Origin of the sequence: Moorena sp. SIO3I8 (assembly GCF_010692325.1) — a bacterium.
Lineage (GTDB): Bacteria > Cyanobacteriota > Cyanobacteriia > Cyanobacteriales > Coleofasciculaceae > Moorena.
The window spans coordinates 1-56,831 of record NZ_JAAHHW010000008.1 but is presented as its reverse complement, the minus strand read 5'-3'; the positions used below and the strand labels follow the sequence as shown (position 1 = coordinate 56,831).

Below are 56,831 nucleotides of genomic sequence, written 5' to 3'. Positions count from 1 at the left end.
TGTGCGGGTGGGGGTACGGATTAAAGAAGGTAATAAGGAACGGATTCAACCCTATGAAGGCACTGTGATTGCCATGCGCAATGGTGGCATTAATGAAACGATTACAGTACGCCGGATTTTCCAAGGGGTTGGTGTGGAACGGGTTTTTCTACTCCATTCTCCAAAAATTGCTAATATAAAAGTAGTCCGTCGAGGCAAGGTGCGTCGAGCTAAGCTATACTATTTACGCGATCGCGTTGGTAAGGCTACTCGCATCAAACAACGCTTTGACCGTAGTTTATAACCTTTTTCTGGCCTAGCATCAGGTTGGTGTAAATGCCAAAATTAGGGTAAACTAAATAAAGCGAGAGGTTAACCTCTACCTCTCTACTCCATCTGCGTCCTTAGTTCAGTTGGTAGAACGCAGGTCTCCAAAACCTGATGTCGGGGGTTCGAGTCCTCCAGGGCGCGCTCAAAATTGGTAGAATACAAAAGTTAGGTGCGCTTTTCCTTAGCGGATTGGATTCGCTGCGGGTCGCACCTGTGGGATGCCAGGGTTTAAAGCTCAAAACTGAACTAGTTTCACCCCAAGAATTGGAACGGGTAAAAACTCAGGCAAGGGCTAGCCTATTGCGATCGCTTGATTCCAATATGGGTATGGCCAGAAATTTGGCAACCTATGAGGTCAAAACCGGTGATTGGCGTAACTTGTTCAAGGAAATAGAAGATATAGAGGCAGTGAGTGCAGCAGACATTCAGCGAGTGGCTCAGGCAACTTTTCGACCAGAAAACCGCACGATTGGACGGATTTTACCAATTGAGTAGCTAAACGCTTCAAGGTTGCTCTCAGTTGAAGGTTGAAGGTGAGAAGGTTGAAGGTGAGAAGGTTGAAGGTTGAATGTTGTTTCGTTGTTCATGCCCAGGGATCTGATGTAGGGTAGGTGGTTTGGTTGAAGGGTAAAGTGTATAATCGGCAACCGGCAACCGCTTAACCTTGGCCTATTGGCCACGCTACGCGAACAACTGGTTAACTTTCAACCTTCAACCTCCTAACCTTGGCCTATTGGCCACGCTACGCGAACAACCTTCAACCTCCTAACCTTGGCCTATTGGCCACGCTACGCGAACAACCTTCAACCTCCTAACCTTCAACCTCCTAACCTTAAACCTGGTAACCACCAACTATTGATCGCATTACCCATGACTAATGACCAATGACCAATCTAAAATCGAAAAGCCAAAATCCCAAATACCTGAAATGGATCGGGCTACTGGTAGTGACAATGCTAGTGGTAGTGCTTGTGTCTCGTCTACCAGCAATAGCTGATACCCCACGCCATTACGATGAATTAGAGTTTGACCCGTTACCACCAATTCAGCTACCGGACTACACTCGCTATCAGTTAGACAATGGGATGGTGGTCTATTTGATGGAAGACCATGAACTGCCTTTGGTGAGTGGTACCGCAATGATTCGCACCGGCGATCGCCTTGAGCCTGCTGACAAAATTGGCTTAGCGACTATGGCGGGAGTTGTGATGCGTACTGGGGGTACCACTGAACACTCAGGCAATGAGTTAAATGTGCTGTTAGAAGAAAAGGCAGCTTCGGTGGAAACTAGTATTGACACTAGTTCTGGCAGTGCGAGTTTTAGTGCTTTGAGCGAAGATTTGGACTTGGTCTTTGATTTGTTTGCTGAAGTTATTCAAAAGCCTGCCTTTGCTCGATCTAAGCTGGCTCTAGCTAAACAGCAACTAGCGGGACAAATTGCCCGCCGCAATGATGATCCCGGTGATATTGCTTCTCGTGAATTTACGAAACTGATCTACGGTGACACTAGCCCCTATGCCCGCACGATAGAGTATGAGCATCTAGACAATATCTCTCGTAATGATTTAATCACTTTCTCACAGAGGTATGTATATCCAGAAAATATGATACTGGGTATTGTGGGGGATTTTGACTCCGAAAAAATGCGATCGCTAATTGAGGAGAAATTTGGGAGTTGGAAATCTACCTCTGCGCCAGCACAGCCAAAGGTGCCAGACGCATCCCAGGCTCAGTTAGGGGGTATATTTTTTGTGGATCAACCTCAACTGACCCAAAGTAATATTCAAATGGGACATATTGGGGGCAAACTCAATAGCCCTGACTACGCCGCCCTTTCTGTGTTAAATGAGGTGATGAATGGATTTGGGGGCAGACTATTTAACGAAGTGCGATCGCGTCAAGGTCTAGCTTACTCGGTCTACGGGGTTTGGAGTGTTCGCTATGACTATCCGGGTTTGTTTATTGCTGGGGGACAAACTCGCTCTGAAACCACGGTACCCTTTATTAAATCTGTTCTAGATGAAATCCAGAAATTGCGCACTAGTCCGATTAGCTCAGAAGAATTGGCTAAGGCAAAAGAAAGCGTTCTCAACTCCTTTGTGTTTAATTTCCAGAAGCCAGAGCAAACCCTATCTCGGCTGATGCGCTATGAATACTACGGCTACCCAGAGGATTTCATCTTCCGTTATCAAAAGGGAGTCACAGCTACTACGATTGAGGATGTACAGCGGGTGGCGGAAAAATATCTCAAACCTGATCAGATTGTTACCGTAGTTGTGGGCAATGCTTCCCAAATCGAACCAGCCCTGACTAGCCTTTCCCAGGACGTCACCGTGTTAGATATTACGATTCCAAAACCAAAAAACAGTTAGTTAATCAATGGCAAATTGTTAATGGTTAATGGTTAATTAAGAAAAAATCCGAAAAAATCGATTCACCATTTGCCACATACAATTTGCCCTTTGCTATTCTCAATGCGCATTCTATTCCTACATCCCAATTTCCCTGCCCAGTTTCGCCACATAGCAACTGCTTTAGCTAAAGATAACCGCAACCAGGTTGTCTTTGGGACTAGGCGCAAAGAAGGGCAACTGCCTGGAGTTGTCAAAGCTCTTTACAATAACTCTAGGGAAGTACGTCCAGAAACTCACCACTATGTTAGACCATTAGAAAATGCCGTACTTCAGGGTCAAGCTGTCTATCGTTTAGCCAATCAGCTCAAGGCTAAGGGATTTGTTCCTGATGTGGTCTATGGTCATTCGGGTTGGGGCCCAACGTTATTTATTAAAGACGCTTTCCCCCAAGCCAGATTACTGTGCTACTTCGAGTGGTTTTATCATGCCCATGGCACAGATGCTGATTTTGATCTATCCGAGCCCTTAAACGCTGATGATGAAGCCCGGATTCGGATGAAAAATGCCCCGATTTTGTTAGACCTAGCCAGTTGCGATCGCGGATTGTCTCCCACTTACTGGCAGCGCCAGCAATTTCCAGCGGACTTCCACAGCAGAATTACCGTGCGTCATGATGGGGTGGACACCGAGTTCTTTAAACCCAATCCAGGGGCAAAGTTAGTACTAAAACAGATAAACTTAGATTTGTCTGAGGTGAAAGAACTAGTCACTTATGTGGCACGGGGCATGGAACCTTATCGAGGTTTTCCCCAATTGATCGAAGCAATCGGTATCCTTCAGCAGCGACGTCCTAAGTGTCATGCTGTGATTGTCGGGGAAAATCGGGTGGCTTATGGTAAAAACCTACCCGATGGCAAAACTTACAAAGACTTGATGTTAGAAAAAGTACCCCTTGACCTAAACAGAGTCCACTTTACTGGTTTACTTCCTTACTCAGAATACTTACAAGTTCTTCAAGCTTCCTCTGTTCATATTTATCTTACCCGTCCTTTTGTTCTGTCTTGGTCGATGCTAGAATCCCTTTCTACAGGTTGTTTGGTAGTAGCGTCTGATACTCCCCCAGTGACAGAGGTGATTGAAGATGGGATTAATGGTTTGTTAGTAGACTTTTTCTCGCCAGAGGAAATTGCCGATCGGGTTGAGGAAGCTCTCGACCATCCAGAACAGATGGCTGCTATTCGCGCTAAGGCCAGGGAAACTATTCAACAGGGTTATGATTTAAATCAGTTATTATCCCAGCATTTGCAGTGGATACGATAAAGTCAGTTTAAGGTTGAAGGTTGAAGGTTGTTCGCGAAGCGTGGCCAATAGGCCAAGGTTAAAGGTTAGAAGGTTAGAAGGTTGAAGGTTGAAGGTTGAAGGTTGTTCGCGAAGCGTGGCCAATAGGCCAAGGTTAGAAGGTTGAAGGTTTAAGGTTAGAAGGTTTAAGGTTAGAAGGTTTAAGGTTAGAAGGTTGAAGACTCTCAACGACCCAGCTTCTGACGCACACGAGCTACAAACATATCCACTTCTGGTAACTTCAACTGAGTTGCTAATAAACCAAATACGCCTAAGCCTACCAATCCAGCTAAACTCAATTGCAGCAGCTTTACCCAAATAATACTGGTTTCTAATACTTGCTCACACCCCCAACTGACTCCCCAACTTGCGGCACCAGCGATTACACTACTCACTGCTAAACCTAGAATTGGCAACATCCACTCTTGCCAAGGTAAGCCATTTAGCCTGCGGTTTAATAGCCATAACAGCACTACCATGGAAAAGGCATTCACACCAATGGTGGCAAATACGATACCGGGTGTGCCAAAGGCATCGATTAGAAAATAATCTAGTACAGCATTGAGAATAATATTAATCACACTCAGACGAAAGGGTGTCTGTCCATCTCCTAAACCATAAAATACCCGCACTAGCACATCCCGTCCCAAGTAGACAAACATGCCCATCCCATAAGCCATGAGCACTGATGCTACTAACCGAGAGGCATTAGCATCAAAGGCTTGACGCTGATACACTACCTGCACGATGGGCATGGCTAAGGTCACCATCAATGCACTTAACGGTAACATTGTCAAGGCAGTGAGCAGAATTCCCTGGCGAATCCGTTGCTTGAGTTCTGGCCAATTTTCGGGAGCGGCTAGTCGGGAAAATACTGGCAGTAGGGGGACTAGAATGACATTAGAAATAATGCCTAGAGGGGTATTCACTAAAAGATTGGCATAGTTTAAGCTAGCAGCAGCGGCATCGGCTTGGGGCAGAAAGGAGGCAAAGAATAAGTCGGTGTAGACATTAATATGCAGCATCCCAGAGGAAAAGGTTGCAGGAGCCATGACCTGCATCACGTCTTTGACTCCAGGGATACCCCAGTTAAATCGTAGGCGTATTTTACCTAGGCCACTGCGCCACTGAGCGATTTGCTGCACTATCCATTGAAGAGTTGCTCCAGCAAGGGTACCCCCAGCTAAGACAATCCCACCGATCATGGCAAATTCGGGATTACTAATTTCTTTGCCCAACTGTAGGGCTAATATTCCTAAGCCAACAATGACGGTGATGCTGGAAAATAAGGGACTGACGGCGGGTAGCCAGTATTGATCGCTAGCATTGAGGGTACCAAAGCCAATGCCAATTAATCCGGCTAGCACTGCCATGGGTGCCATAATCTGTAATTGCCGGATTGCGATCGCTCTAACTTGTAACCCTTCTGGGGTATCCTGAAACCCTGGTGCTAGAATATCAATTAAGAGCGGAGCAAATAGCACTAGAGCAATGGTTACCAGTAACAGGATGCACGCGACTAAGGTAGTTACTGTTTCCACCAGCCGTGGGGCTTCTGATTTATCTCGTTTAGCGAGAACACTAACTAAGGCGCTATGAAACGGTCCGTTAATGCCACCGAGGAGGATTAATAAAAAGCCAGGGATCACGTAAGCATAGCTGTAGGCGTTGATAACCGGACCAACTCCAAAGGCTGCTGCCATGGCTTGTTGGCGGACTAAGCCAAATACTTTACTAATAATGGTGGCTACTGCGACAATCCCGGCAATGCCAGCTAGGGAACGAGTGGTTTTCTGGTTTTCAGACACAAATCGTTAATAAAATTAATAGTTAACGTGCTTATTTTAAGGGATCCCTTGTTGTTGACCCTTGACAGTTGACGGTTGGTAGGGTGTAGCAGCTAGCTTGGTTTTATCTAAGTGCCTTTCAGGGTGTTATCACCCTAGTAAAAAGGTTTGTTATTTCTTTAGATTAAACCATGACTACAGAATTTTTTTATGCTAATTTACCCCTTTTAGAAAACTTCATCGATATTACTGACTCTCGTAATTTTGAATCGGTTCCCAGGGATTGGTATGTTGTGATTAGCGATATTATTGGTTCGACTCAAGCTATCGAATCAGGACGCTACAAAGAGGTTAACCTATTAGGAGCCTGCTCCATTGTCGCTGTTTTAAATATAGCAGGTAATTTAGACATTCCTTTTGTGTTTGGGGGAGATGGAGCAACTCTGTTGATTCCTCCTTCTCTGTTTGCCCCTGCTCGGGAAGCCTTATTAGCCACTAGTCAGCTAGCCAGGGAAGAATTTGGGATGGAATTGCGGGTGGGTGCAGTACCTATGTCTGATGTCAGAGTAAATGATTATGATGTTAAATTAGCGAAGCTCAAGGTATCTGAAAATTATTATCAGGCTATATTTACTGGAGATGGTTTGAGTTATGCTACTGAATTGATTAAACATCCAAATACGAGTAACCTCTACCTTTACCAAAACCCTACTGATAATGCTAAAGCTGATTTTTCTAATTTAGAGTGTCGCTGGCAAGACATTCCTAGTAAATATGGTGAAACGATCAGCTTGATTGTGAAAGCAACGCCTAATCAAGGAGATTTAGCTAATTTAACTTATCGAAAAATTATTGAAAAAATTGACACTATATATGGAAGTGAAGAGCTTTTAAATCCAGTTGATAAAAACTATTTAAATCTAGGGTTTAGTTATCAAAAATTAAGTGCTGAAACTCGGCTGTGCGCCCAGTCGAGTAAGCTAAGCCATAGGATGCTCTATTTTTTAAAAATCTGGTTTGAGAATTTCTTGGGCTGGTTGTTGATGAGGTTGAAAGTGAAATTTCCAGATGGAGACTGGGGAGCCTATAAACGAAATGCGATCGCAGCAACAGATTACAGAAAGTTTGATGATATGTTACGCATGGTGATTGCTGGCAATGAAGCACAACGAAAACAATTAACAGACTATTTAGAAAAGAATTATAAACAAGGTAAATTAGTGTATGGTCTGCATATTTCAGACCGAGCACTGATGACCTGTCTGGTATTTGAGCGCCATGGACGCCAAGTACATTTTGTGGATGGTGCAGACGGAGGCTACGCCGTAGCGGCGAAAGATATGAAGGATAGACTTAAGGAGAATGCTACTGATAGCAAATCCGCTTTTAGAACACCCGTTAATCCAGATGACTAGCCATCAATACAAGTTAGGATAAATCAGATAAATCAGACTAGCATAAGGCAATAGCTATAGCGCTGCGCTAGTTCCCTACTCCCTACTCCCTACTCCCTACTCCCTGTTCCCTGTTCCCTGTTCCCTGTTCCCTGTTCCCTTTGCTATAGCGAATAATTACACTGGCTTAATAGTAATGTCTTGATAGTCGGGATGTCTAAGAATAAAGCATTTTGCGCCAATAGTGATTTGGGCAATCTGGGATGAAAGCTTACATAATCCATCCCTGACTTCTGAATTTGGACAGTGAATGATTAAGCTGTCAGTAGCAGTAACCCACTCTAGCTTACAGAGTTGAGTTAGAGGAATTTCTGTCTTAATTTGGCTTAGTCCTTGACTCAGTTGTTTAAATTTATGTAGCCATTGGGACTCTTGCAAGTTTTTCTCTAGCTTGCTTTTCAATGGGTCTTCTTCTTGATTAGGCATGATATCATGATAGGATTTGTTATTGTGTCAGGAGTCAGGAGTCAGGAGTCAGCAGTCAGCCTGGTTGACTTACAAAAGATCATAGCGTAGGTTGGGTTGAGGCAACGAAACCCAAAACCAGTCAGGCTTTTCTTGGGTTACGCTATCCCTAACCGCTCCCTACGGGATAATCAGCATTTCAAGGGTTTTGTCAGTCAATCAGCAAATTTACTCATCTCCAAAATTTGGTTTGAGTATATAATCACAAAAAAGGCTTACATATTTTTGTAATGTATTTAGTCTTGGGTAATTAGCGATTTTAAATAAAAAAAGGAGAACAAATATGCCAAGAAATGGATGGTATACAGGAGATAGTGATAACGTTACCGATGATGGTAACGTTAATGGCTGGGCAGATTTGTCAGGTCAAGCTTTTGGAAACAGTATTGCAGGTGGTTTGTCCTATAGATTTGGATCTGTTATCAACAACTATGGAACTTGGGGACAGCTTATCTATGCGACTAAAAATGACTTAGCAGCTGAGGACTTATCCAATCCTTCAGGACTTAATGGAAATATGCCAAGTAACCCAGGACCAGGCAATTCTAATTGGGTACAAGGACATTTGGTTAATGGTGAGTGCGGAGGTAGTGGAAATAAAGCCGCTTATCTGACTCCTATTACAGGCAATTTGAATAAGTTGCATGCGGGGTATGAAGCTGTCTTACAACGCCTTGTCAATCGTGGTTCAGCATCAGGATCGTCAACTATCAGTTTCAATCCCAACAAGATACCAAATTCGCGTTTGATTTATCGAACCCATGGGTTGACTCCTCCTGCGCCTGGTGGATTTACGACTGTACCTAAAGCAATATGTGTAAGTCTTGGAATAGTTATTAATGGATTAATGAAGTCTGAAGCTGATGTTCAAAATGAATTTAATAATCCTGGAACAACCAAATGGTTTGCTGACAGGTACTATAAATCTGAAGGAAAGAGTGATCGAGACAAGATAATACAAATGATCGGAGGAGTAGAATTGGGCTACTAGGACTTACGCATTGACAAAATAGAAAAAATGTGCAATCAAAAAGAGCCGCAGAGCGGTGTGCGTGCTTTTTTCTCTACAGTGTTTTACTAGGGGATAAGCTATATATAGCGTTTCTCATAGCTATGAGGCACAGAGATTTTTTTCATTATTACCTATTCCCTGTTCCCTAAAATTACCTGTTCCCTAAAACCCATAATTTTGTACCTCATGAGTTGGAGAATTGCTATATAATATAATGGTTCAAAAATAATCCCCCTAGTAAGTTCTTTGGATGTTGAGACATCAGGAGAGACGGATTGATCCGTTTTCTCCTGTTTTCATAATATGCAAATTAAGGGTAAAAACCTACGAGTATGCTTTTGAATAAGTTTTATCAGTCAACCAGGCAGTCAGCAGTCAGCAGTCAGCAATCAGCTTATTTTGTTCAAAAGGACTTCAGGTAGCGTGGCCATTCGCCAAGGCCAATGGCTGATACGCGACACGCTGATAGCTTACGTTATTGTGATCTCCTCAATTCCCCTGGAATAATTCAGCAACTTTCCCCCTTAAAGCCTCAACGCTCAGCGGTAAATTGCTTATAAGCTGTTTCGAGATTATCCTTGTATAATCCTTGGAATTTATAAGTCTTATAAGCAGCAGGGATTTGGGAATAGTTGGCCAGCACTTGTTCTTGAGTCAGAGACTTTTCTTTCCAAGTTAACGCTAATTGTTCCAGTTGCTCTAAGTAAGTATGTAAGGTGTCCCCAAGGAGTTTTAGATGGCATGATTGATAGTTAGCTTCCTAAATTCATCATTTGTTAACGCACTACTGCTCCTGATCCAACCAAACCGCTAAATCCGTTGCTGTCTCAAAATTCAACAACGCTTCACTCAATTCCTCCAATCGAGTAATGGATAATCCCTCAATCCGCTGTTGGAGCACAGGGTCAAGTAAACCTAACCTCAGGGTTAGCAAACGCATCACAATTAATACCGCTTCCTCCTGCTTGCCGCGCTGGCGTCCCTTTTGGATAATATCTTGATAGGTAACTGATTCTTCCATAACTTCCTCCCTCAACAATCGACGGACTAAATCTTTCTCAAACCGTAAACCAGCCAGCACATCCACACAGGCCGCTAGGGTTCGGAGTTGACCTTGTTCTTCAATTCTATCGACTTCAGCAACCACTTGCTCTAACAATAGATTAGGCCGATTACTCCTAGCTAAAGTGGCCAAGGGTAACAGAGCGCGATTGGCCAACAGTGGTTGAGGGTCTTGCTCCCAAAGACGAATTATTCTATAACGATGCCAGGTGTTAGTATCCCTAAACTCGTTATTGAATACCAGATCTGAGGTCGTAGACTTGAGAAAAATTACCACCTGCTCAATGGGACATCGGTACTTGCGGTGTAGTCTGACCCAATAGTCCAACATCCGAAATGGTAATGGTGGCTCGGATGGGGGTAGGGTTTGAAATTCTAGGTGCAGAATTTGGTTTGTACTTTGGAGTACAGTCAGAGCATCAGCTTGAATTGGTTCACTACTCAATTCGGTTTTAAGTACCTGAATATCTCTAGGTTCTTCACCCAATAGCCACTGAAAAAACTCCGATGGGTATTCTTCGGCTAAGTATTTACAAATATTGTCGTACGCCAAGGCAAATTGTTCAAAGTTAACACTATCTCAGATACTGTAGTGAATCTGAGCTAAAAAAGTGATCGCACCTGGATCTTGTTTATTGATTCAAGTTATGATAGCCGAGCACTTTTGATTTTGATATAGCAATTCGATCCCCCGTTGGTCCCCCTTATCAAGGGGGACTTTGAGGTTGAGAAGCCTACCTCATAAAAGCAATAAACGCACTTAAAATCTAGAGAAGACCTGATGAGATTAGGTCTTCTCAAAATTATTTCTGTCAACTTACGGCGGTTTGCATAACTATCAGGTGCGCTTTCTGTATTAAGAATTAAATTCGCCACGGGTCGCACCTCAGGTACACAGGATTGTTTTCCCACTTCTGACTTCCCCTCCTGGGAGGGGTTAGGGGTGGGTTCCTCTTCCCTACTCCCTGCTCCCTGCTCCCTGCTCCCTAAAAACCCAGAACTTTGTACCTAACTGAATTGCAAACCGCTGTAAGAGCACCATTAACCCGTTCACCCACACCCGAAAACTTATTATCCCGTAACCAAATCCTCAACTGCTTCTAGATCAGTCGGTAAGCCAGCGGTCAACACCTCTGCTCCTGTCTCGGTAATCAACACATCATCTTCAATTCGAATCCCCCGCACATCATCAAATTCTGCCAATCTATCCCAATCAACCACATCTTTGTAAGTTGACCGTCGCTCTGGGTCATTCAAAATCCCTGGAACTTGATAAAATCCTGGTTCAATTGTGACCAACATCCCTGGTTGCAAGGGTCGGTCTAGTCGCAGGAAGCCCAAGCCAAAGCGATCGCTTCTTACCCGTCCTGGTGCATAGCCTGCCAAATCCCCTAAATCTTCCATATCATGGACATCTAATCCCAGCAAATGACCAACACCATGGGGAAAGAATAAAGCATGGGCATCCATTGCTACTAAATCCGAGATGTCTCCTCGCAGAATCCCCAAATCTATCAATCCCTCAGCCATCACCCCTGCTGCTGTCATATGAATCTCTCGATATTCCACCCCAGGGTAAAGATTCTTGATACAGAAATCATGGGCTTCTTTGACCACATTATATATATCCCGCTGAGTAGGGGAAAATTTGCCACTCACCGGCCAAGTACGGGTAATATCCGCCGCCCAACCCATGGGGGTTTCTGCTCCCACATCCGCCAGCAGTAACTCTCCCGGTTGCAGGGAATGGTGATACTCACCATTGTGGAGCACTTCCCCATGAACGGTAACAATACTTGTGTAAGCACGGGTCATATTATGGGCAATAATTACCCCTTCCATCGCTCCCCGCACTTCCGCTTCCAGTTTAGCCTTGGGAGTAGCTGCCATTCCCGCTTTATGAGCAGCCATCGAAACCTCAGCGGCTTGGCGCAACTCCGATAATGCCCCCTCGTCATGGTATAACCGTAGGGATATTATCGCTTTCGCTAAATCCAAGTCAATCCCTTCTGGAGCATCAGCGGCTCCCACAGCACGACCTAATAGTTCCTGTTGTTGGCTGTAAGTAGTGGGATTTTGAACAGCAATGGTTGCTGCTCCCTGAGAATGCGATTCGGCAAAGCCGACGCTATGCGATCGCAATTCTGAAAGGGGAAAAACCCGATTAGCCCCAATCATCTCAGCAATTTCCTCAGGTGAAGGCACTTCTCCGTGCCACAACGCACTACCAGGGGCTGGCTTATCCATGAATAAATCCAGTTTGCCATCATTGAGGCCAATTACCGCATTAGTTAGAGGTAAACCAGCAAAATACAAGAAGTGACTGCTAGCCCGAAACGGGAACGAATTGGCTCGAAAATTCCGAGGACTAGGATGTCCAGACCAGAGCATTACTGGAAAATCCACCAGCTGAGCCAATTTTTGACGCCGTTGCTGTAGTTTAGTGGCTAGAGAGCCGTCTTGGTTGTTAATCATCGGATTTATTATAATTTATTTGTTGAACCTTCACCGTTGAATAGTTATAGCCTAAATTCCACAGGTCTTGTGGAATTTGTTCAAAATTATCCCCAGGATCTACCTGAGATTAAAATATCGCCAGTGATCGGCTTTGGAATGAGCAATGGCAATGTTCTTGGTCTCAGCAAAATCCAACTGTGGAAACTGAACCAGAACAGATTAACACAACAGATTAATGCGAAAGCATCATCTCCAATGCTCTGGCTAACACTTATAGAAGTTATATAGCAATTCTGTTTCCCATGAGGTACAAAGAGATCCCCCTAAATCCCCCTTAAAAAGGGGGACTTTGAGCTTGATAATTGTACCTCATACATGCAATAAACGCTATAATACTCATTAGCGAAACAAGATTTTTTTCCAATCCCCATGCTCTTCACCCTGCTCCCTACTCCCTACTCCCTACTCCCTATTCCCTGTTCCCTAAAACCAATAACTTTGCACCTCACCGAATTGATAAATTCTAGATAATTGCTATATTAAATAGTTGAAATATCAAACACAGAAATATGGTTATCGCTCAACTGTTTAATATTGCCAATATCTTCGTTTTGCCCTTTTGGCTCCTAATCATTGTCTTGCCAAATTGGGGGATTACCAGGCGAGTAATGGAATCCTATCTTCCCTTCGTTGTTCTAGCAGGTTTATATATTTACCTATTTATTAATAGCATTACACCAGAATCCGCCCAAGCCTTCTCAAGTACTCAGTTAGCAGATATTGCCCACTTCTTTAGTGACGAAACCGTTGCTGCTACTGGCTGGATACACTTCCTAGTTCTGGACTTGTTTGTAGGGCGTTGGATTTATTGGCAAGGGCAACAGGCTGGTATTTGGACTATTCACTCCCTAATTCTATGCTTATTTGCCGGACCAATCGGACTCCTTTCTCATATTATCACCGCTTGGGTTACCAAGAAATCTACCTCAGATACTCCCTTAGACCCTGAAACTACGAGTCCATCACAGACATAATCAGCGCTTTTGTATTTGATTTGTAAACACAGGTATTGCTTAAAAATGCAAGAGGCAAGAGGCAAAAGGCAATAGGCAATAGGCATTTATGCAAAAGAAACCCAGGTGTAATCCCTCCTGATAGAGGCTACGCCTGGGTAAAGTTTTACGGAGCTCAAAGCCTTTGAAACCTATTTGCGTTCCGCTATTTTTGAGGCCGCAGGTTTCGAGCAATTTTGCCTACAAGAACTGGATCAATTGCGCGATCGCTTTATTCGATATGAAGCCGTGTGGCGAGGAGTAGCCCAGAATGAATGGTTAGAAGAAAATCCCTTACTAATGGCTGAAATGCCCGAGCATTTAAAGGCTCACGAAGTCAATTTAGAAGTTAGCGATCGCTTACGCCAGTTATCTACTGCTTTAGCAAAGGGAGTAGGGAGTAGGGAGTAGGGAGTAGGGAGCTTGTAGGGTGGGCAAAAACAGTTTGGTTATTTTGATAATTAATGATTAGATTACTTTGCCCACCCTACTCCATCTAACTTCAACCTTCAACCCCCTAACCTTCAACATCGTATCAACCATACCAAACCGATTCAACCTTATCAATTAGCTCTTGTAATGAATTCCCATCACTCAAAACCGTAACATGACCTAACTTACGTCCTGGGCGGGATTGAGTCTTACCATACCAATGGACAAACGCTCCTGGTAAACTGGCTAAGGTCTGCCGTTTCTGTTGGTAATCATCCTGGGAAGACTCATAACCCAAAAGATTGACCATTACTGCACTGGCACAATGCATCTGTGGGCTACCTAAGGGTAAACCTACCACGGCTCGCAGTTGCTGCTCAAATTGAGAGGTTTCGCAAGCATCAATGGTGTAATGGCCAGAATTATGGGTACGAGGGGACACTTCATTAACCAAAACCTTGTGATTGCTAGTGAGGAATAACTCAATCCCAAAGACTCCCACTACGTCTAAACTAGTCAGGAGAGTTTTTGCGATCGCATTCACCTCCGCCACCGTATCTGGGCTAATCTGGGCTGGTGCAATAACTCGCCGACACACCTGTTCTTGCTGCTGAGTTTCCACCACCGGGTAAACCACCACCTCCCCATCTACAGAACGAGCAGCCATTACTGCCAACTCCCGTTCAAAGGGAATAAACTCTTCTAGCACCACAGGCTGATTGCCTAACTGCTTCCAAGTTTCCTGTAAGCTATGACTGTCTTTAATAATAAACGTACCCTTGCCGTCATAACCTTGGCGTCGCGCTTTCAGCACCAGAGGAAACTCTAACTGACTCAGGTTGATTGGGGTCCGAGAAGGGCGTTGCTGATTCTGGGTATGATTTTGCCCCCCTAGCCCCCCAATTTTGGGGGGAACAAAACTCTGAAAGTCCCCCAAAGTTGGGGGATTTAGGGGGCTTGACCAAAACCAAACGATCGCGGATTCATACTTCAATTCAGCAACGCCCCGAGAAGAGGCTAGGGACTTTAATTCCTCCTTACCCACTTCCCCCTCCAGACTGATGAACTCTGGCTGGGGTAAACCAATGCGATCGAAATAGCAGCGTTGGTGATATTTATCCAACAGTGGCGCTAGAGCCTCTAGTCGGGGGTAAAAGCAAATTCCCCGCTTTGCCAGACATTTCAGGGCATCGAGGTTAATCAATTCATTCTCAAAGGTAATCACATCACAGCGAGATGCCATTTGCTCGGTAGCGATCCCATCATCAATAGCAGCAAAGATAGTTTCAGCAGCAACACAAACAGCTGGATCAGTAATATTAGGAGTTTGAACCACTAGCCGAATACCCAAAGACTTGGCAGCCATTGCCATCATCCAGGCCAGTTGTCCTCCACCAATTACACCTACTCGTTTAATCGACATCCCAAAGACTCACAAGCGCAACACCAGTTTTTAGATGCACCTTCCTTACACAGTTATCAAATTTGCTAATTTGCCCACCATCCAGCATACCATCGCTCAAGTCAGCCCCATCGATCGTGAATGTTAACCGTTGACCATCAAATAGTCAACATTCAACATTCAACATTCAACATTCAACATTCAACATTCAACATTCAACATTCAACATTCAACATTCAACATTCAACACCTTACCAACACCCTAAAGACTTACGAGTCACCACACCAGTGGTAGGGTTCACCCCAGTTGCTACATCGCAGAGTTTTAACCGTTCTCTGACCGGTTGGATCAGGGTGCTACTAAAATCAGCACCAGTGATGTTAGCCCCATCAAAACTGGCACGTTGCAGTAAGGAACGAGTAAAGATGGCATCAGTTAAATCTGCACCATTGAAGCTAATGTTGTAGGTGTCGCTGTTGGTCAAGTCTGCTCCATGGAGATTAGCATTATTCAGGGTAGTATGTTTGATAGATGCTTTGATCAATTTGGCATCGGCTAAGTTAGCCTGGTCCAAATTGCAATAGGTAATTTTGACTTCCTGTAAGTCTTGACCAGATAAGTCTGCTCCCACGAGTTGTTTCCCATCGCAGGCTATACTCTTGGCGTGAACGGGTAAGGGATAACAAAAAACAGAGCACGCAAATAAGAATGTAACCAGTAGCCGGAAAAACATAAAGATTTATTGCTGGAATCGTCCAACTCAATCATACTGTGCTGCATAATCACTTGAGTTACACCCAAGTAACTAGCACCAAATACTGCTCAGCCATCTTAGAGGTTAATAGATCATGGCGAGCACCTTGAACAAATGCGATCGCTCTTTAGGACAACAAGGCTAATGTAAGCATTCAGCTATCAGCTATCAGCCGTCAGTGGTCAGTGGTCAGTGGTCAGTGGTCAGCGGTTAGCCGTTTGCCTTTGGCACCTCAAGTAGCACCATCTGTAGCCCATAAGCTGATAGCTGATAGCTGACGGCTGATAGCTTACAGGCTAATCTTGCCAGAATCGCTAAAATCATAGTAAGCGATATTTTTGTGAGATCGATGCTTAATATACTTTTGACTTGGCTGCTAAGTGCTATCTCACTAATGATTACTGCTTACCTGGTACCAGGAATTACCATTAGTGGTTTTGGTGCAGCTGCTGTAGCGGTAGTAGTCATTGGTTTAGTTAACGCCATCATTAGACCGATTCTAGTGATTCTGACCTTGCCCATCACAATTTTATCCATGGGACTATTTCTGTTGGTGATTAATGCTATCACCCTCTCCCTGGCATCCTATTTCACTCCTGATACGTTTGTAGTGAACGGTTTCTGGGCAGCTTTTTTCGGGGCTATCGTTCTGACTTTGGTGTCTAGTCTTATCAATAGCTTGGCTTCTAATCAAGTTTAATCGGATGGCCGGGACTTGTCAGCTTGGTTACGGGCGCGAGTTATTATATAGCTGGCACTACTTTAGCTGGCACTACTTTAGCTGGCACTACTTTTAGTAAACTATGCTTCTTAGCTTAAGTTTTCAGCTGCAAGGGCTGACTAGTAAATAGCTGATAAATAGCTGAAAGCTGACAGATCAAAGTATAGCTTTAGTTGAAGTTAGTGTACAGTTTTTTTTTAATTGCCAAGGCTCAAAGTACAGGAAACATAGATTTAGACTAACCCAAGCTGTGTAAATTTCGGGGTGCTTAAAGGGTTAGTATATAGATTCGTTTATGTCAAACAACTATAGTACAACCACACCATTTTACCTTGATAGTAATACTTATAAATCAGAAGCTAAAACGATTAAACTAATCAAAAACTAAGAACATAATCAAAAACTCATCAAGTTTAACAACTATAGCAGCAAGTTTCAATTGGTATACTTCTGATAACGTCCTAGGGAGTAGGGATTAGGGAGTAGTAATAAAAAAGGCAGGGACATTATCAGTATCATAAACGCTATAATCAAATTGTTTTTATTTAGGAATTGGTTAATTATAATATTAAGGTAAAATTTTCAAGCTTTCATAAGTTTTGATAAGTCATAATTATGAATTATCATAATTTCTCTTTCTTTTCAGAACACCAAACTAGTGATTAATCGATGAAAAGACTAAAGTTCTTGATATTCTGTCTGTGTGGATTCGTCTTGGTACTATCCCCTTTGTACCTCCAAACCATAGCTCTATCTACTCCAAGCGGCAATAGTTTGGGTCAACATTTGGATCAAAAGATTGTTTACTCGCCCCAGCTAACCTTAGCCCATAGCCAAGTTCAAACTACAGAAATTGCTGAAGACCCCTCAGAGGCACCCTCAGAGGAGTTATCCGATTCAGATAGTAGTGATTCCAAGTTAAAGCCATTTGATAAGGTCGTAGAAGATGCGGAAAAATTAGCAGGATTACTCACCCTCTACCGCAATAAAGAAAAAGAAAAAATTTATTTAGAAATTGAACCGGATCAACTAAATCAAAATTTCCTATGTGTTGTTACCCTTGCTTCGGGAATTGGGGAGTTGGGGCTCCAAACCGGTTGGCCAGTTAATGATTTTTTGTTCCAATTCCGCCGCCGACAGAAGACCATAGATTTAGTCATACCAAATATCTACTTCCGTACTCGACCCGGTGACCCCCAAGAGCGTTCTGTTAAACGTTCCTTCAGTGATTCGGTGCTATATTCCCTGCCGATTACCAGTATTCATCCAGAACGAAAGACTCTGTTGGTGGATTTAACATCACTCCTGGTCAGCGATGGGTCTTTCTCTGGACTAGCATCGGCTTTTCCTTGGATATTAGGAGGCAGTTATGGGGTAGACCCTCAAAAATCCTATGTCAGTGACGCTCAAGCATTTCCGTTGAATGTAGAGATTGAGTCAGTTTATGGCTTTTCTGGTGGGGGAGATTTATTCTTTCCCTTAAGGAGTCTCCCAGATCAACGAGCATTTAATCTTAGTGTCCGCTATAGCTTTTCTCAACTACCGACTAACAATGGTTACCGTCATCGACTCGCGGATGAACGAGTAGGCTATTTCATCAGTGCTTATCAAAATTTATCCAATCAAAACCGCAAACAACCCTTTATCCGTTATATCAGGCGCTGGAATTTAGAAAAACAAGACCCTACTGCTACGGTATCCCCCCCAAAAGAACCGATTGTGTTTTGGATTGAAAATACTGTACCTCTGGAGTACCGAGATGCAATTCGGGAGGGGATTTTGATGTGGAATGAAGCGTTTCGGGAGGCAGGGTTTGATAATGCCATTGAAGTGCGGCAAATGCCAGATGATGCAACCTGGGACCCGGCTGATATTCGCTACAACACCATTCGCTGGTCGAATTCTTTTCCCTCATTCCCAGGCATTATCGCTATGGGTCCATCCCGAGTGAACCCCTTGACTGGGGAAATTTTGGATGCAGATGTCATTATTGATGCTAATGCGGTGCGCTGGATCAAAGCGGAATACCAGGCTATTGCTTCCCAGGCTCAATCCCAGGCATTATCTGGGTTATCCCAATTCCCGTTTAATGGTTCCCTGTGTAGTAATGGCATGAAAGTTCCTTACCTCAAATTGCAGGAAATCCTCAAGAGCAATCCTGGCAAAGCGGCTCAGTTGAGCCTACCAGCTGGGCAATTCCTGAGCGGACTAACCCAAGTCCCAGACCATGAGTTATGTTTTGCCATGGTATCAGCTCAGCAAGCTAAGTTTGGAGCATTGTCTCTATCGATGGTAAACCACCAGTTGCCCAGTGGTGAGGAAATGAAAACCTTCATCAATCAGTATTTGCGCTACCTGACGGCTCACGAAGTTGGTCATACTCTGGGATTGCGCCACAATTTCCGGGGCAGCACCATGTTGAGTCCAGAGGAATTGAATAATACTGAGATTACCCGCAATAAAGGGCTAGTCGGGTCAGTCATGGATTATGTCCCAGTTAATCTAGCGCCAGAGGGAATGGAACAGGGAGATTATTTCTCTACAGTGGTTGGTCCCTATGATAAGTGGGTGATTAAGTATGGCTACACTCCGATTGATGCTCTGACTCCTCAACAAGAATTACGCACACTGCGCAAAATTGCGGCTGAAGGCTCTGAAATGGGGCTATCTTATGCTACAGATGAGGATACTTTCGATTTTATTGACCCAGAAGCTAAGGTTTGGGACCTTAGTAGTGATCCATTGCGCTACTCTCAGTGGCAAATGGAGAATGCTAAGGGAATTTGGAAACGCTTGAACACCAGTTACCTGTTGCCTCAAGAAAGTGCTGGGGATTTACGCGATCGCTTTGATACGGTCTTCTCCTATTTCTTTGAAAACGCTATGTCCCTTACTGGTTATATTGGGGGACAAACTTTTAATCGAAACTACACTGGTGGCAAGACTGGCACACTCCCCTTTGAACCCATCCCTGTGGAAAAACAGCGTCAGGCTTTAGCCATGCTCGGGGAGTATATGTTTGCTGAAGATACCTTTAACTTCTCACCCCAACTCCTCAACCAGTTAGCCCCATCTCGCTGGACTCACTGGGGTGCTTTTACCACTATTTTCCCCCTAGATTATCCCATTCATGAGCGAGTGATGTTAGTTCAAACTATGGTGCTGGGGGATTTATTTTCATCAGAACGGTTGGCTCGTTTGCGGGATGCTCAACTCAAAACTAGTTCCGGGGAAGCCTTGACCATGGCAGAAGTGTTTGACACTGTTCAAGATAGCATCTGGAAACTAGATAGTAACGCTAAGATTGAGCCAATCTCTAGCTTGCGTCGGGGATTGCAACGGCAGTATATGAGTCTTTTAGTGAACATGGCACTGCGCAATTCCAATAGTCTAGAAACTGCCCGCACCTTCCCTGAATTTATTATTGCTATCCAAACCTTTAATACTCCCGAGGATGCTCGGGTGTTAGCCCGGTATAAACTCCGTCAATTGCGGGATGCGATCGCAAACACCTTGAACAAACAAGGGAAAAACCTTGATACTGCTAGCTTAGCCCACTTAGAAGGGGCACGCGATCGCATTACTAAAGTGTTGGATGCACCGTTGCAATCGGAATGAATCATGACTTGAGCCGTAAGCTATCAGCTTAAGCGCTACGCGCACGCTACGCGAACAGCTATCAGCTATCAGCTCTCAGCTCTCAGCTCTCAGCTCTCAGCTCTCAGCTAAAGGCTGACCACTGACTACTGACCGCTGACCGCTGACGGCTTGACCACTGACCGCTGAATGCTTACCTTAAGTCACTCCCCCGAATTCAATTCGGGGGATTCTGTTTGATCCGGTAGGTGGAATGGGCATCTTGCCCGTTCACTGGCTTCCCAGGAATTTTTCTGTCCTGGCAATAGTACCCTTAAGGGTACTGCCGACCTAGGAATACTTTTTAGATATTAGAAAAGGGTTGAAGGTCAGTGAGATTGATTCACCTGATTTCCAGCCCTAAGTACCTAATTGAATTAAAAAGTAAACCAGAGTCATGAGTAATCTAAAAAAGAGTATCTTGATCGTTTTAAGTTCTTTGATTGTTGCAGCAATAACGATGTTGCCAGCCCAGTCTGCCTTTGCCGCTAATGGGTGTGGTGGAAGTGACTGCATCCAACATGAACTTCGCACTCAAGCTGCTTGTACATTGCAAGGATCTGACCAGTCTGGTCTACCTCCAACTGGAAAAACTCCTGGATGGTATAAAGGACTAAATACAGAGATCGACCATCAGATTTTAGGGGGTGATGTTGTTGCCTATAAAATTCGTTGGTTCAATGGTTCATGGTCTGGCTGGTATGTCACAGGAGTTAATGATATCGATTGGAAGTTTAACACTAGTCCTAATGATATGCGTCGTGTTTGGAGCTATTTTACTGACCACCAACATCAATACATTTTGTGTAAATAACTGGTGCAAATAACCCTGATGTCTAATAGATTTATTGATAGACAATAAGACTATCAAGACGTTTATAGATGTCTTCCTCTATGGAAGACATCTTCCTCTTTTATGGGATGCCAGGATTACCTCTGGAGGGTGAATCGCAATGCATGCTGTTTGACCCGGTGGGTGTAACGGGCATCTTGCGCGGTGGAACAGGCATCTTGCCTGTTTCATTTTCCCACGCAACTTTTGCCTATTGCTAGCATGCCTATTGCCTTGCGCGTAGCGCTATACCAATCCGTTGCCCATGTTGCCTGATCTGAGATACCCTATGCCTTGGTTCCATTTAAGAAAATCATGGTCACTAAGCTCCTTACCATTCTCCAGAAAGCCCTATCACTCACAGGATTAGTACTACTCCTGTGCTTCTCAGCCTGGTCACTGCCAGCCACAGCAGCCGCCAAGATTACTCCTGAACTAGAACAACAAATACTCGAAGTAATCCGCAACCACCCAGAAGTAATCCTAGAATCAGTCCAGAGATACCAGCAGCAACTGGAACGGGAAAGCCAGCAGCGACAGCAAGCCATCTTGCAGGGCTTCAAAACCAATCCCCAAGCCTTCATTGGTTCCTCTCCCGCGACTGGCTCCATTGAAGATAAAATTGTGCTAGTAGAATTCTCAGACTTTCAGTGTCCCTTCTGTGCCAGAGCTCACGACACCGTCAACCAGTTTATAGCAAACCATGGGGATGAAGTTACCTTAGTTTACAAACACTTCCCCCTCACCGGAATTCATCCCCAAGCCCTCCCAGCCGCTCAAGCAGCTTGGGCCGCCACTCAACAAGGCAAATTCTGGCAGTACCATGATGCTCTATTCGCTAATCAAAAGCAATTAGGAGAAGAGTTATATCTTGCCATTGCCCAAGACCTAGATTTAGACCTAGAGCAGTTTAACCGAGACCGGAACGCAGCTGATCGTGCCATTGCAGAAGACATGCAGCTAGCACAACTATTGGGACTGAGCGGCACACCTTTCTTTGTTATGAATGGTGAAGCCTTCTCTGGTGCCGTGCCCCTAGAACAGATAGAAGCGATATTGGCACAAGTGCGCAACTCTTGAAGTAAATAAAGTAGGGTGGGCAAATTAATCTAATCTCGAATACTCACAATAACCAAATTGTTTTTGCCCACCCTACTCCCTACTCCCTACTCCCTATTCCCTATTCCCTTAGGTGGTGCGTTACGGGGCGGACTATCGCAACGCTGGCTACGAAGCGGAAAATGAGTGCAAGTCCGCCCCTAACGCACCCTACGCACTGTTTTTGCCCACCCTACTCCCTACTCCCTACTCCCTACTCCCTATTCCCTAATCCCTTTGCTAAAAACAGTTGCTATTTCCTCCGCTGTTCTTTTTTCTCGCCAAAGCCACTGGTTATCCTGACCATGCTCCCGAATATAATAGATAGCTTCATCAAGTAATGATGGGATTTCATCAAAGGTTTTAAAGGTTGAACCCACAGAGACTGGCCAATTAACTTGATGCCGGAGTACTGGATAATCAGAAGTAATTACATAGCAACCACAGCAAGCGGCATCACTCAATACACCACTGGTACGGTAGTAATAGCGATGTTTTTCGTAATGGGCTACTAAAATATCTACCTCATTTAACAAATCAAGATATTGTTTTTCAGTAGTTGTATCATACATTTTGACTCCCAAGTTATCTAAATCCTTAGGCTTCTGCCAAAATGGTACCCCAAGCACTAGCTCAGATTTATGGTCAGATAATTTAGTATAGTCTTTCAAGATTTCAATTATCTTAGCGATTGGCTTATCCTTACGAATCATGCCAACCACACCGATTTTAATTTTTTTATCGGTAGGCAGCCTTTCTCCTGGCTTTAAATTGGGGTAAGCATCGCTCCTGATTGGCATCGGTATTTTTACTTTGGCAGACGCTGGTAATCTAAACCGTTTGGGTAAAACCTCATCATCCATTTCAAATAAAACTGCCTTAAGGTTAAAATACTTGAGGAAAAACTTGAGGTACATTAAGCCCAAAAACTTTAAAGTACTGTGCATAGCTAATTGTTGATTCCAGTGAAGACAAATCCAAACGGGTTTGCGATGCCATGCCAGTAATGGGAGAAGTAAATAGATATTTTGGAGATAAATTTCAAAGAGAAAAAGTCCATCATAGTCTTGACGCTCTTCACTCGTCAAAGACCTTATGCCCATAGCAATATGACGATATTCCCGACGTAAGTGTAATCCTATCCTATAGGGAAACAGGTTAGTAAAATTTTTGATGGAATCAGGGATAGGAATTTCAATGGACAAAAAATCGAGCTTAATTTCCTGAGAGTAAAAATTAATCAGGAGTAGGTCTTGGAGACCATTGTGCATTATTTTCATAGCAGCTTATATTGGTAAGATTAGATTTATTTCAGGGAACAGGGAACAGGGAACAGTGGACAGTAATTGACAAAAAAGTAGAGGTTTATTTGAGAGTAGGTAACTGTTACCAGAGATAAGTAGGTAAAAAAAATAAACCCAGCCATCAGAACTTTTTCCAGCAAAGATTGACTGTGGTTTATATGTCACAGCGGTAATAATTATGCCTACCTACTTAGAGAGATTTGCTTGGCTTGATTAAGGAATCTAGATTAAGCAATCTCTAAGTGATACTTAGATAGTTCCCTAAAATTTTGTGGAAGTAACAGTAAGGCAGAATGGAGAATGAAGAATGTAGAATTAAGAATGCAGAATGTAGAATGCAGAAGTTGCGTAGGGTGCTTTAGGGACGGGCTCGCCCTCATTTTCTCGGTAGCCAATTTTGGGACAGTCCGCTCCGAAAATTGAAACGGGCAAGATGCCCATTCCACAACAAGATGCCCATTCCACAACAAGATGCCCATTCCACAACAAGATGCCCATTCCACAACAAGATGCCCATTCCACAACAAGATGCCCATTCCACAACAAGATGCCCATTCCACAACAAGATGCCCATTCCACAACAAGATGCCCATTCCACCCACCAGGTCAAACAGCTTTTAGGAGATGCACCCAAAGCACAAGGCAGTTGTCAATGGGGTTTTGTACCTCAACCAATTGACAACTGCTATCGGGTTTAGCGGCAGGGGCGAGGAAACAAGCGGCATCGCTACTCCCAGATCTGCTGTTCTTTTATTCGCTGTTCCCTAAAACCAAGTACCTCAGCCCATTGATAAATACTGTAAAATTAGAGTAGTTAACTGACTACGCCCGAACCAAGACTTATGCGTGACCTAGAACAACTAACAAAAGATATTCAAGAACTACCAGAAGATGCTCAAAAAATTATTGCCGATATCATTGAAGTGTTCAAAAAACTGTATTTAACGAAAAAAACGCCATCTCTTCACCCTCTGGAATTAGAGAATCAACCATTTATTGGTATGTGGACTGTTCGACAAGATACTCAAAATAGTAGCGAATGGGTTAGAAGAATTCGAGAACAGCATTGGCAGGGCTAAATTGCTGCTACCCTTATTGAAAATAAACGAGATTATCGCTTTATCTCAGCACTCAGTCTATTGAAATATCCATAACGTTGATAAAAAACTATTGCCTATTGCCTATTGCCTATTGCCTATTGCCTACTCCCTACTCCCTACTCCCTACTCCCTACTCCCTACTTCCACCACCGGCTAACATCTTTAACCGCTGCCACCGTTTCTCTTAGGGCTTCAACACTCCCAAGCTCGATGATTAAAGGAGCTAATTGAGGAAGATGGTTAAGAAAATCGGGACGGCTTAGACTAGCTAAACAATCAAGAATTTGTTGCCAACCAGAAAAATCAATCAACGAAGGATTTAATTTCTTAAGCAAGTTTTCTAAGAAAGAGGTTTGGGAAAATCCATTCAGGGTTCTGACGACACTTAAGGCTTCTGGTAACAACACTTCCGGTAAGTAGGGTTCTAAGCCCCCCAAGGCATTGCCTTGCTGATAATCAGAGCGAATGGCTCTGGCGCAATCTAAGGCTTGGCCTAAAAACACTGGCGGTAAGTGGGGGGCTAAGTCAGTTAAGAGATCGACTCGTTCGTAGTCATTCTCGGCTCTGACACAATCTAAGACTTCTGGTAACACTTCTGGAAAATGGGGGGCTAAGCGGATTAAGGCATAGGCTTGGGAGGATGGACTCCGAATGGCTCTGATGCTATCTAAGGCTTCTGGTAATAGTTCGGGTAAGTGGGGAGCTAAACGGATTAAGGCATGGTCTCGGTGGAATTGATTCCGAATCGCTCTGGCGCAATCTAAGGCTTTTGGTAACAGTTCAGGTAAGTGAGGGACTAAGGCTCCCAAGGCTAAAGCTCGGCAGTATTCATCCCGAAGGGCTCTAGCACAATCTAAGGCTTGCTGTAACAACACATCGGATACGTGGGGGGCTAAGGCGATTAAGGTATTGGTTAGGTAGTATTCATGCCCAATCCCTTTGGCTTCATGTAAAACTTGCCGTAACAACACATCGGGTAAGTGAGGAGCTAAGCCGATTAAGACATCGACTCGCAGGGATTGATAATCAAAGGTTCTGGTGTAATCTAAAACTTGCTGTAACAACACATTTGGTAAGTGGGGAGCTAACCTGATTAAGGTCTTGACTTGGAAGGATTTATCCGGAATGGCTTTGGTAGCATCTAAGGCTTCTGGTAACACTTCGGGGAAGCGGGAGGCTAAGGCAATTAAGACATTGACTGGTGGGTCGTATCTGGGAAGAGCTCTAGTAATTTCTAAGGCTTGGGGTAACAACACTTGAGGTAAGTGGGGCGCTAAGGCTCTTAAGGTCTGGACTCGGTGGTATTCATTCCGAATAGCTCTGGTAATTTCTAAGGCTTGGGGTAACAACACTTGAGGTAAGTGGGGGGCTAAGGCTCTTAAGGTCTGGGCTCGTTGCTTTTCATCCCGAATGGTTCTGGTAACCTCTATGGCCTGGGTTCGGAAAGATTTAGACATTTCCGGTAAGTGGGGAGCTAAGGTGATTGAGGCATGGGCTCGCTGGTCTTGATCCGGAATGTTTCTGGCGAAATCTAAGGCTTCTGGTAACAATTCGGGGAAGTGGAGGGCTAAGCCGATTAAGGCATAGCGTTGCAAGTATTCATCGCCAATCCCTGGGACGTAACGTAAGACTTCTTGGTCTAAGAACACTTCCGGTAAGTCAAAGACAAAGAGGATTAAAGCCTCGGCTCGGTCTTCTTCATCCCCAAGGCCTCTGGCGTAATCTAAGGCTTGGTGTAACAACACTTCCGGTAAATGAGAGGCTAACTCCTTTAAGGCCTCCTCTCGGTCTCCTTTATCCTGAATAGCTTTGGCAGCATCTAAGGCTTCTGGTAACACTTCCGGGAAGTTGACAGTTAAGGCAATTAAGGCATCGGCTCGCCAGTATTCATCCCGAACCCCACTGGCAACCTCTAAGGCTTGGGGTAAGAATACTTCCGGTAAGTAGGGGGCTAAGTTTTTTAAGACTTTTGCTCGTCGCTCGTGTCGCTCCTCATTAATATAGAAGCTATATTTTAATTTAAAGAGATAGATTCGCTTGTCTGTACCCTCTAAGGTATCGGCGTGGTCATATTCATGCCCAAGGGCTCTCGCACCATCTAAGGCTTCTGGTAACACTTCCGGAAAGTGAACAGCTAAGGCTCCTAAGGCATCGACTCGGTCTGCTTCATCGCGAATTGCTCTGGCGAAATCTAAGGCTTCGGGTAACACTTCCGGGAAGTTGGCAACTAAGGCTCTTAAGGCATCGACTCGGTATGTTTCATCCCAAAAGGACTTGACTCGGTATGTTTCATTCCAAAGGGCTCTGAGGGAATCTAAGGCTTCTGGTAACACTTCCGGGAAGTGGGCGGCTAAGTCAATTAAGGCTCTTGTTCGCTGGTTTCCATCAGGAATGGCTTTGGCACAATCTAAGGCTTCTGGTAATACTTCCGGGAAGTGTGGGGCTAAGTCGATTAAGACATGAGCTCGGTAGGATTCATGCTTAATCTCTCTAGCACAATCTAAGGCTTCGGGTAACACTTGAGGTAAGTAGGGGGCGAAGCCGATTAAGGCTTGTGCTCGGTCCTCTTCATCCCCAATCTCTCTGGCACAATCTAAGGCTTGAGGTAACAACCCTTGAGGTAAGTGGGGCGCTAACCCGATTAAGAAATTGACTCGGTTGAATTCATCCCCAATCTCTCTGGCACAATCTAAGGCTTGAGGTAACAACCCTTGAGGTAAGTGGGGGACTAAGGCGATTAAAACATCGACTCGGTTGAATTCAGCCTTAGTCTCTCTGGCACAATCTAAGGCTTGGGGTAACAACCCTTGAGGTAAGTGGGGAGCTAAACCGATTAAGGCGTTAGCTCGGGGATTAGGTCGCTCGCCTTTACTCGCAATGGCTCTAGCACAATCTAAGGCTTGAGGTAACAACCCTTGAGGTAAGTGGGGAGCTAACCCGATTAAAGCATTAGCTCGATGGTATCTATTCCGAATGGCTCTAGCAATGTCTAAGGCTTCTGGTAATAAAGAAGGGGGAAGATACTCACTAATTGCCTTCAAACCTTCTGCTTTATTTTCAGAATCTTTGCTCTGTCGCACATAAGCTAGTGCTTGAGCTGGGGTCCAGATTTCTTTTTCAACTAATGCTCCCATTAACTCTGGACCAATATTTCCAGCCAAGCTGTTGAGGGATGTAGTAATCAGAGCATACCGACACTGTAGACTAATCGATTCTGTAGGATTTTCTGTAAAATTAGCTGCTGCTATTGCCCAAGCTCTCGATACATCCTTGATAAAATTAGCAGTTTTTCCCTGTCTCTCACACTGCCAATACCAACCGTTATCTCCTGCTGGCGTTTCTTCTTTCAGGAGTTGATGAATGTCATTAATTTTTTTTGCTTTCTCTAGATGCCAGATTAAGTGATTATAGATGTAACCATCATCGGGTAAGGTATGCCATAATCCCTTTTCAGTCTTAGTTTGATAACGTTCTAATAATTGTTGATGGGCTTCGGTAATTGATAATCCTAGCTCTGATTGTACCAGACTACGGGCTAAATCATGTAACAAGTCATGGAGGCGATAGTTAGTGTCTGGTGTAGTAGAGACCCCTGGTAGTAATAAGGCTTTTTGTCGTAAGTATCTTAACGTATCTTTGGCTTCAACTAAATTACAATCCCATAAGGTAGTCGCCATAGACTCAGTAATGGTGACATCCTCCGGCAGTATCCCTAACCAAGCAAAGTTTTTAAATCTATCGTCGTCGAATAATCCCTTTAAACTGAGATTAAAGGAAGCCACTAGACTATAGTTTTTGCGCTTAGCGTCACTTGGCTCTTCCTCTGCTTTCAATCGATCCAAAGCTTCTACACCAATAATTAAATCTTGTAACTCATCCAGTAAATCCTGCCAAGAGATGCCATCCCTAACTTGGGCAGCAGCTAATTCTAATGCTAGGGGTAAGTAGCCGACAGTTTTGGCTAAGGTTTCAGCATATTCGAGTTCTTGATTAGTTAATTTTTTATTAGTTATCTCGTTGGTTAAACAAGACGCTAATAACTCCAAGGATTCATTGGGAGTCATCACGTCCAAATCATAGGGAATCGCATCTTTAACCTGGGCTTCTCTGGTAGTTACTAAAAGCCGACAGCCATCCCCAGCCACTCGAAAGGGTTCAACATGGTCAGGATGCCAAACATCATCGACAACTAGCAAGGCTTTTTTATCGGATAATAATGTTTTTAGTTGTAAAGAAGCTGCCTCAGTGTTAATTGGTTTAAAATCATAATCTCCTAATTGCTGTATCCAGCTACTTAGAAAAGATAAAATATCAGGTTGCTGACCTAAGGTTGCCCAAAAAATCCCATCGGTAAAATGGGATTGAACCTCTTTGTCATGGGCTAATGCTGCAGCTAAGGTGGATTTTCCAATTCCTCCTAAACCATAGATAGCACTAACAACTAACGTGCCAGCTTTAGCGGTTTCTTGGGATAAAAGGATTTGTTTTAGTCGTTGGCTTACTTCCGGGCGTTCCACATAATAAGGAGGTAGTGGGGGAGCTTGATTGAATCGAGTTTGGTTATTCATATTATCAATGTTGTAATTTTCACTAGTAGTCACTAAATGCTCGATACTTTGGACAACTTCCGGATTTTGTTTCGCTGCTGCTTCTACTTCTAATACCACTTCGGCATAATCAAGAGATTGTCTGGAGCTTTTGCGATCGCAGTTACTGTATATGGAGACTGGTTTCTCAGAGATTCCACAAACTGGCTAGTATTGTCCCAGACAACTTGCCCGACATTTCCCCCAGTTTTTTCTATAGCTTTAGTGGCGAGCACAGTAGCAATAGCGAAAACGGCAGCAGCGAATAATTCCATTGTTGAAGGAGATGACTCACAATTTCAGTATACAGAGGTTTTCAATTCGGTCAGGTAAAAATGTCTGGGTTTTAGGGAGTTAGTTAGTAGGGTGGGCAGTGCCTACTAATGCTATCGCCAGCTACTGTTATCTATCTTTTGCACTGCCCACCCCACATCAATATTCTCGCTTTGTGATTGATTCGCCCGGTGGGCAGTGCCTACTAATGCTATCGCCAGCTGCTGTTATCTATCTTTTGCACTGCCCACCCCACATCAATATTCTCGCTTTGTGATTGATTCGCTATTTTAAAGTTAGTAGGGTGGGCAGTGCCTACTAATGCTATCGCCAGCTGCTGTTATCTATCTTTTGCACTGCCCACCCTACATCAATATTCTCGCTTTGTGATTGATTCGCCCGGTGGGCAGTGCTTACTAATGCTATCGCCAGCTGCTGTTATTTATCTTTGGCACTGCCCACCCTACATCAATATTTTTCTTCTGTTCCCTGTTCCCTATTCCCTGTTCCCTTTGCTATGGCATACATTCAACAGTAAAGGCAAAGATTGCTCGAATTGATTCTGGAGTTAGTGTTGGATAGCTTTCCAATATCTGTAACTCTGTCCAACCAGCAGCAAACAAGCCTAAAATAAACTCAACGGATAAACGAGTGCCTTTAACCACTGGCTTCCCTAATAAAATGTTGGGATTGGAATGAATGTATTCTCTCCAATTCATGATGATTAGTTGTTTACTTAGATTTATGGTTAATCTAGTTTATAGCATTTATCGAAAAATTAGGTGTCGTCAAGGATTTCATTAAGCTCCTTAACTTGATTGGTAGCAATATCTGCTTCTGCTCTGGCAATAAGCTTGTCTAGCTTTCCAGATTTTAGGTCAGATTCTAGCTGCTGGTCCCACCTATTATCGCGCATCATCTAAATAATTTTGTAAGCGGGCTGCCAGCTCTATAATCTCGCTGTTCGGTAATTGTCGAATAGCTGTTTCGATTTCATCAAGGGTTAACATAACTAGTCTGTAAATGATGATTGATACTATCCTATAGCATTTTGAGTTTAAATGTAAACATAGGATTGATGTAAAAAGGGAGTAGGGAGTAGGGAGTAGTAAAAGGGAACAGGTAACAGGGAACAGGAAACAAAAATTATTACAATTAATTTACAATTGCTATAACCCAAAAAAACTAGCTAAATCCTACACAAATTTGAGTATAAATCCTGTTAAAAATTTTAGTTGTAAATAAATGTAAAAACTTTTAATTGCCCCTTGCTTTTTTTCGAGTAGTTATGTATAGTATAGAAAGTGACGACCGATACTAATAACCGCGCTGGTCATAACCATTAATCCACACCAGCGCGGTTTTCCTCCCACCTAAATAGGAGTTACTTCTATGATGCCAAAAATATCACGATCATTAATTCTGGCTTTTATATCAGCTAGAAGCCTATTCCACATGTCACAGGCTAGAAGCCTATTCCACATGTCACAGGCTAGAAGCCTATTCCACATGTCACAGGCTAGAAGCCTATTCCACATGTCACAGGCTTCTAGCCTATTCCACGGTACTTGAGCTAATTTTGAATAAAAACTGAATGCTTACCTCAAATCCCTCTAAAGACTCAAGTCAAATCTTGCTTTAACTAGAGAAAATAAAATATAATAATTGTTTTATCAAAAACTGCCAGCATCCAGAACAGGAGTCTACCACCGGTGGTTATAGAAATCCCCAAAAGCACTTACGAAGCCAAAACTCAGGAAATTGCCAGAGAACTTCTAGCCGCAACTCGGGAGAAAGGTTCCTTTCTTGCCCAAATGCGAGACCAAATGCGGTGGGATGATAAGTTACTAGCCTGGGCAATGAGTAATCCAGGACTACGGGTGCAGCTATTTCGCTTCATCGATACCCTACCGGCACTGCGTAGCCAAACGGAAGTTGCTCGTCACTTTCAAGAATACCTAGGGGATGAGTCAGTAGAACTGCCTGCTGCCCTGAAGGGAATGCTCAATTTCACCAATCCCGACTCCATACCAGGACAACTGGCAGCCAAAACCATATCTGCTGCTGTAGCCACCCTAGCCCAAAAGTATATTGCTGGGGAAAATCTCAACCAGGCCCTTAAAACCATTAAACGCCTGCGAAACCAGAAGATGGCATTTACCCTAGACTTATTGGGAGAAGCCGTAATTACAGAAGTAGAAGCTCAGTCTTACCTAGACCGCTATCTGCAACTGATCGAACAACTCACTGAGGCAGCAAAACAGTGGTCTAAGGTAGAGGAAATTGATGTTGCTGATGGTAAATCCTTGCCACTCGTCCAAGTATCGGTTAAACTGACAGCATTCTACTCTCAATTTGATTCTCTTGATCCTCAGGGTAGCCAAAATCGGGTGTGCGATCGCATCCGCAAATTGCTCCGCCGTGCCAAAGAATTGGGGGCGGCGGTTCATTTTGATATGGAGCAGTATGAGTACAAAGACATTACTTTCTCCATACTCAAAGACTTGTTAATGGAAGAAGAGTTTCGCTCTCGCACCGATATCGGTGTTACCATGCAAGCCTATCTGCGAGAGTCACAACAAGATTGTCAGGACTTGATTGCCTGGGCAAAACAGCGGGGTAATCCAGTAACCATACGCTTGGTCAAAGGAGCCTATTGGGACCAAGAGACGATAACAGCACTCCAAAACCATTGGCCCCAACCAGTATATAACCAGAAAGCCGCCACAGATGCCAATTTTGAGCGTATCACCCAACTGCTGCTAGAAAACCACGAGTATGTTTATAGCGCTATTGGTTCCCATAACGTGCGCTCCCAAGCTTATGCGATCGCAATTGCTGAAAATCTCAATATCCCCCGTCGCTGCTTTGAGATGCAAGTCCTCTACGGCATGGGAGACCAACTAGCCAAAGCCTTAGTCAATCACGGTCATCGGGTCAGGGTTTATGCACCCTATGGAGAGCTACTACCAGGAATGGCTTACCTGATTCGGCGGCTATTGGAAAATACCGCAAATAGTTCCTTCCTACGACAAAGCTTAGAAGATAGACCCGTAGAGGAATTGATTGCACCACCAAAAGCGTTGCAGGAACAGTTGAATGTTGGCACGTTGAATGTTGAAGGTTTTCAAGACAACCTTCAACCTGCTAACCTTCAACCTGCTAACCTTCAACCAACAAACCTTCAACCTGCTAACCTTCAACCTACTAACCCATTCACCAATGCTGCCAATACAGACTATGCTCAGCTAGACGCCAGAGAAAAAGCTAAACAAGCCTTACTTACCGTTCGCCAACAACTAGGTAAGACCTATTTACCCTTAATCAATGGGGAATATCAGCCTACAACAGACACAGTAGATTCTGTTAATCCCTCTAACCCTAGGGTCGTGATCGGGAAAATTGGATTAATTTCTGTAGAACAAGCAGAATTAGCGATCGCAAAAGCTAAAGCAGTATTTCCCAGTTGGCGACGTACACCAGTAAGCGAACGTGCTGGTATTTTACGTAAAGCAGGAGACTTGATCGAACAACGCCGTGCTGAATTATCAGCATGGGTCTGTCTGGAAGTTGGCAAACCATTACGAGAAGCGGATGGAGAAGTCTCCGAAGCGATTGACTTCTGTTATTACTACGCATCAGAGATGGAACGGCTCAGGGATGGATATAACTACGACATTGCTGGAGAAACCAATCGCTATGTCTATCAACCCCGAGGTATTGCCCTAGTCATTTCTCCCTGGAACTTCCCCATCGCTATTACCACAGGAATGACTGTAGCAGCCCTAGTGGCAGGAAATTGTACGCTACTCAAACCCGCAGCGAATTCCTCAGTGATTGCCGCAAAAATAGCTGAAATTTTAGTAGAAGCCGGGATACCCAAAGGAGTATTTCAATTCGTTCCAGGCAAAGGCTCAACCGTCGGTGCCCATATGGTCAAGCATCCCGATATCCATCTAATTGCCTTTACCGGTTCCCAAGAAGTCGGTTGTCGTATCTACGCCGATGCCGCCATGGTGCAACCAGGTCAAAAACATCTCAAGCGAGTCATTGCTGAGATGGGAGGTAAGAATGGAATTATCGTAGATGAAAGTGCTGACCTCGACCAAGCCGTAGCTGGAGTCGTCAAATCAGCATTTGGCTACAGTGGTCAGAAGTGTTCCGCTTGCTCCCGAGTAATTGTGTTGGAGCCAGTGTATGAGAGTTTCCTAAAACGGTTAGTTGAAGCAACGCGATCGCTTAACATTGGGCCAGCAGAAGCACCCAGTACCCAGGTCGGTCCAGTCATAGATGCTACTTCACGCGATCGCATTCGGGAGTACGTTGAAAAAGGACGTCAGGAAGCTAAGGTAGCATTAGAAATGCCAGCACCTGACACCGGATACTTTATTGGTCCAGTGATCTTTAAAGATATCTCCCCCAAGGCCACCATTGCCCAAGAAGAAATCTTTGGTCCAGTAGTAGCAGTAATGGCCGCAAAGAATTTCCAAGAAGCCCTTGATATAGCCAACAGTACTAACTATGCCCTCACCGGAGGCTTATATTCTCGTACTCCATCCCATATAGAACAAGCCTCAGCCGAGCTTGAGGTCGGTAATCTATATATCAACCGCAATATTACCGGTGCCATTGTATCACGGCAACCGTTTGGTGGGTTCAAGATGTCTGGAGTAGGGTCGAAAGCAGGAGGTCCCGATTATCTAGTACAATTCCTCGAACCCCGTACTATTACTGAAAATATTCAACGACAAGGCTTTGCACCCATTGAAGGAATGGAATAGTTTTTAGGTAAGCTATCAGCGTGTCGCGTATCAGCTATCAGCTAATGCTTCACAGGCTAGAAGCCTGTGCCACGCTACTTGAGGTGCTATCAGCTTATGTGCGTCACAGCGTCGTTCGCACAGCGTGGCCAAACGCGCCCCGCGTGGCCTAAAGGCCAAGGCCAAAGCCTGTGCCACAAAGCTGATAGACTTTTCTCGAGACTTTCAATTCTCATTAATTTATCAATATTAAATTCTCCCAAATGAAGTTTGTTTTAAGCTGACCGCTGACCGCTGACCGCTGACCGCTGACCGCTTACTTATGAACTTAGTAGGAAATTCCTCGATATCGCTTTTTAGACTTTTTTCGAACAAACCCTTTATCATCCGTCTCTAACTGGGATTCCGGTAACTCGATTAACATAGCTTCCACTTCATAGACAATCCCTCGATATTTTTTTTTTAACACCCGTTTACCAGATTGCTTAGTAATTTGCTTACCACTAGGATTCAGATCGCCCTCAGCTTTTGGTGTATTAGACCTCTTGCAAAAGTAATTTTCTGATAGTGTTTGCGTCAATTCTTCTCCACTGTTCCCTGTTCCCTGTTCCCTGTTTCCGACTTCTGCAAGAAGTGTATTGTTCTGGTCACTGACTGCTGTCTCAGAAACCACTTTCTCCTTGCAAAAGTAATTTTCTGATAGTGTTTGCGTCAAATCTTCTCCACTGTTCCCTGTTCCCTGTTCCCTGTTTCCGACTTCTGCAAGAAGTGTATTGTTCTGGTCACTGACTGCTGTCTCAGAAACCACTTTCTCCTGATCGAGATTACCAGTAGGTACTTTTGGAGTTGCAGGGGAATCAGATTCTGTCGAATTGTGCCAGTCTCCGGGGTTTTGAGTTATAATTGGAGTTTGTGAAGATGTATCAGATTTTGACAGTGAATCAGGTAAATCTGATACAGGGAGTTGGTTATGATTTGTGGTTGGTTCACCATCAAGAGTGTCAGTAACTCTCCCTTCCGGTTGGGGGCTATTGATTGGTGAAGCAGAAGCTTCATCGGTTAAACTCACCCCTTGTTGCTCAATCCAAACCGTCAGATAATGCGGATTTTCTAAAACTAAATACAGAGGCCGAAATTCCTCAGAGATTTCGCAACTACAAAGCTTTAATGATTTTTGATAAGCATTTGGAGAAATATCAAAACCTCTAGTGAATATTTTATTTTGGAAAATAATTGTAGATTCATCGAGCCACTGAATCTCTTGATTAATCTTTTCTCGATCAATTATTAACATTTGGGTAGTTTACCCCCTACTTGATCTATTTTTGGAAATAGCTGGTGAGATTGTGGCAATTTTGCTCTGGAAGTGTCAACAGAAAAATGTAGTCAATTGCGTCGCAGATTTGGCTACATCCTTGACCCAATATACTTAAAATTTATCTCATTAATGCTGGGATTTTGGGCATCGAGCTGGAGTCTTGCCCAGTCAATTAACGGTTTCACGCCTATGTGGGTAAAGATCAAGTATTTAGGATGGACTAAATCTGGTATACCAATATATCACAAATAAATTTAATTGTCAACCATAAAATGTAGCTAGTTTTACAATTAACCCAACCTTCCTTGTCTCCTCTTGCAGAAATCCCTACATTTCTGTCTTGGTAATTGGGGCTCTAATCACTATATACTCCGTTCAAATAATTAGTTAAGCAAGTACACAAAACTTTTCCCACTTCCGACTTCCCACTTCTGACTTGCCTACTCCCTACTGCCGCGCAACCCAGGACGAAAGTCCCTCAACCATCTGATTTTCTACAATCAAACTTATAGCATTCGCCAGGGCAGTTAGGACATGAAAAAAGTCTCAAACCTAAATAAGCGCAAGAGTTTGACTTCTGACTTCTGACTTCTGACTTCTGACTTCTGCTATAGACGGTTTTTGAGCCAATTCGTGAGGGAGATAACTGTGATTTCGGTAGCTGGGTCAAGACATGTTGCTCCTGGTAATAAATCCCTCGATATTACTTTTTAGACAGCCGTTTAAGAGATTGCTTAGTAATTTCCTGAAACCTAGGATGCAGGTGGAACTCAGATTCCGGAATCTCTTGCTCCTGATTGAGATTACCAGTAGCTAATTTTGGAGTTGCCGGGGAATAAGATTCTGTGTGATTGTACCAGTATCCAAGGTTTTCAGTAACTATCGAAGCTTCGGAAGCTGAAATATCTTCGGGGAGTGAATCAGGTAAAACTTCCCTAGGAAACTGGTTAGGATTTCTGGATTGTTCACCATCAAAATATCTGGGATTTTCCCCTTTAGATATAGCTGCCATTAGTGGTAACGAATCAGTGGATTTAGGTTGAGCACTATTTATTGGTGAACTATAAACTTTGTTAGCTAAACTTACCTCTTCTTGCTCAATCCAAATTGTCAAATAATGCCGATGTTCTACAAGCAAATACAAAGACGAATATTCATCAGATATTTGGGAACGACAAAACTTGAATGCTTTTTGATAAGCCTTTGGAAAAATATCAAACCATTTAGTGAATAGTTTATTCTGGAAAATAATTTTAGATTTATCCAGCAATTCAATTTTTTGAGTGGTTGCTTCTTTATTAATGAGAAACATAACATTGTTTAATTGCTTGACTTGAGTAAACCTGAACTATTGCGTTTCCTAGTAAGCTTGAGGTAAATCTAAATTTTATTTATTGCTTCCTGCTCCCTAATCCCTGCTCCCTAAAACTAAAGAGGAAAGTACCTCACCCGATGGAGAACTGCTATAGGGTTTCTAAAGGTGCGCTTGACCCATTAAGAATTAAATTAGCCAAGGTCAAGCGCACCTTGTATTGATGCAGTCGCTCATGGGAGAAACCCCCTTTTGCGGCGCTGCATCGCTAAGTAACTTATGGGCTGAAATTATTACCCAGTAATGATTTTAGCTTGCCGGTTACCCCCCCAGAGGCTCTAGTTAATCATAAATTATAATGGCATCAATTATAATAATGGTATCAATTATAGTATTTTTAAGATAAATTACTGAGGAATACGCGAATTCTCTTAAGAAGATACCCTGATAACAAGTATTTATTTATACAAGTCTGTTAGTATTATTCTTGATTTATCCGTTATTGTTTATGAAATCAATGATAGATATCAGTATCATTACGGTAGTGATATCACCTTGAAGAGAAGTCGTCGTATTAAATTAATTTTGACTAGATAAATTACAAATTATAAAACTATAAAGTGATGTGGCTACTCAAAGACCGTATCTATCCAGACAAGCAGTGGGAGCAAGAAATACCGATTGGCATCGGAATTCTTGGCTTCGGAATACTAATGCTCTACTGGGTTGCTCCCTTTATTCTGATCAGCAGTGGTTCTGAGCCTCCCTTACCCCTGGTCGCTGCTGCTATTTCCATTAATGTCATGGGAGTCTTTCTACACTATGCCAGTGATGCCCAGAAATACTATACTCTCAAGTATCGTTCTGGATTAATCACAGAAGGATTCTTTGCTCGCTGTCGAAACACAAACTACTTGGGAGAAATCCTGATCTACTCTGGTTTTGTCATGCTAGCTCAGCACTGGCTACCCTTTTTGATTTTGGCAGGTTTTATCGCAGCTATATTTATTCCCAATATGCTCAAAAAAGATAAGTCTCTCTCCCGCTATCCAGAGTTTGCTGACTACAAAGCTAATTCTGGACTACTACTACCACAGCTATTTTTAGCTACTACTTCCAATCCAAACGAGCCAGATTTTGCACAAAAAACGAGGTAGTCATAAATTATAGCATTTCTCAATTCGGTGAAGTACAAAGGCCTGGGTTGTAGAGAGTAGGGAGTAGGGAGTAGGGAGTAGGGAGTAGGGAGTAGGGAGTAGGGATTAGCCAAGCACCCATTGAAGATATGACCAAACCATCTAAGCAGTGTTTTTCCCTAAGATGGCGATTTTTAATTATCGTCCTTTTACTGCTAGGAATCTTCTTCCGCTGCTTCAATCTAAACCATAAAATCTACTGGCACGATGAGGTTTATACCTCAATTCGGAGTTCTGGCTACACCGGAGATGAAGTAATTAAGGAAGTTTTTGATGGTAGGGTAATTGGTGTTGAAGACTTACAAAAGTATCAGCATCCCAATCCTGAAAAAGACTTAGGGGATACTATTAATGCCTTAACTACAAACCCAGAACATCCACCCCTATATTATTTAATGGCCCGGTTTTGGCGGCAGTTACTTGGTGCTGCTGTCAATAACCCTAGGGGTTTATCTGTTCTGTTTAGCCTGCTGGTTTTCCCAGCTATCTATTGGCTGTGCTTAGAATTATTTGAATCCCCTTTAGTGGCATGGGTAGCTGTGGCACTTTTGGCGGTATCTCCCTTTCATGTGCTCTACGCTCAAGAAGCACGGGAATATAGTCTATGGACATTGACTATTATCTTATCTTGTGCGTCTCTGTTGCGAGCTATCCGGAAAACTAAGGATAGTATAAAAGTAACAAGCTACATCTGGTCATGGGTAATATATGGTGTCACCTTGGCACTTAGTTTTTACACATTTCTGTTTTCTATATTTGTGGCTATTGGACATGTAATTTATGTGTTTATAATAGAACGGTTTTGCTTTAAGAAAACTCTTATTGCTTATTTGATATCATCTGGTGCCGGGTTTCTAGCCTTTTCCCCTTGGTTAGTTGTGGTGGTTATTAACTTAGCTATCATTCAGCATAAAACCCATTGGACAACTATTCAAGTTCCTTTATCATTTTTGGTAAAAATCTGGGGTATAAACCTAAGTTTGATATTTTTGGATTTTGGAATACCACTGGAGCATCCATTTACCTATATAATCCCACCAATTTTAGTGAGTTTTGTGGGATATGCAATTTATTTTATTTGTCGTTATACTACCCAGCGAGTTTGGTTACTGGTTTTAACGTTAATCGTTATTACTGCATTAGGGTTAATTTTACCGGACTTAATTTGGGGAGGACGACGTTCAGTGGCGAGTCGGTATTTTCTACCTTGCTATATCGGAGTGCAGCTGGCTGTTGCTTATGTAATTACTAGTTCTATAACTGGGTATCTATCAAGGGCTAATTTAATAAAGGCTAATTTAAGAACACAGAAAGTCTGGAAAGGAATAGTAGCTGTGCTGCTTACAGGGGGAGTTATCTCTTGTGCTATTAGTTCCCAAACAGAAATCTGGTGGAACAAGCAAGTTGGGGCTAACAATCCTACCATCGCTAGGATAATTAATCAAGCTGAGCGACCTCTGGTAGTTAGCAATGTTTCTTCCGTGAATCCTGGGGATGTGATTTCTCTTAGTTATTTATTAAATCCTCAGGTAAAACTTCAGTTAGTCATTCCCCCTACTATTCCCGATATTCCTCAAGGGTTTAGTGATGTGTTTCTATTTTATCCATCTGATCATTTGCAACAAGGACTTGAGGAAAAGTATAGTACTAAGATAGAGTGGTTTGATGAGTCGAGTGTCAAGCCCCTCGGTAAGTTAAGGCTTTAAGTATAGCGGTTTTAAATTAGGTGAGATACAAATCTTTCTTTGGGTTTACGGGAACAGCGGATCTGGGAATCGGGAATCGGGAATCGGGAATCGGGAATCGGGAATCGGGAATCGGGAATCGGTAAGATAGAAAAAATCCTGTGTAACTCATTAGGATAGAAACCGCTATCTTATAATTTAAGCAGTTAATAATTGGGTAAGCTATCAGCTATCAGCTATCAGCTATCAGCTTATGGATCGCGATCGCTACCCGGTGATTCAGAGCGCGAGCGATTTTTTGCAACATCGAAAGGGACTGTCCTTCATAATCAGCATCTTCAAGTCGTGCAATCACAGGCTGCTTTGTACCTACAAGTTCTGCAAGCTGTTTCTGGGTTAACCCCGCTTTTGTTCTGGCTTCATAAATCAACTGTGCCACCTCTGCATTAAGAGAAGCTTCTGCTATCATTCCCTCCATTTCGGGGTCGGTACGAATCTTCTTGTTAAGAATTTTAATCGCATCAGAAGTCTTAGTCATCTTCTTCCTCCTCTACATAGGTATGAACATCTGGGTTTTGTTGAAATAAACCCTTTCTCAAGATTACCCGTTCAATATCAATTTACTCAATCACTACAGGTAAGATTGTTGTAGCTAATTGATCTGAGCACCTAGCACTCACCACTATGAAAAGACGCTTTAGAGATCCAGTAATTTTAGGACTAATTTGGCTAGGGAGTGGATTTTGCGATCGCATTTGGTTTGCCCTAGATCACTCTGTCCCAGCTTGGGACCAGGCGGATTATTTGACTGGTTCCTTGAATTACTGGCAGGCGTTGCAGCATCCTGAGTGGTTCTCTGGAGAGTGGTGGAGCAGTTTTTGGGCAATTTCCTCAAAAGTCCCGCCATTGACTTATATTATTGCCGCAATGGTTCAGCAGCTGTTTGGAACAGGAGCAGAACTAGCTACGATAGCGCTAGTTTTATGTAGTGGAGTGTTAATTGCTTCAGTTTATGGATTAGGGCTAGTGTTATTTAACCGCCAGGTAGGGTTATGGGCTGCTGGTTTAGTCATGTTGTTACCAGGACTATATCGCTACCGTTTAGAATTTTTGCTGGATTATCCATTAACCACAGTAGTCAGTTTGTGTTTTTGGTCTCTGACAGTGTGGTGGAGTTTGGGGAGGGCAAAGACACCCTTATCCCGAACCACAGTAAGACAAGGATGGTTGTGGGGGTTGGGGTTTGGGGTTTGTTTAGGATTAGCCTTGCTAGTTAAGCAAACTGCCTTATTTTTTCTATTCGTGCCAATCGCTTGGGCTGGGGTGAGGGTTTTGTGGCAGAGGCAATGGCAAAGGTTAGCTCAGTTAATCAGCGGTTTGCTGGTATCAGTTTTGCTATTTGGTCCATGGTACCGGATTAATTGGTTGTTGATATTGACCTCTGGCAAGCGAGCAACCATTGATTCCGCGATCGCAGAAGGAGACCCAGCCCTCAATACCCTTGATGCTTGGGTTTACTACTGGAAAATCTTACCTTACCTGATCTCTTGGCCGCTGTTGTTAATACCGATAGTAGGACTATTAATTTATGGGCTCAAGTATGGGCTCAAGCAATCCGCGATCGCAAAATCGAACAATCTGCCATCCCCCCATCCCCCCATCTGGTCACTAACCTGGCTAGGAGTCTTCATAGTGGGTGGTTATCTATTGTGTTCATTGAATATTAATAAAGATGCTCGCTATATCTTGCCATTAGTTCCAGTGCTATCACTGTTTCTGGCTTATGGCTTAACCTGCTGGACTAATCGTTGGGGTAAACCCATGCGTTGGAGCACGGTAGGGCTAGCAACTGTACTGATGATGTTGAATCTATTTCCATTAGGAGGTAGAGGATTGACTCAATTACTTAGTCCCCGTGTACAACATTTTCCCTACTTAGGACAGCCATGGCCTCATCCGAAGGTAATTGCGGAAATCATCAAGACTCAACCTTACTTGCGCTCTAACTTAGGAGTATTACCGTCAACCCCAGACATTAACCAACATAACTTCAATTACTATGGTGCATTAGCCAATTTCCAAGTATACGGGCGTCAAGTGGGAACCCAAGCCAAACAAGTGAAACAGGATATGCGATCGCTTTCTTGGTTCCTCACTAAAACTGGTGCCCAAGGGTCAATCCCAGAATCCCAAGCAGCTATTGTTCAGGCAGTTGAGCAAGGGACAGAATTTGAGCTACACCAGACTTGGGAGTTACCCGATGCTAGCCAACTGAAACTGTATCACAAGCGGCAGCCACCAATAGCCGTAAAACCATTATCGATAAAGCCTGTGGGTGACCAATCATCCATAAAACCCACTAGTTTCAATGGCAATGCTTCCCTGGCCAAAAGGCCACGCTACGCGAACAGCAATACTCTCAGCTCAAGCCCCAGAGTTAAATTAGACCAAGTCACCGTACCAGAAACATCTCCTGCTGGAGTACCTATACCAGTAACTTATCAGTGGACTGGTTCTTGGGAGCAATTACAATCTGGCATCGTTATCCTAACCTGGCAACCGGTAGAGTTGTTCGCGAAGCGTGGCCTTTTGGCCAAGGTTGGTAAGTTGAAGGTTAACAAGTTGAAGGTTGTTCGCGTTCGCGCAGCGTCGGCTTTGCCGAAAGCGTGGCCTTTTGGCCAAGGTTCAACCGAAACTAACCTTCAACCTTCAACCGAAACTAACCTACAACCTTCAACCGAAACTAACCTTCAACCTTCAACCGAAACTAACCTTCAACCTTCAACCGAAACTAACCTTCAACCTTCAACCGAAACTAACCTTCAACCTTCAACCGATACTAACCTTCAACCTTCAACCGATACTAACCTGCAACCTTCCACCCACGGATGGTTACACGACCATGGTATTGCCATGGGAGAACTACACTCTTCCCAATTACCACCTGCCAATGCCGAATTTGAAGTCATTGAACGGATGGCGATGTTTCCCCCAGCAGATATCCCAGCTGGAAGCTACACCTTAAAAGCAACTTACCTCAATCGACAAACTCGCGAAACCTATCCGATACAAGTACCAACGGTTACCTTGACCATCGATCCAGCAGCTACCCCCATAGCTGCACCAGAACTAGATTTAATCACCCAAATGCGGATATTGTCCACTAATTTACCTAAAGGACTCAATGGCCTAGAACCGGTTTTTGAAGAAACTGCCCGCATTAACCAGTACGATCCGATTCAGGACTACTTAGAGCAAGCAGATTTAGCCTTAAGCTATCGGCTGGAATTGGAACCGAATAACCTAGACTTGGCCTATGCTCTGGCCTTGAGTAGGGTATTGCAGCAAGATGTAGAAGGTGCGATCGCAGCATTAAAGCGAGTCACCCAACTTGACCCCCAAAATCCCTATGCTCACGCTTATCTTGCCTTCGTCTATCTCTATGATTGGGATGGAAAAAATGGAGAAAATGCCCTAAAACCTGCCCTTAAAATCAACCCGACTATTCCCGAACTACAAGCTCTATCTGGTATAGCTGCCTTGATGCAAGGTAATGTGTTCAAAGCTTGGAGTGTTATTCAGGGATTAGAACTTTAAAGCGATGGCCTTTTGGCCTTTTGGCCACGCTACGCGAACGGCCACGCTACGCGAACGCTAATTTTATTTAATTGTGAATTAATTGTGAATTAATCTCTCAAGAAGACTAAGTTTTTTAGTCTTCGCGTTCTTTGGGTCTTTGCGGTTACTCATATAGCGCTACGCGCAAGTCCGCAAGGTTCGAAGTTAGAAGTCAGAAGTAAGCTATGACTAAGTTTGCTGAGTTTAGGAATGTCAAACATCTTAATGGGTAGTGCTATAGCAAGTCTTATACCCATGAGGTACAAATCTCTGGGTTTTAGGGAGCAGGGACTGAGGCCGTGGGCCACGCGGGGCGCGTTCGGAGCAGGGAGCAGCGGATATGGGAAGTCGGAAGTGGTAAGTCGGAAGTGGGAAAAAATAATGTGTACCTCATAGCTATGATCAACGCTATATACCAATTCCCGAACGCTTAAGATTTGGTAATAATTTTTTCTATATTTATTTTTATAGTTTCAGTATTTTTATTGAGGTAATTTAATTCAATTGCCTCAATAATTTAAGTAAAGTTTATTTAAACTAGGTTATTTGTTGAATAAACTAACCTGCAACTAAATTTTAATGTGTGAAAACAAACAATCTTATGAAAGCAAACTTTAAAAACAAACAACCTATTAATTTACTCAAACTGACAAAAAACCTATCACTAGCCATCCTAGGGTCTGTTTTGAGTTTCGCCGCGATTGAAGTTGCTAACCCAGCACCCTCTGACGCTTTTGTAATTTTTAACCGGTCTGGTAGCACACTCGGAGGTGGCTCCCGATGGGATGCAGCTCCAAGGACTATCCATGGAAAAGAGCGTTCCCTGGACGGCGGATTGCGATACTCACTACAGGGCGGTTCCTATCAAGCTTACCGAGATTTATTCACCTGGGATATTCTTCCTAGTGTCAACGAGTTTCAAAATGCCATTGAGGCTGCGTTCAACGCCTGGACTGTAGTTGACCCGGTTTCTGGCTTAGGTACCGATTTGTCATTTGTAGCAGATTTAGAGACACCAGTAGTAGGTACCGGTAGAGGAGGCGTTAACCGATATGGTGCCGAGATTGACCTGTTGGCCTCGACAGATGCAACGTTCTGGAATCCTGGACATACCTCACCCCAAGGTGAAGCGTTTTTTTATTACATCAACGATACTGTAACTCTCACCTCCGGAACGGAAAATTACGCAGGCTCAAGCGCCATTATCGGAGCAGATATCACCTTCAACAATAATGCCGGAACAGTATATACCCTCGACTTTTTTAGGCGATTGTTGACCCACGAGATCGGTCATGCCATTGGATTAGGGGATATCGAGGGAGACATCAGTCCTAATAGATTTATCGACGACAACTATGATGGCAGTACTAGCGCCACAGCTCTAGCTACATTGAGCAACCCGATCGCCCAACTAATCGATCCCCTCAATCCAGCTGCTTCACCATTTTCATTGTTTACAGTTCCAGATCAGGATCCTGGTGTTGACACCCCAGGCGTAGATATTCTGATGGAATCCCGGGGACTAGGTATAGCTCCAGGCAACCCAGTCACCAACCTCACCCCATTGGTTAACGATGACTACGCTGGTCGCCAGTTCCTGTATCCAGTGTTCTCTGAGGCTAGCGTTTCCTCTGAGGCTAGTGTTGATGAACCTACTGCTACATTAGGTTTACTAGCCCTTGGTATTATAGGTGCACGTTTGATTACTCAAGGGAAAAAAGCAAGCAACAGAGAGTAGATCAAGTGACCAAAAAGTTGGGTTTCAAGCCCCGTCCTTCGGCAGACGGCTTTTAAAAAATCTGTTAGAATATGCATAGTAGCCTAGCACAGACAGGATTCGTCGGTACTGTCATAACTTCACGAGCGTTTTGCGATGTTAGCACCTGAGGCGCGAAAAACCTCATTAAAAACGTATGGATCCGTGCCAGATACCGAAAACCAGTAAAGCTTGCACATTGAATACTAAAGTACCGTGGGGCACACGGGAACTGAGGAAACTCAACGCTTAGGGAGATAAGCCCACGCTCGGTTAGTTAAATTAGGCTAAATACTTGGTTTTTAAACGGGTATTCGGCTTAAGTATTGCCTTTGACGGATAGCTAATTTTAGCGATGCAGCGCGGTCTTGGGGGTTTCCCCCATGAGCGACTGCATCAAGACAAGGCATGTCGAGGAACTAAGAATCCCCGTCCATAAGCGGGCGGGGAGTGTCAACAGATCAGCTATTTACACGAAATAGACACAGGTAGTGGTGCTGAAATCCTACCTTTTCCCAAAAAATTATAGACTTCAAGTCTTTCTTTGGGATATAATCAGAAACTGGTGCTTTTAGGCAAAAACCATGAATGCTCAAGAAATCATTCGTTCCATTGAAGCGGAACAACTTAAGGAAAACGTCCCTACCATCTATGTCGGTGACACCGTGCGGGTGGGGGTACGGATTAAAGAAGGTAATAAGGAACGGATTCAACCCTATGAAGGCACTGTGATTGCCATGCGCAATGGTGGCATAAATGAAACGATTACAGTACGCCGGATTTTCCAAGGGATTGGTGTGGAACGGGTTTTTCTACTCCATTCTCCAAAAATTGCTAATATAAAAGTAATCCGTCGAGGCAAGGTGCGTCGAGCCAAGCTATACTACTTACGCGATCGCGTTGGTAAAGCTACTCGCATCAAACAACGCTTTGACCGTAGTTTATAGCCTTTTTTTGGTTTAGCATCAGGTTGGTGTAAATGGCAAAATTAGGGTAAACTTAGAAAAGCGAGAGGCTAGCCACTGTTGACGATTTTATCCAAATATCTTGCAGTATCTACAAAAATATGTTAGACTTTGATTATGAATCTAGTGTCAAAGAAAACATTCTGGTTCCTTGAATTGAAGCCGAAAACCAAAGCAAACCATGATAGTGGTTGCGTTTTCTATTAAACACAGATAATTGCGCCTTGAGCGGAACAAAACCTATCTTGGCCTTGGGAGATACCCCCTGGCTGCGAGAGCAGCTTGCATTAGTGGGCTAAAATCTGCAAAGTAGATTTTGGTAGCTAAAAAGTATCGGTTAACCTCTACTTCTCTAGTCCATCTGCGTCCTTAGTTCAGTTGGTAGAACGCAGGTCTCCAAAACCTGATGTCGGGGGTTCGAGTCCTCCAGGGCGCGCTCAAAATTGGTAGAATACAAAAGTGTTGGATGCCAGGGTTTACCTGAGCAAATCCAGTGGGAGTCCGTAAGTTGAGGGGGCTGAGTAGGATAGTTTGACTCAACTATCAGGACTAGTGGATTGTAGTGGCGGGGGCCCTACCAGCTAGACTATCCCCGATGCAAGGAACAGGAAATTGACATAGGTGCGCTCTTACTTGGCGAATTACATTGGCCACAGGTAGCACCTCCAGTAAAGCCGACTTGTGTCATCTAATCCCTGGCTGGATTGACCAAAAATTTTGGGTTTCAAGCCCCGTCCTAGAAGGACGGCTATTTAGGCGGTTCTGTACTAAGTGTGGTAGTATTAATAGATAAACATACACCCATGAATTAAGGATAGATATTATCTAGAAAATAAATAGACAACGTAAAAAATATGTAAAAGATACATATTGCGTAATTTGGTCTAACGACTTTAACGTCTATGAAAAATTTAGATAGAAAAAAGTATCTATCTCTAAAAAAAGTAAAGGTACGGTGGGGCACACCGGAACCTATATCTTAGATCCAAACGCTTTGGGAGACTTGGCCTCTACTCTTCCTGACTCCGGTCTGGTTAAGCAAGTCGAGTCGTTGAGCGAAGAATCCCCGTTCTTCTAGGACGGGGAGTGTCAATGCGTTGATGGGGGAAAGGAGAAGTTGTGGCAAAGAAAACAAAAGCTGAACCAGAGACTAAAGAAACTGAATCTGGGTTTAACCTAGGTAAGTTCTTCAACGAAACTAAAGAAGAACTCGCTAAAGTCGTTTGGCCTTCTCGGCAACAGTTAATTAGCGAATCAGCAGCGGTATTGTTGATGGTCATTCTGTCTGCCACCATAATTTACTTGGTAGATGGTTTATTTTCCTGGGCATCAGGACAAGTATTTTGATGAGTTTTGCTGCAGACGAATCCCAAGATGTCGATCAACAGGTATCAAAACCTGCAAGTCCACGTTGGTACGCAGTCCAGGTTGCTTCTGGCTGTGAAAAACGGGTTAAGACGAACTTGGAACAGCGCATCCAAACGATGGATGTAGCGGACCGGATTTTGAAAGTCCAGATTCCCCAAACACCTACGGTAAAAATCCGTAAGGATGGTTCTCGGCAACACGGCGAAGAAAAAGTTTTCCCCGGCTATGTGTTAGTCCAGATGGTGATGGATGATGAAGCTTGGCAAGTTGTCAAAAACACACCAAATGTGATTAATTTTGTTGGGGCAGAACAACAACGCCGCTACGGGCGTGGTAGGGGACATGTTAAACCCGTACCCCTCAGCTATGGTGAAGTAGAGCGGATCTTCAAGCAAACCGAAGAGCAAGAGCCGATTGTCAAAGTAGATATGGCAGTAGGGGACAAAATCATGGTGCTATCTGGTCCGTTTAAAGAATTTGAAGGGGAAGTGATTGAAGTTAGCCCCGAAAGGAGCAAACTCAAAGCGTTACTCTCGATCTTTGGGCGGGATACACCAGTAGAATTGGAGTTCAATCAGATTGAAAAAACAAGCTAGACCTTAGATAATGGCTAAAAAAGTTGTTGCATTGATTAAGTTAGCGCTCCCAGCTGGGAAAGCTAACCCAGCTCCCCCCGTCGGACCAGCACTCGGTCAGCACGGGGTAAATATTATGGCATTCTGTAAAGAGTACAATGCCAAAACTGCTGATCAAGCTGGTATGGTGATACCAGTAGAAATTTCAGTGTTTGAGGATCGAAGCTTTACCTTTATCCTCAAAACTCCACCAGCATCTGTACTGATTAAGAAAGCTGCTGGCATTGAGAAAGGTTCAGCACAACCCAACCGCACTAGAGTTGGAAGCCTTACTCGCACCCAGCTGCAAGAAATCGCCCAAACTAAAATGCCTGACCTCAATGCTAATGATATAGAAGCGGCAATGAAAATTGTGGAAGGCACAGCTAGAAACATGGGTGTAGCCATAACCGATTAGAAGGATGAAAGATAATCAAGGATGAAAGATGAATTAAGGCTAGCAACTGTTGACGATTTTCTACAAATATCTTGCAGTATCTACAAAAATATGTTAGAATTTGATTAGGAATCTAGTGTCATTGAAAACATTCTGGTTCCTTGAATTGAAGCCGAAAACCAAAGCAAACCATGATAGTGGTTGCGTTTTCTATTAAACACAGATAATTGCGCCTTGAGCGGAACAAAACCTATCTTGGCCTTGGGAGATACCCCCTGGCTGCGAGAGCAGCTTGCATTAGTGGGCTAAAATCTGCAAAGTAGATTTTGGTAGCTAAAAAGTATCGGCTGTAACCTGCAACTTTCAACTTTCAACTTTCAACTTTCAACTTTCAACTTTCAACTCCAATGTATTAACGTAAACCATAGAGGGGGAGGAGTTTTACTTCGCTAAGTACCCCAGGAGATACAGATGCCCAAGAAACCATCGCGTCGATTACAAGAACTAAAAAAGAAGGTTGAAGAGCGACCTTATGAACCCATAGAAGCTCTCAAACTCCTCAAAGAAACAGCCACGGCCAAATTTACGGAATCCGCTGAAGCCCATATTCGCTTAGGAATTGACCCAAAGTATACTGACCAGCAACTGCGCACTACAGTGGCTTTACCGAAGGGAACAGGTCAGACGATACGAGTAGCAGTGATTGCTCGGGGTGAAAAAGTCTCGGAAGCTAGTAATGCAGGGGCAGACATTGCCGGTTCTGAGGAGTTAATTGCAGAAATTCAAAACGGGATGATGGATTTTGACCGGCTCATTGCTACGCCGGACATGATGCCCAAAGTAGCGAGATTGGGTCGCCTCCTCGGACCACGGGGCTTGATGCCTTCTCCTAAAGGTGGTACAGTTACTAATGACATAGCTCAGGCAATTCAAGAATTCAAAGCTGGTAAACTAGAATTTAGGGCTGACCGTACTGGCATTGTTCATGTTATGTTTGGTAAGGCATCCTTTAGCCCCGAAGACTTACTGGTGAATCTGAAGGCTTTGCAGGAAACTATCGACCGCAATCGTCCATCTGGCGCGAAAGGTCGCTATTGGCGCACTTTATATGTGTCTGCTAGCATGGGTCCATCGATTGAAGTGGATATCGCTATCCTGCGCGAACTCAAGCTTGAGGATGCTGCTTAAAACGTAGATTAGAAATCATCCTAAAATTCGGCTAGACAAACTAGACAATTGAAGAAGGCTTGCGCTGAAGACAGCAGGAGTAACTAGCTTAATATCCTGCCGAGGTTAAAGTACTATGTATCATCTGCCCAGGCACTGATCCTACAGTGAGTGCGATTGTGCTACGCACACGCTACGCGAACGCGGTAATGATACAACCCTTAACCCCGGCTAAGTCTCCGGGGTTTTAGTTTGGTTATTTGTTATCAGTCAGATCTATGTGCTACGCACACGCTACGCGACCGACGGTTGAATACTTATCATTCTTGGTTGAGAGTCAATTGAAAATAAATAATATTTATTTTTATTTATTTTTATTTATTTTCAATTAACAATTAACCAATTAACACTTAACAAAATGGGTAGAACACTTGACGAAAAAAAGACAATTGTGGCGGAGCTCAAGCAAACCTTGAGTGAGTCTCAATTGGCTGTAGTGATTGATTACCAGGGGCTGTCGGTTGCTGAAATTACCGATTTACGGAATCGTCTGCGTCCCACTGGCACGATTTGCAAGGTGACCAAAAACACCTTCATGCGGCTTGCGGTGCAAGAAGACGAAAACTGGCAGCCGATGACAGAATTCCTGAGTGGTACTTCAGCCTTTCTCCTGGTCAAAGACGATGTTGGTAGTGCCATCAGAGCCTACCAGGAGTTTAAGAAAGCCGCCAAGAAGACTGAATTTCGCGGCGGCGTGATGCAAGGTCAAGCCTTGAATGAAGAGCAAGTTAAGGCAATTGCCGACTTGCCTTCTAAGGAGGAACTGATCGCGCAAGTTGCTGGAGCGATTAATTCTATTGCTAGCAAACTTGCTGTCGGGATTAATGAGGTACCAGCCTCCTTGGGTCGTAGTATTAACGAGGTGCCAGCTTCTTTGGGTCGATGCATCCAAGGGATTGCTGCCAAGGAAGAAGGCGACAGCTAGTACTCGGTTTTACCCCTTTCTGAGATTTGTACAACTCTCAAGTACAACACTCAATACATTAAACAATTCACCTAAAAGGAGTTATATCAATGTCTGCTACAACTGATGAAATTCTCGAAAAATTAAAATCTCTGACTCTGCTAGAAGCTTCTGAGCTGGTTAAGCAGATCGAAGAGGCTTTTGGTGTCAGTGCTGCTGCTCCTGCTGGCGGTATGATGATGATGCCTGGTGCTATGCCTGGTGCTCCTGGAGCTGCTGAGGCTGAGCCAGAGGAGGAGAAAACTGAATTTGATGTGGTTCTAGAAGAGTTCCCCTCTGATAAGAAGATTGCTGTACTTAAGGTGGTGCGTACCATCACTGGTTTGGGTCTCAAAGAAGCCAAAGAGTTGGTGGAATCTGCTCCTAAACCGATTAAAGAGGCCATTGCTAAAGATGCGGCTGAGGATATTAAGAAGCAACTGGAAGAGACTGGTGCTAAAGTTACCGTCAAGTAATATCTACTATCATCTCTGGTTGACTAATCATCATATCCCTTCTCGGGTAATGTAAGAGGTTGTCTGAGAAGTCTCATTTGCTACATCCAAGCCCCCTAAATCCCCCAATTTTGGGGGACTTTTAGAAGCAAATTGACTCTTGTTCCCCCCAAAGTTGGGGGGCTAGGGGGGCAAAATTCAGTATCAAAAAACTTTTCAGATATCCTCTAAGCATTCAGCGGTCAGCGGTCAGCGGTCAGCGGTCAGCTATCATGCTTATTTTATTCAAAAGCACCTCAAGTAGCCTGAGCCTACAGCCAATGGCTGTTTCTGTAGCGTGCGCGTAGCGCTTAAGCTGAAAGCTGAAAGCTGACGACTAGGGACTATTTAGTAAGTGATTAACCAGACTTGAGATAAGTTGGGAGCCGACGCAATCGGCTCCTTTTTTTGGCCTTGCTTAATAATGGAATGATTTGAATAGTTTTGTAGAACGGGCATCTTGCCCATTTCATTTGTGGTTGATACCAAGTTGCGGTCAAACGTACAACTTTCTCTTCCGCCCATCTCCCCATCTCCCCATCTCCCCATCTCCCTATCCAACCAATCTACTCTCTTTGAATGCAACTCGGTATGAGGGGGTGACAAGCCAGCTCAACTGCTGGTTATGCGATCGCATAGCATCGCTTTCGGGGGGAATCCCGCCTAGGGCTTGAGAAGACGCTGATTTTAATAACTCCATCCAGTCACCGAATCCAGTAATCCAGTCAGTGAATCCAGTCACCCCATGAAGTAATTAACTTCACCAGTTGATGTGATTTCTATCACACCTTTATCTAACTATATGGATAATACTGATTAATAGAGAAAGTTATAAGATTAGTCAGCCAAGTCTTTTAATTTATCATTTCAGGGCAAAGCATCTTATTATACGCTCAGGATTATCAGCTCAGGGTAGCACATCTCTAGGTAATTAACTATATCAGTCAAGAAATATAATATCATCTCTGATTGACTAATTATCATATCCGAAATCAGGTAATTTGGAATTGGTAATTTGGAATTGGTGATTTGGAATTGGTAATTGGTAGTTTAGGATTACCCATTACCGATCACGCTTACCCAAAAATCTAGAGACTATTTTGGAAGTAATTAACTGGACTTGAACTAATAGATCAGTTTATATCAATTCAGTAAATCTGTATCGGTGTTTTTAGCTAAACGTTAGATGCTCTAAATTGTGCAGTGTGTTTCACGTTTAACTATCTTTTACGTGATCTTTTACGTGCATTTATGCTCAAACAATTCGAGCAGATGGGGCTGTCATCAGTAACCTAGAAGCACCTCTTTGCAAACGTGAATATGAACTCGTTTGCATATAAGCCTTAGGAGTTGCGCAGAAATAAGTTTCTGATAAGGGTCTAAAAATGAGCTGGGGGGGAGACAAGCGGCCTGTAACCCTTGATATATATTAAATTGAGCGAATTATGGTAAAAAAAAGATAGGTCATAAATTGTCAATACGACCTACCAATTGAAAATGATACCAGAATTATATCAAAAACATCTAAAAAATCTACTTTCTGAATCTCAATTCTTGTTGTTTTCTATTGTACTAATTATTATACAAGATATCAAAAATATTAAACTAGAAAAAATTGCCGAGTCATTACCTTTACCTATTCAGGTAAATTCAAGACGTAAAAAACTACAGAGATTTTTATCATTACCAATATTTGAGCTCAAATTATTGTGGCTTCCAATTCTTAAAAAAAAAATGGCTCGATCAAACATTTACTAAACAGTCAAAAATCTATTTGGTTATCGATAGAACTAATTGGAGATATAAAAATTTATTGATGATTATTATAATTTATAATAAGCGATCAATTCCAGTTTATTTTGAACTTCTTTCAAAACTTGGCTCAAGTAATTTTTCAGAACAAACAAAAATTATATCAAATATTATAGAGCTATTTGATGGCTATCAAGTTATAATTTTGGGAGACCGAGAATTTTGTTCCGTCAAATTGGCTAAATGGTTAGATACACAAGGCTTTACATTTTGTTTAAGACTCAAAAAATCGGCACAAATTCAACTTAAAGATTCGGGTTGGACTTCCTTAGAAAATTGTGGATTAAAACCAGGAACTTCATTATTTTTTGAAAATGTAAAAGTTACCAAAACTAAACAAATTACTGGATTTAGTATCGCCTGTAAATGTAAAAAAAGTTATCGAAAATCCGTGACCAAAGAAGGTTGGTTTATTCTAACAAATATGAGCAGTGCTTCGGAAGCAATTTCTGCCTATAAAAAACGTTTCTCTATTGAAGAGATGTTCCGAGATTATAAGAGCGGTGGATATAATATGGAAGGCAGTAATGTTATCGAAAAACGTTTTATATCTTTAGTTATTATAATATCTTTTGCTTATCTTGCTTCCACAATGCAAGGACAAAAAATTACTAAACAAGGAGTTCAAAACTATGTAGCTAGAGTCAAATAATATGGGCGTTTAACTAAAAAACACAGCAGTTTTTATATTGGACTATATGCTCAAAACTGGATTAATTTTATGGATAAATGTTGGAAATTAGTTTATGATTTGATGCGTTTAAGTCGTCATAAGCTCGATAATTATTTACGAGGTATGAGAGCTATGAAGCTTATAGAGTCTACTTTTTAGCTCTCATGTCGCCCCCCCAGAAAAATGAGATAATAGAATCGAAGTGATTGTTTCTGGGAAAAATGTCAATAATTGAGGATATTAGAACCAAATTTGAGGTTTTAATGCCATACATGAATGAAAAACTCAGACGATTGTGGTCAGGAGTTGAAGCAGTATCTTTAGGGAAAGAAGGAATAAAAACAGTGGCTTTTGCGACTGGATTATCAAGTAAAACCATTAAAAGCGGAATTAAAAAACTACAAGTTCCAATTGTTCAAGATGATAATCAAAATCAAATAATAAGCTCAACTAAGATCCACAGAAAAGTGATAAAACCTGGAGGTGGACGCAAAAGTCTATCGCAAAATGACCACACATTAATTCAAGATTTAGAAAAATTAATTGCACCAGCGACTCGTGGAGATCCATGTTCCCCGTTACTCTGGACATCGAAAAGTACAGCAAAATTAGCCAAAGCTCTAAAAGAAATTGGACATCAAATTAGTCCAAGAACGGTGGCAAAATTGTTGAAGCAATTAGGGTATAGTTTACAGAGTAATAGAAAAAATTATGTTCGCGCAGCGTATCCGAAGGAGACAGGTTCATCTCATCAAGATAGAGATGCTCAATTTCAATATTAGATGCGCTTACCCTGCCCTTATAGGTTTAATTATCTTTAGTGTTATACATTCTTGTTACTATTTATGGGAAAAAGTTATATGTCAGAAAAAAAAATGGGATTGCTACCTGTCAAAGGTTGTGACAATTCTAATCGTAGTGGTGATGTGATTTTTGTACATGGACTAGGAGATCATCCGATAAAAGCTTGGTATCCTAACCCACAACAGATAGAAAATGAAGTGGATACAGATAAATTTTGGCAGGAAAAGTTACCTAATCTTAATTTTTGGCTAAATTGGCTTGGAGAATATAGATCAGATATTGGTATTTGGTCTTACGGTTATGAAACAATGCCTTTTAAGGAAGGCACTCCTTTCTCAAAAGTCCCCAAAATAGGAAAGCAAATACCAACAGGTAAAGCTTCTCCCATCCTAGATCAAGCTAGCGAACTCATCGAACTTTTGCAGCAGAAAGATATTCTTACACGACCTCGAATTTTTGTAACTCATAGCTTAGGAGGCTTGATTGTTAAAGAGACACTTTATTCTGCTTACGATGATCTTAACAGTAACGATAAAATGCGTGAGATTATTGGGCAGACTAAAGGAGTTGTTTTTTTAGGAACTCCTCATCAGGGTTCAGATTTTGCGAATTTCACGGAACTATTGGCTCAGACTGTAAAAGCTTTCCATCTTCTTGAAGAAAATGTCATTCTTAATGAGCTTCGCTCAGATAATACTAACACTCAGTTATATAAAATGGGGAAATGGTATAGCGGTAATGCTAAAGCTTTATCAATTGAAACAAAGGCATTTTATGAAACGGAAGATACGGCAATTCCCGCAATAGGAAAACGCTTAGTCGTAGATCGTTTCAGTAGCGATCCAAATATTCAAGGAACTAGACCCACTGCTGCAAATGGAGCCGATCATTTTAGCGTTGCTAAACCTAAAAATGAAAATAGTATTGTATATATTGGGGTTAAAGAATTCATTGATGAGTATTTACCCCCTCAAAATTTAACCCCAAAAGCTTTCCCTAATTCAATTGCTTTCAAAGAAGAAGAAGGTTTTTTTTTGAGGAATTAGCGAAGATTCCTTCTCCCAGCTATCTTGAACTTTTAGGTCGTGAGAAAGAAATCGAGGAGATTAAAAATGCTCTGAGTGATTCCCAAAGCAAACGCATAGTTGGAATTACTGGTCTTGGAGGGAATGGCAAAACTTCTATTGCTATTGAAGTCGCAAGATCCTTTCGAGAAATAGGTTTTCAAAACGTTGTATGGCAAACAGCCTCAACTAAACATAGATCTACCCCTATGACTTTCGAGACAGTCCTTGATGACATTGCCAAGCAGTTAGGAAAACCAGAGTTTCTTAGTCTTCAAGGTGAGGAGTTAGAAAGAAAAACACGTGAGCGACTATCTCATACACCAGTTCTTCTGGTTTTAGATAATATGGAGACTTCAGGAGATTCTCAAAATGAGATTTGTGCAAGGCTTTCGCCAATTCTGGGTAACAGTAAAGTTCTGCTAACAAGTCGGCATCATTTTGAAACTTTAGAGGTTGATATTTTTGATTATTATCTACAAGGTTTGAGAGAAGAAGCATCACTTAAGTTAATGGAGCAAACTGCTGAAGAAAGAAAAATATCTAATTTTAATCCTAACGATTGCGAATCACTACTCCAACTTGCTGGTAATAATATAACGGGTTATTTGCCTCTAGCTTTGAAGTTAATAACAGGTCAGCTCAAACTCAAAAGTCCATTAGAAATTACAAAAAGCTTAGGCAATGTACGTTTAACGGAGGATGACGCAGACACTAAGAATATCAGCATATTTAAAAAATTTTGGGGGCAGATATTTTTCCGATCTTTTCAAATGCTTTCCAGTTCTGAATTTGAGCTAATGGCAATTTTAGCTGCATTAAAAGAACAAGAAGGAACTACACAAAATGTACTTCGTAAAATGACTAAAGAAAGATTACCAGAGGAAAAATTGAAAGAGGCTATCAATAATAATTGGCGTTATTGTCTGTTAGAAAGGGAAGAGTATGGAAACCACCGCTATTTTTTACATATTTTAACTAGTCAATTTTTTAGTAGAATTTTAGCCTACGCTGGGAGGATGAATCGATGATAGAAAATTCTGAAACAGATCTATTACAAGACCTGCAAAATGAGGAGAATTTCGAGCTAGCAGGAAAGCTGTGGACTGATCTATTGACTGAGGAGGAAAAAGAATCAATTGACCGTGAACTTGAAGAAACATTTACCCCTGAAGAGTTAGAGGAAATTCAGGAAACACTTAAGAAGTTATTTAGAGACTATTATGAATTTGCTAGACCAACAATTATTAAGACATATAATGAACTTTCTAAGCACCTAAACAAAATTAATTACATATTCTTCCCCAAAATTGTCAAGCACTTTTTTGAGATATTCAAGAAAGCTTTTCCAGTTTTCGTAAGCATCAATTTCAATCCACTCATACTTAATAAATTT

Annotated in this window: 52 protein-coding genes, 2 tRNA genes, 3 pseudogenes and 1 other annotated feature; of the genes and pseudogenes, 34 read left to right on the top strand and 23 right to left on the bottom strand. The window is 42.9% G+C overall.

The annotated features are described in order from the left end of the window. The 5 genes and pseudogenes from rplS (F6K51_RS05565) to F6K51_RS05545 form a co-directional block, all read left to right on the top strand. The coding region (gene rplS, locus F6K51_RS05565) for a 50S ribosomal protein L19 (RefSeq protein ID WP_293018737.1) at positions 1–283 on the top strand (283 nt) is incomplete at its 5' end. Between the two features lie 94 nt (positions 284–377). Beyond that, positions 378–450, top strand: a tRNA-Trp gene (locus tag F6K51_RS05560). Between the two features lie 90 nt (positions 451–540). Then, a pseudogene (locus tag F6K51_RS05555) lies at positions 541–804 on the top strand (insulinase family protein); the annotation flags it as partial. Positions 805–1,193: 389 nt separating this feature from the next. After that, positions 1,194–2,681 (top strand): pitrilysin family protein, encoded by a 1,488-nt coding sequence (locus F6K51_RS05550; protein ID WP_293018735.1) that lies wholly within the window; start codon positions 1,194–1,196, stop codon positions 2,679–2,681. Positions 2,682–2,783: 102 nt separating this feature from the next. Further along, the gene (locus tag F6K51_RS05545; protein ID WP_293018733.1) at positions 2,784–3,983 is read left to right on the top strand and encodes a glycosyltransferase family 4 protein; all 1,200 of its coding nucleotides are present in this window, start codon (positions 2,784–2,786) and stop codon (positions 3,981–3,983) included. Here the strand turns inward: F6K51_RS05545 and F6K51_RS05540 are convergent. Beyond that, positions 3,954–4,190, bottom strand: coding sequence for a hypothetical protein (locus F6K51_RS05540; protein WP_293018731.1), 237 nt, complete (start codon positions 4,188–4,190; stop codon positions 3,954–3,956). The two genes, F6K51_RS05545 and F6K51_RS05540, sit on opposite strands and share 30 nt — an antisense overlap. Then, positions 4,187–5,809, bottom strand: coding sequence for a murein biosynthesis integral membrane protein MurJ (gene murJ / locus F6K51_RS05535; RefSeq protein WP_293018729.1), 1,623 nt, complete (start codon positions 5,807–5,809; stop codon positions 4,187–4,189). The genes F6K51_RS05540 and murJ overlap by 4 nt, the downstream gene beginning before the upstream one ends. Positions 5,810–5,979: 170 nt before the next feature. On the opposite strand from murJ, the gene F6K51_RS05530 reads away from it, so the two are divergent. Continuing rightward, on the top strand, positions 5,980–7,203 hold the full coding sequence (locus F6K51_RS05530) for a DUF3095 domain-containing protein (RefSeq protein WP_293018727.1): 1,224 nt from the start codon (positions 5,980–5,982) through the stop codon (positions 7,201–7,203). A gap of 156 nt (positions 7,204–7,359) precedes the next feature. Here the strand turns inward: F6K51_RS05530 and F6K51_RS05525 are convergent, their stop codons facing one another. Continuing rightward, on the bottom strand, positions 7,360–7,668 hold the full coding sequence (locus F6K51_RS05525) for a hypothetical protein (RefSeq protein ID WP_293018725.1): 309 nt from the start codon (positions 7,666–7,668) through the stop codon (positions 7,360–7,362). Positions 7,669–7,990: 322 nt separating this feature from the next. Here F6K51_RS05525 and F6K51_RS05520 point away from each other — a divergent pair, with 322 nt between their 5' ends. Next, on the top strand, positions 7,991–8,698 hold the full coding sequence (locus tag F6K51_RS05520) for a hypothetical protein (RefSeq protein ID WP_293018723.1): 708 nt from the start codon (positions 7,991–7,993) through the stop codon (positions 8,696–8,698). A gap of 805 nt (positions 8,699–9,503) precedes the next feature. Here F6K51_RS05520 and F6K51_RS05515 read toward each other — a convergent pair. Continuing rightward, positions 9,504–10,334 (bottom strand): DUF4351 domain-containing protein, encoded by an 831-nt coding sequence (locus F6K51_RS05515; RefSeq protein ID WP_293018721.1) that lies wholly within the window; start codon positions 10,332–10,334, stop codon positions 9,504–9,506. A gap of 518 nt (positions 10,335–10,852) precedes the next feature. After that, entirely contained in the window at positions 10,853–12,256 is a 1,404-nt protein-coding gene (locus F6K51_RS05510) for an aminopeptidase P family protein (protein ID WP_293018719.1), read from the bottom strand. A gap of 551 nt (positions 12,257–12,807) precedes the next feature. Here F6K51_RS05510 and F6K51_RS05505 point away from each other — a divergent pair. Both F6K51_RS05505 and F6K51_RS05500 read left to right on the top strand, forming a co-directional pair. Beyond that, a complete protein-coding gene (locus tag F6K51_RS05505) occupies positions 12,808–13,272 on the top strand; it encodes an ABA4-like family protein (RefSeq protein ID WP_293018717.1) in 465 nt (154 codons plus the stop codon). 174 nt (positions 13,273–13,446) lie between these two features. Continuing rightward, a complete protein-coding gene (locus F6K51_RS05500) occupies positions 13,447–13,701 on the top strand; it encodes a hypothetical protein (RefSeq protein ID WP_293018715.1) in 255 nt (84 codons plus the stop codon). 124 nt (positions 13,702–13,825) lie between these two features. On the opposite strand, the gene F6K51_RS05495 is transcribed toward F6K51_RS05500, so the two are convergent. Both F6K51_RS05495 and F6K51_RS05490 read right to left on the bottom strand, forming a co-directional pair. Continuing rightward, the gene (locus F6K51_RS05495) at positions 13,826–15,145 is read right to left on the bottom strand and encodes a 5-(carboxyamino)imidazole ribonucleotide synthase (RefSeq protein WP_293018713.1); all 1,320 of its coding nucleotides are present in this window, start codon (positions 15,143–15,145) and stop codon (positions 13,826–13,828) included. Between the two features lie 230 nt (positions 15,146–15,375). After that, complete coding sequence (locus F6K51_RS05490; protein ID WP_293018711.1) at positions 15,376–15,756, bottom strand: pentapeptide repeat-containing protein; 381 nt, start codon at positions 15,754–15,756, stop codon at positions 15,376–15,378. Positions 15,757–16,228: 472 nt separating this feature from the next. Here F6K51_RS05490 and F6K51_RS05485 point away from each other — a divergent pair, with 472 nt between their 5' ends. The 5 genes from F6K51_RS05485 to F6K51_RS05465 all read left to right on the top strand — a co-directional run bounded on the left by F6K51_RS05485 (position 16,229) and on the right by F6K51_RS05465 (position 22,398). Continuing rightward, positions 16,229–16,579 carry a phage holin family protein gene (locus tag F6K51_RS05485; protein ID WP_293018709.1) on the top strand — a complete coding sequence of 117 codons (351 nt, stop codon included), beginning with the start codon at positions 16,229–16,231 and terminating at the stop codon, positions 16,577–16,579. Positions 16,580–17,269: 690 nt separating this feature from the next. Next, a complete protein-coding gene (locus F6K51_RS05480) occupies positions 17,270–20,218 on the top strand; it encodes a zinc-dependent metalloprotease (RefSeq protein ID WP_293018707.1) in 2,949 nt (982 codons plus the stop codon). Positions 20,219–20,633: 415 nt separating this feature from the next. Beyond that, positions 20,634–21,050 (top strand): hypothetical protein, encoded by a 417-nt coding sequence (locus F6K51_RS05475; RefSeq protein ID WP_293018706.1) that lies wholly within the window; start codon positions 20,634–20,636, stop codon positions 21,048–21,050. 333 nt (positions 21,051–21,383) lie between these two features. Beyond that, the gene (locus F6K51_RS05470; protein WP_293018705.1) at positions 21,384–22,148 is read left to right on the top strand and encodes a thioredoxin domain-containing protein; all 765 of its coding nucleotides are present in this window, start codon (positions 21,384–21,386) and stop codon (positions 22,146–22,148) included. Positions 22,149–22,263: 115 nt separating this feature from the next. Beyond that, positions 22,264–22,398, top strand: a complete 135-nt coding sequence (locus F6K51_RS05465; protein ID WP_293018703.1) for a hypothetical protein — start codon at positions 22,264–22,266, stop codon at positions 22,396–22,398. Here F6K51_RS05465 and F6K51_RS05460 read toward each other — a convergent pair. The 3 genes from F6K51_RS05460 to F6K51_RS05450 all read right to left on the bottom strand — a co-directional run bounded on the left by F6K51_RS05460 (position 22,388) and on the right by F6K51_RS05450 (position 24,080). Then, positions 22,388–23,437: a glycosyltransferase family 1 protein gene (locus F6K51_RS05460; RefSeq protein WP_293018701.1), complete on the bottom strand. Its 1,050-nt coding sequence runs from the start codon at positions 23,435–23,437 to the stop codon at positions 22,388–22,390. The genes F6K51_RS05465 and F6K51_RS05460 overlap by 11 nt on opposite strands. Before the next feature lie 35 nt (positions 23,438–23,472). Beyond that, on the bottom strand, positions 23,473–23,610 hold the full coding sequence (locus F6K51_RS05455) for a hypothetical protein (protein WP_293018699.1): 138 nt from the start codon (positions 23,608–23,610) through the stop codon (positions 23,473–23,475). Positions 23,611–23,846: 236 nt separating this feature from the next. Then, a complete protein-coding gene (locus F6K51_RS05450) occupies positions 23,847–24,080 on the bottom strand; it encodes a hypothetical protein (RefSeq protein WP_293018697.1) in 234 nt (77 codons plus the stop codon). Positions 24,081–24,312: 232 nt separating this feature from the next. On the opposite strand from F6K51_RS05450, the gene F6K51_RS05445 reads away from it, so the two are divergent. Together F6K51_RS05445 and F6K51_RS05440 are read left to right on the top strand one after the other, a co-directional pair. Next, the gene (locus F6K51_RS05445) at positions 24,313–24,549 is read left to right on the top strand and encodes a hypothetical protein (protein WP_293018696.1); all 237 of its coding nucleotides are present in this window, start codon (positions 24,313–24,315) and stop codon (positions 24,547–24,549) included. 77 nt (positions 24,550–24,626) lie between these two features. Then, positions 24,627–24,758, top strand: a complete 132-nt coding sequence (locus F6K51_RS05440) for a hypothetical protein (RefSeq protein WP_293018694.1) — start codon at positions 24,627–24,629, stop codon at positions 24,756–24,758. On the opposite strand, the gene F6K51_RS05435 is transcribed toward F6K51_RS05440, so the two are convergent. Together F6K51_RS05435 and F6K51_RS05430 are read right to left on the bottom strand one after the other, a co-directional pair. Beyond that, complete coding sequence (locus tag F6K51_RS05435) at positions 24,708–29,237, bottom strand: NB-ARC domain-containing protein (protein WP_293018692.1); 4,530 nt, start codon at positions 29,235–29,237, stop codon at positions 24,708–24,710. The two genes, F6K51_RS05440 and F6K51_RS05435, sit on opposite strands and share 51 nt — an antisense overlap. Next, positions 29,228–29,431 carry a hypothetical protein gene (locus tag F6K51_RS05430; RefSeq protein ID WP_293018690.1) on the bottom strand — a complete coding sequence of 68 codons (204 nt, stop codon included), beginning with the start codon at positions 29,429–29,431 and terminating at the stop codon, positions 29,228–29,230. Before F6K51_RS05430 ends, F6K51_RS05435 begins: the two co-directional genes overlap by 10 nt. A gap of 407 nt (positions 29,432–29,838) precedes the next feature. Between F6K51_RS05430 and F6K51_RS05425 the strand changes: the two genes are divergently transcribed. Continuing rightward, positions 29,839–29,967: a hypothetical protein gene (locus F6K51_RS05425; protein ID WP_293018688.1), complete on the top strand. Its 129-nt coding sequence runs from the start codon at positions 29,839–29,841 to the stop codon at positions 29,965–29,967. Here the strand turns inward: F6K51_RS05425 and F6K51_RS05420 are convergent. The 3 genes from F6K51_RS05420 to F6K51_RS05410 all read right to left on the bottom strand — a co-directional run bounded on the left by F6K51_RS05420 (position 29,945) and on the right by F6K51_RS05410 (position 30,609). Beyond that, on the bottom strand, positions 29,945–30,148 hold the full coding sequence (locus F6K51_RS05420) for a DUF433 domain-containing protein (RefSeq protein ID WP_293018686.1): 204 nt from the start codon (positions 30,146–30,148) through the stop codon (positions 29,945–29,947). The two genes, F6K51_RS05425 and F6K51_RS05420, sit on opposite strands and share 23 nt — an antisense overlap. A gap of 59 nt (positions 30,149–30,207) precedes the next feature. Next, positions 30,208–30,348, bottom strand: a complete 141-nt coding sequence (locus F6K51_RS05415; RefSeq protein WP_293018684.1) for a hypothetical protein — start codon at positions 30,346–30,348, stop codon at positions 30,208–30,210. A 138-nt stretch (positions 30,349–30,486) separates the two neighbouring features. After that, positions 30,487–30,609: a hypothetical protein gene (locus F6K51_RS05410; protein WP_293018682.1), complete on the bottom strand. Its 123-nt coding sequence runs from the start codon at positions 30,607–30,609 to the stop codon at positions 30,487–30,489. A 532-nt stretch (positions 30,610–31,141) separates the two neighbouring features. Between F6K51_RS05410 and pruA the strand changes: the two genes are divergently transcribed. After that, positions 31,142–34,210 (top strand): L-glutamate gamma-semialdehyde dehydrogenase, encoded by a 3,069-nt coding sequence (gene pruA, locus F6K51_RS05405; protein ID WP_293018680.1) that lies wholly within the window; start codon positions 31,142–31,144, stop codon positions 34,208–34,210. 30 nt (positions 34,211–34,240) lie between these two features. Here pruA and F6K51_RS05400 read toward each other — a convergent pair whose 3' ends face one another. The 3 genes from F6K51_RS05400 to F6K51_RS05390 form a co-directional block, all read right to left on the bottom strand. Beyond that, complete coding sequence (locus tag F6K51_RS05400) at positions 34,241–34,387, bottom strand: hypothetical protein (protein ID WP_293018678.1); 147 nt, start codon at positions 34,385–34,387, stop codon at positions 34,241–34,243. A gap of 130 nt (positions 34,388–34,517) precedes the next feature. Continuing rightward, entirely contained in the window at positions 34,518–35,483 is a 966-nt protein-coding gene (locus F6K51_RS05395; RefSeq protein WP_293018676.1) for a hypothetical protein, read from the bottom strand. 727 nt (positions 35,484–36,210) lie between these two features. After that, on the bottom strand, positions 36,211–36,819 hold the full coding sequence (locus tag F6K51_RS05390) for a hypothetical protein (protein ID WP_293018674.1): 609 nt from the start codon (positions 36,817–36,819) through the stop codon (positions 36,211–36,213). A gap of 623 nt (positions 36,820–37,442) precedes the next feature. Between F6K51_RS05390 and F6K51_RS05385 the strand changes: the two genes are divergently transcribed. Next, complete coding sequence (locus F6K51_RS05385; protein WP_293018743.1) at positions 37,443–37,976, top strand: DUF1295 domain-containing protein; 534 nt, start codon at positions 37,443–37,445, stop codon at positions 37,974–37,976. A 128-nt stretch (positions 37,977–38,104) separates the two neighbouring features. Beyond that, the gene (locus F6K51_RS05380) at positions 38,105–39,721 is read left to right on the top strand and encodes a glycosyltransferase family 39 protein (protein WP_293018672.1); all 1,617 of its coding nucleotides are present in this window, start codon (positions 38,105–38,107) and stop codon (positions 39,719–39,721) included. 16 nt (positions 39,722–39,737) lie between these two features. Here F6K51_RS05380 and F6K51_RS05375 read toward each other — a convergent pair whose 3' ends face one another. Both F6K51_RS05375 and F6K51_RS05370 read right to left on the bottom strand, forming a co-directional pair. Continuing rightward, positions 39,738–39,872, bottom strand: coding sequence for a hypothetical protein (locus F6K51_RS05375; RefSeq protein WP_293018670.1), 135 nt, complete (start codon positions 39,870–39,872; stop codon positions 39,738–39,740). A 60-nt stretch (positions 39,873–39,932) separates the two neighbouring features. Beyond that, positions 39,933–40,238 (bottom strand): helix-turn-helix transcriptional regulator, encoded by a 306-nt coding sequence (locus F6K51_RS05370; protein WP_293018668.1) that lies wholly within the window; start codon positions 40,236–40,238, stop codon positions 39,933–39,935. A 146-nt stretch (positions 40,239–40,384) separates the two neighbouring features. Here F6K51_RS05370 and F6K51_RS05365 point away from each other — a divergent pair, with 146 nt between their 5' ends. The 10 genes from F6K51_RS05365 to rplL all read left to right on the top strand — a co-directional run bounded on the left by F6K51_RS05365 (position 40,385) and on the right by rplL (position 51,064). Beyond that, positions 40,385–43,297 carry a glycosyltransferase family 39 protein gene (locus tag F6K51_RS05365; protein WP_293018666.1) on the top strand — a complete coding sequence of 971 codons (2,913 nt, stop codon included), beginning with the start codon at positions 40,385–40,387 and terminating at the stop codon, positions 43,295–43,297. Positions 43,298–43,919: 622 nt separating this feature from the next. After that, the gene (locus F6K51_RS05360) at positions 43,920–45,056 is read left to right on the top strand and encodes a hypothetical protein (RefSeq protein ID WP_293018664.1); all 1,137 of its coding nucleotides are present in this window, start codon (positions 43,920–43,922) and stop codon (positions 45,054–45,056) included. Positions 45,057–45,658: 602 nt separating this feature from the next. Further along, the gene (gene rplS / locus F6K51_RS05355) at positions 45,659–46,021 is read left to right on the top strand and encodes a 50S ribosomal protein L19 (RefSeq protein WP_293018662.1); all 363 of its coding nucleotides are present in this window, start codon (positions 45,659–45,661) and stop codon (positions 46,019–46,021) included. A 381-nt stretch (positions 46,022–46,402) separates the two neighbouring features. Further along, positions 46,403–46,475 (top strand) — tRNA-Trp (locus F6K51_RS05350). 683 nt (positions 46,476–47,158) lie between these two features. After that, positions 47,159–47,386, top strand: a complete 228-nt coding sequence (gene secE, locus F6K51_RS05345; protein ID WP_008188891.1) for a preprotein translocase subunit SecE — start codon at positions 47,159–47,161, stop codon at positions 47,384–47,386. Next, on the top strand, positions 47,386–48,003 hold the full coding sequence (gene nusG / locus F6K51_RS05340; RefSeq protein WP_293018741.1) for a transcription termination/antitermination protein NusG: 618 nt from the start codon (positions 47,386–47,388) through the stop codon (positions 48,001–48,003). Before secE ends, nusG begins: the two co-directional genes overlap by 1 nt. A 10-nt stretch (positions 48,004–48,013) precedes the next feature. Continuing rightward, positions 48,014–48,439, top strand: a complete 426-nt coding sequence (rplK, locus tag F6K51_RS05335; protein WP_293018661.1) for a 50S ribosomal protein L11 — start codon at positions 48,014–48,016, stop codon at positions 48,437–48,439. Positions 48,440–48,889: 450 nt separating this feature from the next. After that, positions 48,890–49,606, top strand: coding sequence for a 50S ribosomal protein L1 (gene rplA, locus F6K51_RS05330; protein ID WP_293018659.1), 717 nt, complete (start codon positions 48,890–48,892; stop codon positions 49,604–49,606). 46 nt (positions 49,607–49,652) lie between these two features. Beyond that, positions 49,653–49,845 (top strand) — a sequence feature (ribosomal protein L10 leader region). Between the two features lie 158 nt (positions 49,846–50,003). After that, entirely contained in the window at positions 50,004–50,570 is a 567-nt protein-coding gene (gene rplJ / locus F6K51_RS05325) for a 50S ribosomal protein L10 (protein ID WP_293018658.1), read from the top strand. An 89-nt stretch (positions 50,571–50,659) separates the two neighbouring features. Continuing rightward, positions 50,660–51,064 (top strand): 50S ribosomal protein L7/L12, encoded by a 405-nt coding sequence (rplL, locus tag F6K51_RS05320; RefSeq protein ID WP_293018656.1) that lies wholly within the window; start codon positions 50,660–50,662, stop codon positions 51,062–51,064. Positions 51,065–51,441: 377 nt separating this feature from the next. On the opposite strand, the gene F6K51_RS05315 is transcribed toward rplL, so the two are convergent. Together F6K51_RS05315 and F6K51_RS05310 are read right to left on the bottom strand one after the other, a co-directional pair. Continuing rightward, positions 51,442–51,615, bottom strand: coding sequence for a hypothetical protein (locus F6K51_RS05315; RefSeq protein WP_293018654.1), 174 nt, complete (start codon positions 51,613–51,615; stop codon positions 51,442–51,444). Positions 51,616–51,635: 20 nt separating this feature from the next. Continuing rightward, positions 51,636–51,824, bottom strand: a complete 189-nt coding sequence (locus F6K51_RS05310; RefSeq protein ID WP_293018653.1) for a hypothetical protein — start codon at positions 51,822–51,824, stop codon at positions 51,636–51,638. 755 nt (positions 51,825–52,579) lie between these two features. On the opposite strand from F6K51_RS05310, the pseudogene F6K51_RS05305 reads away from it, so the two are divergent. From F6K51_RS05305 to F6K51_RS05290, 4 genes and pseudogenes are all read left to right on the top strand, one after another. Then, positions 52,580–53,773: pseudogene (locus F6K51_RS05305) on the top strand (IS4 family transposase). Between the two features lie 15 nt (positions 53,774–53,788). Then, entirely contained in the window at positions 53,789–54,349 is a 561-nt protein-coding gene (locus F6K51_RS05300; RefSeq protein WP_293018650.1) for a hypothetical protein, read from the top strand. 78 nt (positions 54,350–54,427) lie between these two features. Next, positions 54,428–55,417, top strand: a complete 990-nt coding sequence (locus F6K51_RS05295) for a hypothetical protein (protein WP_293018648.1) — start codon at positions 54,428–54,430, stop codon at positions 55,415–55,417. 5 nt (positions 55,418–55,422) lie between these two features. Continuing rightward, positions 55,423–56,466 carry an NB-ARC domain-containing protein gene (locus tag F6K51_RS05290; protein ID WP_293018739.1) on the top strand — a complete coding sequence of 348 codons (1,044 nt, stop codon included), beginning with the start codon at positions 55,423–55,425 and terminating at the stop codon, positions 56,464–56,466. Between the two features lie 245 nt (positions 56,467–56,711). Here the strand turns inward: F6K51_RS05290 and F6K51_RS05285 are convergent. Further along, positions 56,712–56,831: pseudogene (locus F6K51_RS05285) on the bottom strand (IS630 family transposase); the annotation flags it as partial.

Excerpts from the sequence above, each read along its gene's own strand:
- F6K51_RS05550 (WP_293018735.1), top strand. The coding sequence starts at position 1,194 with ATGACCAATCTAAAATCGAAAAGCCAAAATCCCAAATACCTGAAATGG.
- F6K51_RS05545 (WP_293018733.1), top strand. The coding sequence starts at position 2,784 with ATGCGCATTCTATTCCTACATCCCAATTTCCCTGCCCAGTTTCGCCAC.
- F6K51_RS05530 (WP_293018727.1), top strand. The coding sequence starts at position 5,980 with ATGACTACAGAATTTTTTTATGCTAATTTACCCCTTTTAGAAAACTTC.
- F6K51_RS05525 (WP_293018725.1), bottom strand. The coding sequence starts at position 7,668 with ATGCCTAATCAAGAAGAAGACCCATTGAAAAGCAAGCTAGAGAAAAAC.
- F6K51_RS05520 (WP_293018723.1), top strand. The coding sequence starts at position 7,991 with ATGCCAAGAAATGGATGGTATACAGGAGATAGTGATAACGTTACCGAT.
- F6K51_RS05510 (WP_293018719.1), bottom strand. The coding sequence starts at position 12,256 with ATGATTAACAACCAAGACGGCTCTCTAGCCACTAAACTACAGCAACGG.
- F6K51_RS05505 (WP_293018717.1), top strand. The coding sequence starts at position 12,808 with ATGGTTATCGCTCAACTGTTTAATATTGCCAATATCTTCGTTTTGCCC.
- F6K51_RS05495 (WP_293018713.1), bottom strand. The coding sequence starts at position 15,145 with ATGTCGATTAAACGAGTAGGTGTAATTGGTGGAGGACAACTGGCCTGG.
- F6K51_RS05485 (WP_293018709.1), top strand. The coding sequence starts at position 16,229 with ATGCTTAATATACTTTTGACTTGGCTGCTAAGTGCTATCTCACTAATG.
- F6K51_RS05480 (WP_293018707.1), top strand. The coding sequence starts at position 17,270 with ATGAAAAGACTAAAGTTCTTGATATTCTGTCTGTGTGGATTCGTCTTG.
- F6K51_RS05475 (WP_293018706.1), top strand. The coding sequence starts at position 20,634 with ATGAGTAATCTAAAAAAGAGTATCTTGATCGTTTTAAGTTCTTTGATT.
- F6K51_RS05470 (WP_293018705.1), top strand. The coding sequence starts at position 21,384 with ATGGTCACTAAGCTCCTTACCATTCTCCAGAAAGCCCTATCACTCACA.
- F6K51_RS05460 (WP_293018701.1), bottom strand. The coding sequence starts at position 23,437 with ATGCACAATGGTCTCCAAGACCTACTCCTGATTAATTTTTACTCTCAG.
- F6K51_RS05445 (WP_293018696.1), top strand. The coding sequence starts at position 24,313 with ATGCGTGACCTAGAACAACTAACAAAAGATATTCAAGAACTACCAGAA.
- F6K51_RS05430 (WP_293018690.1), bottom strand. The coding sequence starts at position 29,431 with ATGGAATTATTCGCTGCTGCCGTTTTCGCTATTGCTACTGTGCTCGCC.
- F6K51_RS05420 (WP_293018686.1), bottom strand. The coding sequence starts at position 30,148 with ATGAATTGGAGAGAATACATTCATTCCAATCCCAACATTTTATTAGGG.
- F6K51_RS05415 (WP_293018684.1), bottom strand. The coding sequence starts at position 30,348 with ATGATGCGCGATAATAGGTGGGACCAGCAGCTAGAATCTGACCTAAAA.
- F6K51_RS05395 (WP_293018676.1), bottom strand. The coding sequence starts at position 35,483 with ATGTTAATAATTGATCGAGAAAAGATTAATCAAGAGATTCAGTGGCTC.
- F6K51_RS05390 (WP_293018674.1), bottom strand. The coding sequence starts at position 36,819 with ATGTTTCTCATTAATAAAGAAGCAACCACTCAAAAAATTGAATTGCTG.
- F6K51_RS05385 (WP_293018743.1), top strand. The coding sequence starts at position 37,443 with ATGTGGCTACTCAAAGACCGTATCTATCCAGACAAGCAGTGGGAGCAA.
- F6K51_RS05380 (WP_293018672.1), top strand. The coding sequence starts at position 38,105 with ATGACCAAACCATCTAAGCAGTGTTTTTCCCTAAGATGGCGATTTTTA.
- F6K51_RS05375 (WP_293018670.1), bottom strand. The coding sequence starts at position 39,872 with ATGAGTTACACAGGATTTTTTCTATCTTACCGATTCCCGATTCCCGAT.
- F6K51_RS05370 (WP_293018668.1), bottom strand. The coding sequence starts at position 40,238 with ATGACTAAGACTTCTGATGCGATTAAAATTCTTAACAAGAAGATTCGT.
- F6K51_RS05365 (WP_293018666.1), top strand. The coding sequence starts at position 40,385 with ATGAAAAGACGCTTTAGAGATCCAGTAATTTTAGGACTAATTTGGCTA.
- F6K51_RS05360 (WP_293018664.1), top strand. The coding sequence starts at position 43,920 with ATGAAAGCAAACTTTAAAAACAAACAACCTATTAATTTACTCAAACTG.
- rplS (WP_293018662.1), top strand. The coding sequence starts at position 45,659 with ATGAATGCTCAAGAAATCATTCGTTCCATTGAAGCGGAACAACTTAAG.
- nusG (WP_293018741.1), top strand. The coding sequence starts at position 47,386 with ATGAGTTTTGCTGCAGACGAATCCCAAGATGTCGATCAACAGGTATCA.
- rplK (WP_293018661.1), top strand. The coding sequence starts at position 48,014 with ATGGCTAAAAAAGTTGTTGCATTGATTAAGTTAGCGCTCCCAGCTGGG.
- rplA (WP_293018659.1), top strand. The coding sequence starts at position 48,890 with ATGCCCAAGAAACCATCGCGTCGATTACAAGAACTAAAAAAGAAGGTT.
- rplJ (WP_293018658.1), top strand. The coding sequence starts at position 50,004 with ATGGGTAGAACACTTGACGAAAAAAAGACAATTGTGGCGGAGCTCAAG.
- rplL (WP_293018656.1), top strand. The coding sequence starts at position 50,660 with ATGTCTGCTACAACTGATGAAATTCTCGAAAAATTAAAATCTCTGACT.
- F6K51_RS05315 (WP_293018654.1), bottom strand. The coding sequence starts at position 51,615 with ATGGGGAGATGGGCGGAAGAGAAAGTTGTACGTTTGACCGCAACTTGG.
- F6K51_RS05300 (WP_293018650.1), top strand. The coding sequence starts at position 53,789 with ATGTCAATAATTGAGGATATTAGAACCAAATTTGAGGTTTTAATGCCA.
- F6K51_RS05295 (WP_293018648.1), top strand. The coding sequence starts at position 54,428 with ATGTCAGAAAAAAAAATGGGATTGCTACCTGTCAAAGGTTGTGACAAT.